The following is a 57671-nucleotide window of genomic DNA, read 5'->3' as shown; positions in this document are numbered from 1 at the left end:
CAGGAAAACCTTTTGAGAATTATAAATTGTATAGGAAATTGACAAAATCTTTGTTAAAATGGGGTAAGTATCGATTTGAGCCTGCTGATTACAATTTAATATATAAAATAGAATGGCAACGATATAGGAAACTAATGGCTAATCATTATCCTGGTGTTTTGAGAAAAATCGAGTTTTTATTTCAAGTCTTTTTGCGTAGTATCACGGATGGATTTCATTTAATATATTTAATATGTAGATTTAATAGGTAAAAGAAATATAAATAATATTTTTAATCCTTATAAATATTCATATAAAACTTGGGATTGTTATAACACTAAAAGTTATGCCATAATTAAAATTTGGTTTTGAAGAACTCTACAGAAAAAGGCTAAACATGTAAGTTTTTTAAAAGCAAAAATATATATTCGCATGAACAATTAATGTTTAATAATAGGTGTTTGTAATTCATATGCTATTCTAAATAATTCATTATTGTATGTTAAATTTTAAAATTATAATAGCTTATGTCAATTAAGGTTGTACAACTATTTAGCACTTATCCATTGTTTTTTCAGCCTTATATACCACCAGTAGTGGAATTGTTAAAAGAAAGGACAGATTTAGATTTTAAAATTCTGCATTTTGAAGGAGAAGGAGGAGAGAAAGCAATCAAAGCACCTAGCTATCGAAACAGGCAAATTAAACATAAAATTAATGCGATGCTTTCTAAGGATAAACGTACTTTTTTAGAGCGGTATTGTTTAAAATCGGAAATAGATGTTTTACACATTATGGATTCCTTTTTATTTGAAAAGGTTCTAGGTTTACTAGACTTACCTAAAGAAAAGAGACCAAAGATAGTCATGACCATGCGTGGTGACGACACCTATGTAAAGCCTTTAATTTTTGATAAATGGAAAGGATTCTACGAAGAACATGCTAAAAAAATAGAAGGGTATATTGTAATGAGTACCAACCAAAAAGAACGATTAATCGCTTTGGGGGTTGATGCTCTAAAGATACATATCATTCCTGTATCGATTCAATCTACTTTTACACCTGTGATGAAGCAAAAAGACGAAAAATGTATTCGAATCGTTTCTATGTTTCGACTAGTTTGGGAAAAAAATATAGATGGTAATTTACGAGTAATAAAATATTTAAACGATAAAGGCTATAAAGTAAGATATGATCTTTATGGTGCTGGTTATAAGATTGGCGAAGCCATGTTTTTAATTCAGAAATATAATATTCAACACTGTGTTTTTATGCACGATAAGCTTTCTAATAAAGAACTATTAAACACCATTACCTCTTCCGATATTTATTTGCAACTAAGTCATTCGGAGTCCTTAGGTATGTCGGTTATTGAAGCTCAATCCCTAGGAATTCCTGCAATAGTTGCAGATTCTGGTGGATTGCCAGAAACCATTGCTATTGGTAAAAGTGGGTATTGTGTAGATGCTTGGGATGCAGATGCTGCCGCAGAACATATTATTAGTTTATGGAAAAGCTCAACGCAATATCAGGAGTTTTCAAAAGCAAGTATTGTACATTGTGAAAATCGATTTTCAAATGCCTTAGAAGTAAAAAATGTAACGCAACTATATAAACAATTAGCTGCTTTATAATGGCGTTTGAATTAACTAGAAATAAATACCTATTGAAGTATTCAAGATGATAAAAAACTACATTCAAATATTTTTAGCAGCCTTTTCCAAAGTATTCGGAAGAGGCGTGACCTTTAGAAGACGGTTGTTTGTATCGCAGAGGATTTTAGAAAAAAATTATCCAGTAGGTAGCGCATTTTGTTTTTTACAAGTAGGTGCGAACGACGGAAAAAGCTTCGATTTTTTATACGATTTTGTAATTCAAAGAGAAGTTTCTGGTGTCGTTATAGAACCCATTAAAGCGTATTATAATGAGCTTTGTGAAAATTATAAAAATCAAGATAAAATTGTAAAAGTTAATAAAGCCGTACATAAAACAGCAAAAGTGGTTACTGTTTTTAAAGTGGAAGATTCTAAATTACATGGCTATCCAGATTGGACCAAAGGAATCGCTTCTTTTAATAAAGAACACCTTACGAAATTCGTCTTTTTAAACGAAACACATATTATAGAAGAACAAGTAGCTGCAGCGTCTTTAATGGATATTATTGGAGATAGTAAAATTTTTAGTTTTAACTATTTACAAATAGATACCGAAGGCTATGATTTTGAGGTACTGGATATGTTAGATTTTAAAAAACATAAACCAGCAATTATAAAAGCCGAATTTGTAAACTTACCCGAGGCTCAAAAACAATCCATGCGTACCAAATTGTTAAATAATGGCTATTATGTTTTTAATGAAGGTATTGATTTAGTAGGGGTGAATTTGCGTAAAATAAAACTCTAATGGTTATACCTAAAACAATTCATTACTGTTGGTTTGGCGAAAAAGAGAAGCCCAAAGTAGTAAAAGAGTGTATTGCTTCATGGCGAAAAATCTTAGTAGGTTACGTCATTAAAGAATGGAATGAAACCAATGTAGACCTTAGTAACCCATTTGTAAAATATGCCTACAGACAGAAAAAATGGGCTTTTGTTTCCGATTATATCCGATTAAAAATTTTACATACGCATGGCGGAATTTATTTAGATACCGATATGTTTTTTTTAAAACCAATAGATAGTTTTTTAAATAATGATTTATTTGTTGGTGCCGAGGAAGATCGATTTATTAGCTGTGGAATTATTGGTGCTATCCCAAATCATCCCTTTATTCAAAAAGGAATAGAGCGTTATGATACTATGGATTTAACGAATATCGAGTTTCATAAAATAACCATTCCTAAAATTTTGACTGCTAGCTTTAGAGCTTATTATAATTTTTATGAAAAATTTGATAAGTTAATAACAATAGATAAGGTGCTTGTTTGTCCTAAAAATTATTTTTATCCCTATAGTTATGAGGATTCGGAAATCACAAATCGATATATGGATTTTAGAACCTCAGATACCTATGCCATTCACTTATGGAATAAATCTTGGATGGACCATTCGGAGTTTTATTATTTAAAAAAAAGGCAGTATTTTAAAGCTTGTAAAACGGCAATTACCAATTTGAGTACAGGTACAGAGGCCCTAAACGTAAAGTATGTAAAAATGCTGGGTTATAGTATAAAACAATCGTTTAAAAAGAAATAATTTCAATTGGTTTATGAATAAGCAGCAGGAACTCCCTTTGGTAAGTGTAATTATTACTACGTACAATCGAAGTATATATCTAGAAGAGACGCTGCATTCTATTGCCAATCAAACGTATGTGCAGGTAGAAATTCTGGTGATCGATGATGGGTCTAAACCCAAAATTGCTTCCGAAAATCAAATTATTTGTAGCCAATTTAAAAACTGTACCTACGCATTTAAAGAAAATACAGGGCAACCAGATTCTAGAAATTACGGGATTCATAAAGCAAAAGGAATGTATATTGCCTTTTGTGATGACGATGATTTTTGGCTATTAGATAAATTAGAAAAGCAAGTTGCTATTTTAAATACCCATCCAGAAATTGGTTTGGTAACGGGAAATATAGAATTTGTAAATGCAGATGGTGTTCGTTCCGGACGTGTTATCGGACAAACTGGCAATCATGGTTATGTATTTAAAGAATTTTTATTAAAAAATAGAACCACATCCATTACACCTGTACTACGAAAATCGGTATTTGATAAAGTAGGTTATTTTAATCCAGATTTCACCATTTTTGAAGATTGGGAATATTGGCGACGTGTCGCTTTTTATTACCCTTTTTATGCTTTGCAAGATGTTTTAGCCTGCGTACGAAAACACGATTCCAATATAACACATACTTCTACAACAGATCCTTATGAGCAATACATGCGCTATCGCGAACTTACAAAAACACTGTTGGTTTGGGGTGAGCAACGATTCTTAAAACAGGATAAACAACTTATTACTAGTATAGAGGCAGCACGCTATAAACAAATTTTACGAAATCATTGTTTGGGTTTAAATCAGAAATTGCGCCTGCTTAATAAAATTACTAGAAATAGTGTTTCTGATGGGTTTTATTTTGTTTATTTGTTTCTGAAGTATTAATACTTCTTATTTATTTGTAAGAATAATTAAATGTTTAAAGTTTGAATTTTAAGAGGAAAATAATCCAGTATTCTTCTAAAAAAGGCTTTTCAAGAATGACTTATTTATGTGCGGATTTCTAGGCGAATTTACTTTTTATAACCATAGCGTAACCGATGCTGTTTCTTTTGAAACGCTTTTAACCTTATCTAAACATCGTGGTCCTGATGCTAGTGGTGTAAAGAGAGGTTCTGGTTTTCAGTTGGGTTTTAATCGCCTTGCCATCTTGGATGTTTCTCCTTTAGGGAATCAGCCTAAGGCGAGTCCGAGTGGTCGGTATCACGTAGTATTTAATGGCGAAATTTATAATTACAAAGAGCTGGCAGAAACCTACGCCCTTAACAACTTGGCATCTACATCAGATACTGAAGTCCTTATTCATTTGCTAGATAGTCAAGGTGTAGAAAAAACAATCCAGCTTCTTAATGGCATGTTTGCTATTGCTATTATAGACACTAAATATGATTGCCTGTATCTTACTCGTGATTTTGCCGGTATTAAACCGCTGTTTTATGGTCTTGCTAAAGAAGGTGTTGTTATGGCATCACAATTTGATCAGGTTTTTAAACATGCTTGGTTTAAACAAAATCTAAGCTTGTTACCAGAAATTGTAAAAGAGTATTTTGGTTTTGGTTATATGCAAGCACCAAATACTATTTACAAAAATATTTTTCAAGTGCATCCAGGAGAGTTGCTTGAAATAAATAGACAAGGAGCTGTGGTAAAAAAAACAATCGTTTCTTTTAGCAACAAACAAGAGACACCACCAAAAAAACAAACCGAACTTTCTACGGTTTTACAAACAGCTGTTGCCAAACAATTGGTAAGTGACGTGCCTATTGCTACTTTTTTAAGCGGAGGGATTGATAGTCCAATAATTAGTGCCTACGCAAAAAAACACATGCGTAGCATAGAAGCTTTTACCTTAGAAGTCGATAACCCGAAACTAAACGAAAGCGAGATTGCGAAAAAATATGCAGCACATTTAAAAATCAAACAGCATATTGTCGCGGTTCAAGAAAAAGATTTATTAGCGGAAATAGATGCGCATTTTGATGCGTTTTCCGAACCTTTTGGGGATTATTCTAGTATTCCTACCTATGTGATTTCTAAGGAAGCAAAAAAGAAACATACGGTAATGTTATCTGGCGATGGAGGGGATGAGCTGTTTTTTGGATATCCTAGAATGCTAGATGTGTTGCAAAAACGCTGGTGGTTTAAACTCCCATATTTCATTAGAAAACTCTTGGCGCAAGTTACCAATACACTCGGGCTTACCAAAACTTGGGCTCCCTATTTTAAAACCTTTAATGCCTTTATAACCAATAAACATACAAAAATTCCTGCAGCAACCTTAGATGCTGCTTTTCCACATACGTCCTTTTCTAAAGCAATAAAAACACTGTATTCCTTTACCAATTCGGGTACGCAGTCCTTGTTACACCAACTGCGTTATAATGAGTTTTATGCCCACATGCAACGTGTTTTAATAAAAGTAGATCGTGCTAGTATGGCAAATAGTTTGGAAGTTCGTGTGCCTTTTTTAGATAAAAATAGTGTGGAATGGGCTTGGAAGCGACGAGGAGAATTAAAAAGCAAACAAGATTTAAAAAAGGATTTAAAAAGACTATTAGCCAATGAGGTGCCAGAATCTTTAATTAACCAAAAGAAAATGGGATTTACGGTGCCATTAAATCATTGGTTGCATGAGCATTTAAAAAATGATGTGATGGAAGTGGTTTTTAACACCCCTTTTTATGGAGAACAGATTTTAAATGTAACCGTATTACGTGACTACGTACACGATTTTTTTGAGAATAAACACGATAATGCTTGGGGAGTTTGGCATATATATGCTTGGCAAAAGTGGGCGAATACACATGTGAAAAACGTAAATATGCATACCGTAAACTCTAAATAAAGGTACTTTGAAAGAAAATATACATTGGATAGCCCGATTACGAACTACTACAACCATAGCGGTGATTTTATTACATGTTGCCTCAAAGATTCTTTATAAATACGGTCAAGTTTCTACAGAAATATGGCTAACAGGAAATTTTTACGATAGTGGTGTTCGATTTTGTGTTCCTATTTTCTTTATGCTTTCGGGAGCTTTATTGTTGGATAAAGATTATGAGCTATCTGTGATTTAAAAAAAAAGATGCTTCCGAATTATCCCACCACTCGTTTTTTGGAGTCTTATTTACATCGCTTATAGTGTCTTTGTGGTTGGCGATAACAATATTTTATTTTTCGATCTGGTAAAAAAAATCATAAGAAACCTATTACATGGCAGTAAGTTTCATTTATGGTTTGTGTACACATTACTTGGACTGTATTTATTTATCCCTATTTTAAGAAAATGGGTGAAGCAAGCACATAAAAAGGAATTCCATTATTTTTTAATCCTTTGGTTTGCTACAACCCTCTATGCGATTCCTGCATTAAAATTGTATTTGCCAAACTTAGAACTGGTTAATTTTTCAGGCTATCTTGGGTACCTGGTTTTAGGATATTATTTGTCTAAATTAAAAATTAAAAATAAGATCCTTCCGTCGTTATGTATTGTGATTGGTGTAGCAATTACTTTTTTTGGGACTTATTATTCCACTAAAACAAATGGCGATTTTGAACAATATTTTTACGGGTATCTTTCTCCAAATGTGATGCTAAGTGCAATAGGTATATTTCTATTGTTTAAAAGTATTTCTTTTAAAAGTAATATAGCGGAAAAGGTCTCCTCTTTTATTTCGAATCATAGCTTCGGAATTTATTTAGTACATGTTCTTGTACTCAGTGTAATGAGTACTTACGGAATCGATTGGAAATTTATGCATCCAATTTTTAGTATTCCTATTACCAAAGCGATTTGTTTATTAATCTCTAGTTTGATAATTTATTTACTACGAAAAATAAAATATGCAGATTATATTTCAGGATAATTACCTCATAAAAATAGTGTAAATAGCTGCTGTGTAGTATTTAAAACCGATTAATCCGTTGTTATTATTATCGAAGTTTTTTCAAAAAAATTCTGGTAAGATTTATTTCTCCAATCCTCCTTGTTCGAGCTAATATCATCAAAATAAATAGTAGCTGGTTTATGGTTTAATTTTGAAACAATACAATTCTCTTCTTCCGTTTGAAGCAAATAGGTATAGCGCTCTTGTAGTTCTGTATTATAAGCGCTAGCATCACCAGAAAGAACATTAGAAAAAGCTGTGCGGATATTTGTATTAGATGCTATGGTGCAGAAAAAAACTACAAACAAACCAAACTGTAATTTTTTAGTAATGTGAGTGTTTTTTAAAAGTTGCTGGTGCATAATAGAAATAGCAAAAAATAGACAGCCTATTAAGAAATAAAAAGCGATCATGTTAATTGTTCTTCCTGGAGCCACATGAGATAAAGCCCAATACGAAGGGAAAAAACCTATAAAAGGGATAAACAGGACAGCTGTAAATAAAAAGTACGGGTTGCTTTTAAAAATTGCCGAAACATTCTTGGAAACGTGTTGGCAGATGGTATTATAAAGTAAACCTACTAAAAGAATAACAACAGGCAGCCAAATTATACTATAATTAAAAGTAGTTAAAATAGTTCGCTTAATTGAATCTATAACTTCATGTTTTACAGCTATATTGGCAGATCGTATTGCATTACCAGGAGCAAGCAAAACAACAAGCGAGCAAATAATACAACAAAACAAAAGAATAATTATAGGTTTTGGAGCTCTTTTTTTAGTGTAAAGCCAATAGATACAAATACAAAAAAGTAAGTAGTTTAATAATAGCATTGCTGTTTCATTAGTACCTATTATTAATATTGCTAGAAGCATACATGCTATTAGGTGTTTGGTTGCCTTCGTTTTTAAAAGTCGGTTTAAAAAACCTATAAAAAAAAGAGTCAAAATATTCGATATTTGGTAAGACATAGATGCTGGTAACCAATAAAATGCTTGGACTACAGAAGGCATCATAATCAAATAAATAATAAAAATATAAATAGTGATTTTATGATTATCCGTGCGCTTTAAAGAAGGTAAACAACAGCGTACCGCAAAGCTTATAGAAATTATAAGGGATACAATAACTAGCATTGGAATTATTTTGTAAACCGTAAAAGGATACCTTACAAATTCGGTTATGGTGAGTAAAGCAGTAGCTACATAGCGTCCCGACCAATTAATATAAATAGATTTCTGTGCCGTTAAATAATCAACTCCACCTTTAGTTGCCAACGTATAATCGAAATCATCTCCAGAAGGATTGTTATAAAATGAAATAAGAATTAATGGTAGCAAAATAAGAAAACCAATAAAATATATCGTTTTATAATTATTGGTTAAATCCATTAACTTATGAAAGTTAAAAGGCTGGTTATTTATTTTTTGAAACATTAAAACAAAGGGTTTTTATATTCCTATCACGAATTGATGACGAATAGCAATGCAATTTAGATAAATTCTTTGGTTGATGTAGATTATTATTATCGAAAATTTTGTAATCTATTAATCTAGTTTATATTTGTTACGCAAATGAATCAGATCAAAACCAATATACTTCCGAAAAGACATCTTTTTGCGAAGACAAAAAATGAAAAAGCTGTAGATTACAAAGCCATTTGTGTTTTTGTTGCTACAGGTTTTTTTATGGATGATGATAGCTATTGGATAAATGAAAAATGCTTACTTCCAGGACATAAGCATAGCTTAGATGCTGATGGCTTATTAGTAAAAAGTGAACCTTGGTTTCCATGGCATTATACTCCTAGAGATATTACTTTTGAGCAAGCGTTAGAAGAATATATAGCTTTATTAACAACGATTACCAAAGAACAAGTAGGAGACAACCCTGTTATATTACCGTTATCTGGAGGTATTGATAGTCGAAGTCAAGCTCTTGTTTTAAAAGGTTTAAAAAATCCAGTACATAGTTTTAGTTATTCTTTTCCAGGAGGTTATCCAGAGCATAAAATAAGTGCCAAAATAGCCAAAACCTGTGGTTTTGCATTTAAGGCATTTCAAATTCCTAAAAGTTATTTATGGAATAGCATCGACGATTTGGCAAAGCTAAATGGTTGTTATTCCGAATTTACCCATCCCAGACAAATGGGAGTTCTAGACGAATTAAAACAAATGGAAGGTGTTTTTTCTCTCGGGCATTGGGGAGATGTACTTTTTGATATTGGTGCGCCCGAAGACACGAAAGAGGAAGAGGTGATTCCTTTATTGCAAAAAAAAATGCTGAAACCTGGAGGTTTAGAATTTGCGGAAAGCCTTTGGAAAGCATGGGATTTAGAAGGAGATTTTAAACCGTACTTCATTTCTAGAATTGAACGTTCGTTGTCTAAAATTAAAATTGATAATATTAGTGCGCGAGTACGTGCTTTTAAAACATCGCAATGGGCACACCGCTGGACCACTACAAATTTATGTGTTTTTGAAGCCGCGCATCCTATTAGTATGCCATATTACGACCAAAGAATGCTAGAATTTATTTGTACCATTCCGGAAGCTTATTTAGCAGATAGACGTTTGCAAATTGCGCATTTAAAACAAGACAAAGCTTTAGCAAATATTACCTGGCACGAACAAAAACCATTTCATTTAAATAACTACCAGTATAATAAAGCACCATATAATTTGCCCTATCGTGTGTTTCATAAGATAAAACGAGAGGTAAATAGTCTCCTTGGAAATCCGTACATTCAACGTAATTTTGAATTGCAATTATTAGGAGCAGAAAACGATGCACAATTACAAAAGTATCTTTTTGATCCCTCTTTTTTAGAGTTTGTTCCAAAAGCTGTAGTTTCCGATTTTTATAATAAATTTAAAAATGTAAATACCGTGTATTATTCCCCTCCAACGTGTATGTTATTAACCTTATCCCTTTGGCATAAACATTTTTATAATACATAACCTATGAAATTATCTATAATCGTTCCCGTTTATAATGGCGAAAAATTTATTGAAAGATGTTATAATTCCCTACAAAACCAACAACTGCATACCTTAGATTATGAAATTCTATTTATCGATAATAATTCTACAGATACTTCTGCTGCCATTATTAATCGCATAGTTGCCCATAATGCTAAGGTGAAACTTGTGTCGCAGCCAGAACAGGGAGAAGCCCAAGCTAGAAATATGGGAATTCGATCTGCAAAAGGGGAATATGTGTATCAGTTAGATGTGGACGATGAAGTATTTCCGAATGTTTTAAAGCGAATGATAGAGGTTTTAGATGCCTATCCTAAAATGGATGCCGTTTTTGGAAAGATGCTTAAAACGGATAAGAATCTAGCAACGATAAACCAAAGCTTAGAAGAAACGCATGCCGTTCGTTTTGAAGAAAAGCCTTTTTGGGGCCTATTATGGTTTTCTAATTTAGGTACGGTTGTTGGCGAAGGTGCTTTTATGCATCGACGTTCTATTTTTGAAAAAGTAGGATTGTATACCCAACAGTTGCCAATTATTGGTACCGATTTAGCTTTCGATGTAAAGCTAGGAATGACTTGCAATTTGGCATATCTAGACAGCTATATTTACTTGTATTTTAAGCATGAAGTATCTTTAATACAAGGTGTTAAGAAAAAAATGCCTAGAGCCTTTATGGTTTGGCCGCGTTTGGTAAAAGAACACCTACCATTTTATTTAACGCAAGAAACACCAACTAAGTTTAAAACAATACTTTTTAGTCAGCTTTTTCAATCTATGGGTCGGCAGTTGGTTTTTACCAAAGGACTTTCTAAACGGTATCAATTAAAACAACAACTAACCAAAGAAATAGAAGTCATTTCTATTCCTTTAGCGATTCACTTATATTTAACAATATTAGTTATCTTGCCAATAGAGAACTTACGTAAAGTCTATGGTTACCACGTGGTACCTTATGTGGTGAAACAGCTTGTAAAATAAAAAAAAAATACTATTGAAACCGCTACATTTTATTAAACATGCCTTTAAAAAGTTGCTTTTGCTTGGTTTTTACAAACGTTATGTTGTAAAGGATTTGCAGATTCAAGAAGATATTATCCAAACCTTGCAGGTTCGTGGTAGTAAAGCTCAAAGTAAATCCTTAGAAAAACAGTTTCAGCATGTAATGCTCTATTATCCAGATTACGCTTATATCTTTTTTTGGCGAATCAATAAATTAAAGTATCGTTGGAGGGGTTTATTTTTGGAAAGCATTCCTTGTAAAATTTTTAGAAATACTAAAATTGCTGGTGGTATGCTTTGCTACCATCCCTTTGCCACGGTTATTAATGCAAAATCTATTGGTACAAATTTTCAATTTAGAAATAGCTTAACTATAGGGAACAAAGGGAATGATAACAGCTTGCTTCCAACCATAGGAAATAATGTAACCGTAGGAGCCAATGTGGTTATTATAGGAGATATTACTGTTGGCAGTAATGTAATTATAGGAGCAGGTGCTGTTGTAGTAAAAGATGTGCCTTCTAATTGTGTCATTGCTGGAAACCCAGCACAAATTATTAGAGGATTAGATGAAATCTAAAAAAATAAAAATACTTTTTACGATTTCTAATTTTGATACCGCCGGAAGTGGTAAAGTGGTGTACGACCTTGTACAGGGTTTGGACAAAACTAAATTTGAAGTAGAAATCGCCTGCGGCAGCAAGGATGGTGCTTTTTTTAAGGTTGTAGAATCCCTAGGTTTGCCTATTCATGTTTTTGAAACCAAAACTCCTTATAAACCATATTCTAGTTTGTTGTTTCGAATTTGGAAGATTTCTAAATTCTATAAAAAACAGCAATACGATATCGTGCATTCTTGGCAATGGAGTGGGGATTGGACCGAAGCCATGGCTGCAAAATTAGTGGGTGTAAAATGGATGTACACAAAAAAAGCAATGGGTTTTAATGGTAAACATTGGCGAATTAAAAGTTATCTAGCCGATTTTATTGTTACTATTAATGATGAAATGCGTGCATACTTTCCAAATAAAAAACAAGAAGCATTAATTCCGTTAGGGATTGATACAGATTATTATAGTCCTAATTTATTTGCAGATGCTCAAAAAGATACTACCGATAAGTTTCATGTGATAACGGTTGCTAATTTGGTGCCTGTAAAAGGGATTCAGATTTTAATTCAAGCGGTATCCGATTTAAATAACCCTGCAATTCAACTTAGTGTTTTAGGGGATTATGATAATCCTTACGGACATACTATGGTAGCATTAAGTGAGCAGTTAGGGATGCAAGAGCAAATTCGATTTTTAGGAAAACAATTGGATGTTAGACCGTATATTGCGGAAGCAGATTTGTATGTTATTCCTACCTTAGATGAAGGAAGAAAGGAAGGTATGCCAATGGCTTTAGTAGAAGCGATGAGTATGGCTGTTCCAGTTATAGGGTCCGACATAACAGGTATTAATTTTGTGTTGAAAGATTTTAAAGAATTTTTATTTCCCGCAGGAGATGTGCAAGCATTAACTTTAAAAATAGAAGAAATGCGAGCTAAAGATTTGCGAACACGCAAAGAAATCGGACAAGATTTACGTGCCTATTGCGAGGCGCATTTTACTATGCATGCCTTTATTACAGCACATGAATCGTTATATACTACTCTTTTATATGGCGAATAGATTTAAAAAACATGTTATTGTAGTTGGTAGTGCTAGAAGTGGTACGAGTTGGTTAAGTGAAACCTTGGCACAACCTCTTCGGTATAGAATGCTATTTGAACCAGAGCAGGAATCGCAAACCAAACATGGTCACCTGCTTTGCGATAAATGGCTGACCGAAAAACAAGATTCTTTTGAAGCCTTTAAATACTTAACTAACGTTTTTAAAAACAGCGTAGATTGCGATTGGATTGCTCAAAATAGCAACCGAAAATTTAAACGTCATTTATGGCCTTTTGTAGCTAAAAAATATATCATTAAATTTGTGCGATGTAATTTGGCAGCCCACTATATGCATGCCGAATTTGGTATTCCTGTAATACATATTATTAGAAATCCGTACGATGTGATACGCTCGCAACAGCAAGTGAGATTCCCTTGGCTTTACGATTTAACTCATTTTGTAGAACAAGAAAAACTAGTCCAGTTAATTCAAGAGGTTTATCAGTACGATATTACGCAATATAAAAATCTATCGGAAGTTGCTATTTTAACCTTACGTTGGTGTATCGAGAATGTAATTCCTTTAGAAGTCTTTACCCCTTATTCTGGAAAAGCTACCGTTGTACGTTATGAAGAATTGTCTAAAAATATAGATATGTTTTATGAATTGTGTACAACCTATCATCTAGAGCCCGTTCCCAATCTGCAAAAGTATTTTAAGCAACCATCCTCTAAAACACACCCAGAAGGCGCTATTTATAATAAGGATGCTAAAAAGAACGCTTTACCTGAGGAGGTTTTGCTAGAGATAAATCAAATATTAGATGTTTTTAAATTAACGCTTTATGCCAGACGTTTTTAATTTGCAACGTTATGTTATTTAACTCCCTAGACTTTGCTTTATTTATACCTATTGTGTTTGCGCTTTATTGGATGTTGCAAAAGCATAGTGTGAAATGGCAGAACTTACTAATAGTTGTTGCTAGTTACGTGTTTTATGGCTGGTGGGATTATCGCTTTTTGGTACTTATTCTTTTTAGTACACTTGTTGATTTTTGGATTGGCAATTATTTAAAAAAAACGACAGATACTTCAAAAAGAAAAATCCTGCTATATACTAGTGTTTTTGTTAATATTGGACTTTTAGGATTCTTTAAGTATTATAATTTCTTTATAGATAATTTTTCAGCTGCTTTCTCCTTTTTTGGAAGCGATATACAGCCAAACTCTTTACATATTATTTTACCTGTAGGAATTAGCTTTTACACCTTTCAAACCTTAAGTTATACGATTGATGTGTATCGAAAAAAGTTAGAACCTACTAATAACTTTATCCAGTTTGCAGCTTTTGTTTCCTTTTTTCCGCAGCTTGTAGCGGGTCCAATAGAGCGTGCAACACATTTATTACCACAGTTTAAAAAGAAGCATACTTTTCATAGTAAAAATGCCATAGATGGTTTACAACAAATACTATGGGGTTTATTTAAAAAAGTGGTGATAGCTGATAATTGCGCGCAGTTTGCAAATGATATTTTTAATAACTACCCAGCATATTCTTCGACAACTTTATTATTAGGAGCTTTTTATTTCGCTTTTCAAATTTATGGTGATTTTTCAGGCTATTCGGATATAGCGATAGGAACGGCTCGTTTGTTTGGTTTTAATTTAATGCAGAATTTTGCATTGCCCTATTTTTCTAGGGATATTGCAGAATTTTGGCGAAGATGGCATATCTCTTTATCCACCTGGTTTCGAGATTATATGTATATTCCACTAGGAGGTTCTAGAGGTACTAAAGGAAATCAAATACGTAATGTGTTTATTATATTTTTAGTCAGTGGTTTTTGGCATGGTGCTAATTGGACCTTTATTGTTTGGGGCTTTTTAAATGCATGTTATTTTTTACCAGTTATGCTTTCTAATAAGAATAGAGTACATACGAATATAGTTGCCGAAAATAGTTTTTTACCAAGTATAAAAGAGATTCTGCAAATGGGGTTCACCTTTTTTGTTACCATGATAGCATGGGTGTTTTTTAGATCGGAGAATGTGACAACCGCATTTTTATATATGAAACAAATGGGGACTTTTTCATTAAACTTTATGGAAAAAATCCAGCTAGAACGTTATGCATTTGAAATTGTGCCATTAATTGTACTACTTTTAATTATAGAATGGTTTACTAGAAAACAGGAGCATCCTTTAAAGGAAACAAAGCAACCAATACTTGCGAGTTTAATACTTATGCTACTCATTTTTGTGTTTGGAAGTTTTTCTAAACTGCAAGAGTTTATTTATTTTCAGTTTTAAATATGAAAAAATTTATATCTCATTTTATAAAGCTTTTGTTGCTATCTGTACTTCTACTTATAGCCTTAGATTTTGTGTATACAAAAATGTATAGTAGCTCTATTTATAATAGAAGTAAGGTCTCTTGGGTGAATAATATAAGTAATGAAATGCCTTTGGATTATGCCGTTTTTGGTTCTTCCAGAGCCGCTTTTCATATTAACCCTAAACAAATATTACAAACAACAAATCAATTAGGTGTAAACCTTGCTTATCCAGCAGCAACTAATTTAGAAATAAAATTAATGGTGCAGCATTTCTTGAAAACGCATCCAGTGAAAAGGATTTTTATCCAAGTAGATAAGTTGTATAATACAGAAACTATAGATCCCATTGCGATAACACCATGGATGCCTTACATTAGAACGGATTATGTATATAATGAAATAAAAAAACAGGATGCTTTAGCTTTTTTTAAAAAGTACCTACCCTTTTATAGGTATATGCTTTATGATTCTAAATTAGGCTTTAGAGAGCTTTCTATGGGGTTTGTGAAAAATAATAAAATGGAAGAAAACCTTGGGTTTTTAGGGATTAATGGAACGATGAAGAAAGAGGATACGTTTCGTATAAAAGCGTTGGTAAATAAAAAAAATATACATCTATTAGAAATCTTAGAAATTTGTAAAAAAAATGAAATTAGCTGCTATTTTTTTACAGCACCTTATTACCAAACCGATTTTAATACGGAAGTTTTAAAAGAAAATCTTCCAAATTATATTGATTTTTCTAAATCTATTAATAATATTAGCATGTTTAATGATTATCAACATTTAAATTTACAAGGCGCAAAGGCTTTTACCGATTTATTTCAAGGAGCGTATTTTGAGAACAAAAATTAATTTAGATATTAACTAACTATGCTATTTAATTCCGTAGACTTTGCGATTTTTTTACCAATAGTTTTTATAGGCTATTGGTTTGTAACCAAGCGTTCACTTTCCTTACAAAATATACTTATTGTTTGTGCTAGTTATCTGTTTTATGGGTGGTGGGATTATCGTTTTTTAGCTTTAATTGCTTTAAGCACTCTAGTCGATTTTATAGTTGCTAGACAATTACAAAAGGAAACCGTGCGTAATAGAAGAAAAGCACTCCTTTTTGTTAGTTTATTTTTTAATTTAGGCATGTTAGCCTTTTTTAAATACTTTAATTTTTTTATAGAAAGTTGGGTAGACGCCTGGCAACTGTTTGGTATAGAAATGCAAACGTCGACCTTAAAAATTATACTTCCAGTAGGTATTAGTTTTTACACCTTTCAAACCTTAAGCTATACCATTGATGTATATAGAAAGAAAATAGCACCAACCCATAGTTTACTTCAATTTGCAGCATTTGTGTCCTTCTTTCCGCAATTGGTAGCAGGACCTATAGAAAGAGCTTCACATTTACTACCTCAGTTTCAAACCAAACGTGTTTTTAATAGTGAATTTGCTATCAGCGGATTTTATCTTATCATTTGGGGACTGTTTAAAAAAGTAGTAGTAGCAGATAATTGCGCTTATTTTGTAAACCAGATTTTTGATGGTGCAGGAAACTATTCTTCTATGGAATTATTTATAGGAGCGGTGCTTTTTGCTTTTCAAATATATGGTGATTTTTCAGGGTATTCCGATATTGCTATTGGTGTATCTAGATTATTTGGCTTTGATTTAAAGACTAATTTTTCATTCCCTTATTTTTCAAGAGATATTGCCGAGTTTTGGAGACGCTGGCATATTTCTTTATCTACATGGTTTCGCGATTATTTGTATATTCCTTTAGGAGGTTCTAGAGGTACTACTTGGCAAAATGTTAGAAATGTATTTATCGTATTTTTAGTGAGTGGCTTTTGGCATGGCGCTAATTGGACCTTTATAGTATGGGGAGGTATTCACGCTATCTTGTTCTTGCCTTTATTACTTTTAAAATCTAATAGAAAGCATATAACGTCTACAAAAATAAACCTACAGCAACTACCGATGTTAGTACTAACTTTTGTGTTTGTAACTTTTGCATGGATCTTTTTTAGAGCTGATAGTGTAGAAATAGCCTATACTTTTATAAAGGAGATACTTCGTTTTAATGGTAGTTCGGTAGTCCTATTTTATAAGAGTTCTAAAATGGTATTGTTTAGCGCTATTATTGTATTAAGTATTGTTATCTTGCTCCTGTTTGAGTTTTTAGCAATTCAAAAAAACAAAAAGGAAGTAACTTTAAACGTATATACTGCTATAGGTATTGCCATTCTTATTTGTTTTATGGGAGTTTTTAAAAATCCATCGGAGTTTATCTATTTTCAATTTTAATGATGCTATTATTTTTAAAAAGAATCGGTTTTATCCTGCTAGTTTTTATTAGTGTTTCCACTATTGTTTCTTTTGGAAGCTTATGGGCGTTACGTCAATCTTCTTTTTATAAACCTTCTTTTTTAGTGAATGATATAACGGAAAAAGACTTTGATTATATCGTGTTAGGAGCAAGTACAGGATTGACTACATTAAATACGACCGTTATTGATTCGGTTATTCAAACTAAAGGAATCAATCTGTCTATGGATGACACCGCTTTATCTAGTCAGTACTTAATGTTAGAACATTTTTTAGCGCAAGGAAAAACTGCGAAGTTTTGTGTTTTGGCACCAAGTGCTACTAGTTTTGATGCTAAAGATCTAGATATTAGTGATAATGATTATCGGTTTTTACCGTATATTAATGAAACGTATGTTTTTCAGTATTTTAAGCAGTACGCTAGTACTAGAGCAAAGTTGATAAGCAATTCGAAATGGTTACCTATGTTGGGCGTTTCTTATTTTAATGTGGAAGTGTTTTATCCTTCCTTGTTTACTAGTATACAGTCCAAAAAGAGAAATAGATTCGATGCCAATGGGAATTATACCTATCCAATAAAAGATAATAAGCATGCTGTTATTTCTGAATTTAAAGCATTTCCTGTTTCTTTTTCAAATCCTTATGTAGCGAAAATAAAAGCCTTATGTATGGCTAATAATATAGAACTGATTTGTTATTTTTCGCCTATAAAAGGGCGAAAAGTGATTACGGAAATCAGTGATTTTTCAATCATTAACCATAGCGATTTATTAAAAAACGAAGCTTATTTTTATGATGTCTTACATGTAAATACAAAAGGAAGGCAAATTGCGAGTACACATTTTGCCAATGTATTTCAAACTTTATTAAAGTAATTATACCTGATTAATGAAAGACCAATTAAAAATAGCTATTTATTCTGGAGATATACCAAGTACTACTTTTATAGAAAGGTTAATACAGGGATTATCAAATACCGGGAATAGTATCTATTTGTTTGGTTTTGTTAAAAAGAAAACAAAGTATCCGGATTCGGTTTCTGTTTTTGGGTATCAAAACACGAGATTACGGAAGGCTTTACATTATCTAAAATATAGTTTTTTATTATTCTGCTTTAAGCATAAAGAAAAACGAAAACTAGATCGTATTTTAAAAGGACAATCTGAAAACGTACTACTTGCCAAGGTAAAAAGCTATCCTGTGTTATGGCATAAACCAGATGTTTTTCATGTGCAATGGGCAAAAGGTTTAGCAGATTGGATTTGGGTGCAAGAATTTGGAATGAAACTAGTGCTTAGTCTGCGAGGCGCACACATCAATTATTCTCCTATTGCGGATGAAAAATTAGCGGCAATGTATAGGGCATATTTTTCAAAAGTAGATGGTTTTCATGCGGTATCTAAAGCAATAGGTTTAGAAGCGGAGAAATATGGTGCAGCAAAAGAAAAGATTCATGTGGTGTATAGTGGTTTACCATTTGAAGAGGAAAAAAAGACAGTAGCAAAACACAATGAAATTTTTCAAATAATTTCTGTAGGAAGAGCGCATTGGAAAAAAGGCTATACCTACGCATTAGATGCTTGTAATATATTAAAAGCACAAGGACATAAATTTCACTATACGATTGTTGGTGGTACGAACGATATTGAATTTGCTTACCAAGTACATGATCTTCACCTAGAAAATGAAGTACGCTTGATAGATAATTTACCTTATGCCAAAGTGCAAGCACTCATGCAGCATGCCGATTTACTGTTGTTACCAAGTGTAGAAGAAGGTATTGCAAATGTAGTTTTAGAGGCCATGCAAAACAAAACCTTAGTGTTAACTACTAATTGTGGAGGTATGGATGAGGTTATTAGCGATGGCGTTAATGGATTTATTGTGCCTATACGCGACTCGGAAGCCATAGCAACAAAAATATCAGAAATAGTAGCCATAACAGAAGTAGCAAAAGAAGCAATACGTAAAAAAGCATTACACACTATTAAAAAACAGCATAGTGAAAACCAAATGGTAGATCAAATGTTAACATTATACCAAAGCATATACCATGACCAAGCATAAAACAGTAAGACCAACTATTGGTATTGTTTTATCTACAGTGCCCAGATATTCGGAGACCTTTTTTAGAAATAAAATTAAGGGCTTACAGGATAATGGTTTTCGTGTTATATTATTTGTGGATTATTTAGAGGTGTCCGATGGCACTTTTGGCTGTAAAGTTGTTGCTTCTAATGCTTTTAATAAAAATATATTTAAAAGGATTTGGTATAGTTTTTTAGCTTTACTAAAATCTTTTTTTATGCATCCCAAAAGGAGTTATACTTTATATACACTAAACAAGAGGGATGGTGTTTCTTTTCAAGAAAACACGAAACAAGTGATCCTTAATCAGTTTTTTCTTAAAGAGGATGTAGATTGGTTGCATTTTGGGTTTGGTATGTTAGCAGTGAAAAGAGAAAATGTTGCAGCAGCCATGTGTGCAAAAATGGCTGTTAGTTTTAGAGGGTATGATTTGTATTTGTCGCCATTAAAACATCCTGGTTGTTATGATGTGCTGTTTACCAAAACGGTTAAATATCATGTGTTATCGCAAGAAATGAAACAGGAGTTATTTCGTTATAAAATCCCTTCCAATACAATAGAAGTGATTACTCCAGCAATAGATCTATCCTTTTTTACCGCAAATACCATTGTTGAAACGAAAAACAGAGTAGAACTTGTAACTGTTGCACGATTGCATTGGAAAAAAGGATTGGTGTATACTTTAGAAGCTTTAGCGCTTTTAAAACAATTGGGAATTGCATTTCATTATACAATTATAGGCGATGGAAGTGAAAAAGAACGCCTTGTTTTTGCTGCGCATCAATTGGGGCTTAAAGATAATATTACGTTTACAGGTAAATTACCGCAAACAGAAGTAAAGAAACACGTAGAAGCCGCTAGTATATATGTGCAATACAGTATTCAAGAAGGATTTTGTAATGCCGTTTTAGAAGCGCAATCCTTAGGTTTGTTATGCGTGGTTTCTAATGCGGAAGGCCTAGCAGAAAATGTCTTAAATGGCAAAACAGGTTGGGTGGTACCAAAACGAAATCCAGTACTTTTAGCAAATAGAATAGAAGCAATATTAAAATTATCGGAAGCAGAAAAACAAAAAATAAGAGAAAATGCTATTGCTAGAGTACATAAAGAGTTTGGTTTACTAAAACAGCAAGAAGCATTTGTTCATTTTTATAGTGAAAATTAAGAAGTTAAAGCCTCCTTTTTTGTTTTGTTGTATAGCTTTTACGTAAACAATACCGTTTTTTAATTCATAATATCTATTATTGTACTACTATAAAATTAAAAGATACTATCTATACGTAACTATGACACAATATGAATTCCTGCGTTGGTTCACTTTTCCTATAATGACCACACATTTAGTAACCGTTCGCAATGACATAAAAAGATTGATAAAAGGACATAAAATTAGTAGCGATAGGCTAAATATTTTAGATGTTGGCGGACGTAAATCACCGTATACCATTAATTTGCCTGCAGCAGTTACTTTACTAGATGTACCTCAAGAAGAAGGAACGCGAGAAGCGCTTAATTTGGGCTTTACTAATGAAATTCTTAACAATATTCAAAAAAAGCGTAGTAATATAAAAGATGTTGTTATTCAAGATATGACAAAATCTACACTGCCAGATGCTTCTTATGATGCCGTTGTTTGTATTGAAGTTATAGAACATGTGGAAGCAGATGATATCTTCATAAAAAACATAGCTAAAGTAATAGCTTCGGGAGGTTGGGCATATTTTACAACCCCTAATGGCGATTATATAAAAAACGAAGGGCCTAATAAAAATCCAGATCACGTTAGGCATTATACACGACTAGAATTGCAAACGCTATTGGAGAAATATTTTGATAAAGTAGATGTGCATTATGGTGTAAAAACAGGGAAGTACAGAGTGCAAGGTTTAAAGAGTTATAGTTTAAAAAAACCAATACAAACGCTGCAGTCTGTTTTTTCTAATATTATCAATAGATTACAATCTAAGGGAGTAGCAGATACCGCTGAGGAAACAGCGCATTTAATTGCTATTGGGTATAAGTGAAATAAGGAATAAAAAGGTTTTGAAATCCAATATCAAAATAATAATTATTTTAAAAATAAAATATGTTTAAAAAATCATTTTTAGGAGTTAGAAAAGCTGTAAAAAAAATTGTGAAATCTAAACAAGAAGTGAGGCATGCTCTTGTTGGTGCGCCGAATGTGTGGAAATATACTCGAGAATTTCAGTTTAATTTTCTTTTAGATCAAGGACTGCAAAAAACAGATAAGTTGATGGATATAGGTTGCGGAACGCTTAGAGGTGGTATTCCATTGATTCAATATCTAGATAGCAGTAATTATTATGGTATAGATGTAAGAGCAGAAGTTTTAAATGAAGGAAGAAAAGAGGTTAAAGATGCTAAGCTTGAGAATAAACAACCTAATTTAATTTCATTTACTCACTTTTCAGACTTAGAAATTGAAGCAGAATTTAATGTTATGTTCGCTTTTTCAGTTTTAATTCATTTAGAAGATAAAATTGCGGAAAGCTGTTTTCAATTTGTCTCTAAATCCTTAGTGGCAGGAGGGGTTTTTTATGCAAATGCTAATATAGCAGATTTTGAAGATGGACAATGGGTGGAATTTCCAGTTGTTTTTCGTAGTCAAGAGTTTTATAATAATTTAGCAGTTAAAAATGGTTTAGAATTGGAGGTTATGGGAGATTTACTCTCATTAGGGCATAGCACTAAAAAGAATTCTGATAAGCAACAAATAATGTTGAAATTCACAAAAATTTAATTGGTTTAAAATTGATTAAAAAATTTGTTAATGCCAATTAGGTTTTTAAATCTAAAAAAGAATATAAGATTATAACTTTTTAAATTAAAAAGGTTTTAGCGATAATTATAAAGAGTCTTGTCTTCTGTGAAACGAAATTATAAAAGCAAATAAAAAAACAAATCTCTTGAAAATCCTCCTATTTCATACCTATAACAAAGGGTATCTTTCTAGTTTTTTTCATGAATTATTAGTGAAGTTAGTTCAAGAAGGACATGAAGTGGTTAGTTTTTCATGGAAAGCATCCGTTAGCGAGCAATTTATAGACGGCGTAAAAGTTATTGTTAAAAAAAAGAAAGGCTATAAAACCAATTATCTTAACGTATATAACATAATCAAAAAGGAAAAGCCAGACGTTATTCTGTCCAATTTTAGCTATGTAAATCCTGCACTTTTATTTGGTAAGCTATTTGGTGTTAAAAAAAACATGGTTTGGTTTCATTCCTTAAACGAGCAAATAAAATCTAGTAAGAGGAAAGTTTTTATAAAAAAACAGTTTCTAAAATTAGCAGATGTCGTTATTGCGAACTCTTATTTAACCAAAAAAGAGCTTCATGCGTTGTATGCCGTATCTGAAAATAAAATACAAGCCATTCCTTTTTGGAGTACTATTTCGGAACAAGAAATGCAACGCTCTGAAATTAAATTTACAACAAACAAAAATGTAGTCAAGATTGGTTGCCCAGGAAGAATAACAATAGACAAAAATCAAAAAGTAATTGTTGAAGCGCTTTCTAAATTAAAAGCGACTTCTAATTATGCGTTTCACTTGTACTTTGCTGGCGTAGGAGAAACTCTTCCTGATTTAAAAAAACAAGTAGAAGCATTAGGACTAACCAACGAGGTTACTTTTTTGCAGCATTTATCTGCTAACAATATGCTGCATTTTTACAAATCTCAAGATGTTATTATTTTACCTAGTTTACACGAAGCATTTGGTCTAGTATTAATAGAAGCGATCTCTTTAGGTACTCCTGTTATTGTATCTTCGCAATTTGGAGCGTTGTCTTTTATAAAAGATGAAAATAAACTGCTTTCTGAAATTACTTTTGATCCTAAGTCTGCAAAAGAACTTCAAGAAAAATTAGGTCCCTACTTAGAGAAAAAAGGATTACCAAAAACCTATTTTAAACAACTATACCAGGATAATTTTAATAAAGATATAATTTTTAAAAGCTTTCTGGAAAGTATTCAAATAAAAGAAAAAAAATAAAGCTATAGGTGTGTTTACTTGCACCATTAATACTATTTCAAAAATTAAAGAAACGTAAATTGAAAATTTTAATACTTTATACCTATAACCAAGGCTTGCTTTCTAATTTTTTTCAGGAACTTTCTGAAAAAATGCATCAAGACGGTTTTGAAGTGGTTAATTTTTATTTAAAGCATCAAAAAGATTATTTTGTTCAAAATGGTGTTTCTATTTATGGGGATAAAAAGGAAGGGTATTTTAATACATATTTTAAAATATATAAATTCATAAAAAAGGAAAAGCCAGATGTTATTATTTCCAACTTCAGCTATATTAATCCTGCTGTTTTAGCAGGGCGATTATTAGGTGTGAAATATAATATAGCATGGTTTCATACCGCTTATGGGCATACCAAACCTAGTTTTATTAAAGTCCGGAATAAGACCATGTATTTAAATATGGCAAGCTTAGTATTAGCAAATTCTAAAGGATTACAAGAAGAAATGCATACCGTTTACAAAGTGCCAAGAAATCGTACTAGACGTGTTCCGTTTTGGACTAATATAGGTGATTATAAAGCTTGTGCTAAAACGTTACATACTTTAAACAAAACAAAGGCTTTTAAAATTGGCTGTCCGGGACGATTGGTGTCCGATAAAAATCATCAAACAGTTATAAAAGCAATACGTGCGTTAAAGAGTGATAGAAAAGTGGAATTATATATTGCGGGTAATGGCGCTTATAAGCAAGAATTAGAAGCTTTAGTAGAGCAACTAGAACTAAATAAACAAGTAGTGTTTTTAGGAAACTTATCTACTATAGAAATGGTTGCCTTTTATAAAAGTATGGATGTTGTGGTATTACCTAGTTATCACGAAGCATTTGGCTTAGTGTTTATCGAGGCTATAGCTTTAGGTACTCCTGTTATTGTGTCTTCCAAATTTGGAGCTTTAGATTTTATTGATAAAGAACAGTTTTTATTAAATTCCATAACCTTTAATCCTAATGCTGTTGCAGATTTAATACCCCGCTTACAAGTGTATGTGGATCATAAAGGTTTAACAACTAATTATTTTAGAGATTTATATGCGAAAACTTTTAAGAAAGAAGTAATTTACCAATCGATAAAAAATATTATTATACATCCAAAGACTATAGATTAAACTGCTTTTATTCCTTTATATGCTATTTTACTTTTTAAAATATTTACAACCAACCCATTATTTCCAACTATTTACAAAAGCGAATACCTCTGTTTTTCCCATTGTAAAAAGTTTACCGGAATCCGTTTTATCTCAGTTAACCCTAGACCAAACGTATCCATCTGCTATAGCGCAAGATTATGACTTGTCTTGGCAAGCAGTACAAAAAGGATATATAGGGTCAGCCCCAACGTATACCACTTTTGAAAAACTGTCTGTACATGATAACTATCATTTTATACGTAAGTATTTTAATAAAGCATGGGTTTTTTATGTTTTAGTATTACGTTTGTTTTCTTTCAAAAATCCTTTTAAAGAAATTACAGCTTGGTTAAAAACGCGACAGGTACAACGTGTTTCTATAGGAAGTAATCCTATTGTTTATAGCGATTGGGAAACTTTTGAATCGGCATTAATAAAAGAAAATCAAAAGGTAAGTGTGGTCATCCCTACGCTAAATCGTTATGCTTATTTAAAAGAGGTGCTAAAAGATCTGGAGCAGCAAGACTACTCTAATTTTGAAGTTATTGTTGTGGATCAATCGGAACCTTTTCATCCGGATTTCTATACCGATTATGCACTGGATATTAACCTAGTTAGACAAGAAGAGAAAGCGCTTTGGTTAGCAAGAAATAACGCCATTAAGAATGCAAAAGGAACTTTTATTGCATTATCTGAAGATGATGTGCGTATAGCTCCTAATTGGATTTCTAGTCACTTAAAGTGTTTGGATTTTTTTAAGGCTGAGGTATCTGCAGGTGTTTTTTATCCGGAAGGAAAACAAATCCCAAAAGATAGATCCTTTTTTGCCATAGCTTCGCAATTTGCTACAGGAAATGCCATGCTTTATAAAAGTGTTTTTGAAACGGTAGGATTGTTTGATAGACAATTTGAAAAACAACGCATGGGAGATGGTGAATTTGGTATGCGTCTTTATTTAGAAGATATAAAAAGTGTATCGAACCCAATAGCATCTTGTATAGATGTAAAAGCTGGAACTGGAGGTTTACGTGAAATGGGAAGTTGGGACGCTTTTAGACCATCTAACTTTTTTGCACCAAGACCAATACCAAGTGTATTATACTTTTTTAGAAGTTATTTTGGGAATAAAGCTTCCCGTTTAGCAATGCTACGTATGGTGCCTTTGTCTATATTTCCATACCAATTCAAAAAAAACAAACCCTTATTAGTATTAGGTGTTTTACTGACTATATTTATTTTACCTATCGTGTTTTATCAGGTTTTTAAATCTTGGCGTTTAGCAAGTAAAAAACTAAAAGAAGGGAATTTGATTGCAAAGTTGTAAGTTGAAAAGTGGAAAGTGAAAAGTGAAAAAGTAGAAGAGAGAAGAGGGAAAAGGCATAAGGGATAAAGGTAAAAAGTAAACCTATGTCAGTTCGAGTGAAATTGTTTTTTCTACAATTTTTTATCGAGAACAAGTTTAGCAAGGAGTTGTAAAAAACTCTTCCGTCTTTGATTTCTTTATGGAAATCAAATCCACCTTCCCTTAAAAGAAGGGAAGGAGCTTTGTGATTAAGGAAAAGACATAAAGTAAACCTCTGTCAGTTCGAGTGAAATTGTTTTTTCTACAATTTTTTATCGAGAACAAGTTTAACACGGAGTTGTAAAAACCCTTCCGTCTTTGATTTCTTTATGGAAATCAAATCCACCTTCCCTAAAAAGAAGGGAAGGAGTTTTGTGATTAGGGAAAAGGCATAAAGTAAACCTCTGTCAGTTCGAGTGAAATTGTTTTTTTTACAATTTTTTATCGAGAACAAGTTTAGTAGGGAGTTGTAAAAAAACCTTCCGTCTTTGATTTCTTTATGGAAATCAAATCCACCTTCCCTAAAAAGAAGGGAAGGAGTTTTGTGATTAGGGAAAAGGAATAAAGTAAACCTCTGTCAGTTCGAGTGAAATTGTTTTTTTTACAATTTTTTATCGAGAACAAGTTTAGCAGGGAGTTGTAAAAACCCTTCCGTATTTGATTTCCTCTGGAGGTTTCATGAAAAATAAAATACATTTTGCTTTGAAATTAGCGCGTGTCGCTCTAAGGGATGTTTTTTATTATAAGTTTTATATTAGCAGATTGCCAAGTGCCAATGCCAACAACAACAACAACAACACATTAATAATGAAGAATACCATATACCATTGAAAAATAAACACATACTAATAGTTACTTCTGAGTTTCCACCACAACCTGGTGGCATAGGAAATCATGCGTATCATTTAGCTTTGTCTTTGTGTGCAGCAAACTATAGTGTGCAGGTTATTGCAGACCAACGCTCCTTAACAGGAGAAGAGGAAGCTGTATTTGATGAAGCCTTACCTTTTACCGTAGTTAGAATACAACGATACAAACAACGGTTTAAAATGTATTTAAAACGCATCGTGGCGACCAATAAAATTTTTTCTAATGCTTCACATGTTATAGCAACTGGTAAATTTTCACTTTGGAATGTGGCATTTATTAATCTATTTAAACCAAGAAAAACGTTGGCCGTAGTGCATGGTAGTGAGGTTAATTTTAAATCTGTTCTATTACGAAAGTCTATAGATATGGCTTTAAAAAAAATGGATACTATTGTTGCTGTCTCTAAGTACACAAAAAGCTTCATGTCTCATTTAAATAAAGAGGTTGTGGTTATCCCAAACGGTATTCAGCTTGAAAATTGGGGAACAGAAAATCTACCTGAAATTATAGTTAAAGGTAATCCTGTATTAACAACAGTTGGTAGAGTTAGTAGTAGAAAAGGACAACTACAAGTGATTCAACAAATCCCAGAACTATTAAAACAATTTCCAGAACTGCATTATCATTGTGTTGGTATTCCTACAGAAGCAGCTGTTTTTCTTGAAAAAGCTAAAAGTTTAGGGGTAGCGAAACATATTACCTTTCATGGCAGCGTTACCGATGCTATGTTAAAACAAACTCTTTTGCAAACCGATGTGTTTGTAATGCTGAGTGCCGAAAGTGAAACAGGAGATGTAGAAGGTTTTGGCATTGCTATTTTAGAAGCAAATGCTTTAGGTATTCCAGCTATAGGATCTTTAAATTGTGGTATTGAAGACGCTATTAAACCTAATGTTTCCGGTGTTTTAATAGATGCCGAAAATACGGAAGCATTTAAGAAAGGAATAGGAAGTATATTACAATCTAAAGAAACGTTTACTATAGAAGCAAAAAAATGGGCCAAAGAACATGATTGGGCCACAATTATTAAACGTTATATTGCTTTACTATCATGAGAACATTAACGATTATTTCGCATACAGAACATTATAAAAAGCCAGATGGAACTATTGTTGGCTTGGGTTCTACGGTTACAGAAATAAACCATTTAATAGCTGTTTTTGACCGCGTAATTCATGTTGCCATGCTGCATGAAATTCCGGCACCATCAAGTGCATTGCCATATACTTCCAATAAAATAACATTTGTTGCATTACCAGCTGTTGGAGGAACAAAAATGAAAGACAAATTAGCGATCCTTTTTCAAGCTCCTAAAATAGTTGCTACTATTAAAAAAGCAATCCACCAAACCGATTATTTTCAATTTCGAGCACCAACAGGAATTGGTGTTTTTGTTATTCCGTATTTACTGCTTTTTAGTGCGAATAAAGGATGGTTTAAATATGCAGGAAACTGGAAACAAGAAGATGCGCCATTAGCATATCGTATGCAACGTTGGTTATTAAAAAAGCAAAATAGAAAAGTAACCATAAATGGTATATGGCCAGACCAACCAAAACAATGTCTTACTTTTGAAAATCCATGCTTAACAGATGCTGAGGTAGCGCTAGGACAAAGCATAATTACGAATAAAGTGTTTGATACTTCGTCTCTTCATTTTTGTTTTGTTGGAAGATTAGAAGAAGAAAAAGGAGTAGGCGTATTCATTGAAGCTTTTAAAATGCTATCGGAAATAGAAAAGCGTCGTATTAGTACGATTCATATTGTTGGTGACGGAAAAGCAAAGCAAAAATATATAGATAGTACTAAAAATAGTGGTTTACCCTTTCAATTTCATGGTTTTTTGTCACGTGATGATGTTCATAACATATATAAAACATCCCATGCCATTGTGCTGCCATCTGCATCCGAAGGTTTTCCAAAAGTAATAGCAGAAGCTATGAATTATGGCTGCTTGCCTATAGTTTCTAATGTTTCATCTATTGGACAATATGTGCAATCTGATGTGAATGGGTTTTTATTAGATGCTATTTCTGTAGATAGTCTTGTGGTTGCTTATAGAAAACTGTTATATTTAAATACGATGTTTTTTAATACAATGGGTCAAGCCCAAGGGGCATCACAAAACAAATTTACCTATTCGTACTATAATAGTAGAATCACTAAAGAACTATTATAATAATTGATTGCCTCATTTTTAGTTTATTAATGCTTGTTAATTTGCAAAACATTAGGTCTAACAAAAAAAAAATTTTACATTTATCGCAAAGCTATCCAATTAATTTATCTGAATGATTTTAAAAAAAGTGTCATGGTTCTTTAAACGACACCATTTTCTATATATAACGCGCTTTAGGTTGCTTTCCAGAAACTCTAGTATTCCAGATATTGCTAGTTGCTCTTATAATCAAAGTAATTCAGAAAAAGACATACCTAACAACTTTAAAGAAGTTAATACTACTATTTTTAAAGAAGGTAAGTCCACTTCAGATCTTGACATGGTTAAACAGTTGAGTATTTGGTTGCAAAATAATATTAAAGGCGGCCCAGGATTGAGTGAACCTTCTGATGCAGCTTTAAAAATTATGCTTGCCGGAAAAGGTGGAGTTTGTAGTGATATGGCACAGATTTTTAATAACTTTTGTGTGATTAATAATCTTAAAGTTAGGGAATGGGGGAACACAAGAGCGCCTTTTAATAAAGAGTATGGCGGACATTCCTTTAATGAGGTTTTTATTAAAGAATTGAATAAATGGGTGCTTGTTGATGTATATGGAAGTCTCATTTTTTATGATGAAGCATCTGTACCATTATCGGTATTAGAACTTTACCAGAGGGTGCGAACCAAAAAGGAAGTAACATTTAAAAGCTTTGCAATAGATAAAGAAGTGGATCATGCTAATGTTTTAAAAAATTATTTAGATCCCGATACTACACCATTTTTAATTTGTAATTATTCCAATAAAACCTACGATGCCTTTTTAGGTCTATTCAGACCACATATTCCTGTTTTTATAATACACTTTATGGTGTTTCTTTTAGGGAAAAGCTATCACTATCGATTTCCTATAGATGATTATAAAAAAATATATTCCTAAGTACCTATGCTTAATATTTCATTACCGATTGTTTCATTGTGGTTTTGTTATCTTATTTTTACTTTTTATATAATTTAGTAATTAATTAAACTTTTTTGAAGACTAATATTACCTATATAACAGTTGTTGGATTCCATATTCTTCTTGGAATACTTATCTATTTGAATGAAAGTTTAGCGAAGGTGTATTTTTTATGTGCATTGTTCTATTTTCTTTACCGTGTTATTCTTTCGCCAGATCATTTAAAGACTTTTGAAGTATTAAAAGCATGTGCTTATTTTGTTGGAGCAGAGGTGTTTTTTAGAACTACCAAAGGGGCTTTTTCTTATGAAGCGGCAAAGTATTTGGTGATTGTATTTATGGTTATAGGTATGTTTTATAAAGGGCTTTCTGGTAAAGGCTACCCTTATTTTATTTATCTCATGTTTTTAGTGCCGTCTATTTTTGTAGCCTCTACCACGCTTAGTTTTGATGCTAATTTTAGAACGAATATCGCTTTTGTACTTAGTGGTCCGGTTTGTTTGGGGGTTGCTGCCCTTTTTTGCTATGATAAAAAAGTAAGTATAGGCCAAGTACATAAAATACTTTTGTATATGGTTTTGCCTATTATAACCAATACGATATATATCTTTTTTTATAACCCTAGCGTACGGGATGTGATTTCTAATACTGGTTCTAATCGAGATAGCTCTGGAGGGTGGGGAGCAAATCAGGTGGCTACTATTTTAGGTTTGGGAATGTTTGTTATGGCAGTACGAATTTTCACAAAATCTCCGACTATCTTTTTAAAAGCTTTAAATATTGTGTTGTTTTCGGCGATTTCCTTTCGTGCTATTGTGACCTTTAGTCGTGGAGGTGTTATTACAGGTATTATTGCTATTCTTGCTTTTTTGGTGATGTATTATTTAAAAGTATCTGTTAAGCGAAAAAGTGAAATTGTAATGATGACTTTAGTATTTTTATTTACTATGATAGGAACTTGGGTTATTAGTTCTAGCCAAACCGATGGGTATATTGATATGCGATATGCGAATGAAGATCACTTAGGACGAGAAAAAAACGATATAACCACAGGGAGAGGAGAATTATTTGCAGAAGAGTTAGATGGTTTTATGTCTAATCCTTTTTTCGGAATTGGTTCTAGTAGGGCTAAAGATGCTCGAATAGAAAAAGATGGACAAGGAGTTACTTCGCATAGTGAAACTAGTAGACTGTTAGCAGAACATGGTATGTTTGGTGTTGTTATATTATTGATATTGATTTTTAAACCCTTAGAGTTTCGATCTAGAAATAAAAACAATTATTTTTTCTATGCTTTTTTAGGCTTTTGGTTTGCTACGGTAAATCATTCTTCTATGCGACTAGCAACACCTTCCTTTATTTATGCTTTGGCTCTATTAAACGTAACTTATGAAAAAAATCCTATACATAGGAAACAACTTAAAAAACAAGAAGTCTAACACATCTACGATTCAAGTTTTAGGAAATTTGTTAGAAAAGGAAGGGTACACAATGTATTACGCATCTTCAAAAACGAATAAGGTTTTGAGATTGCTAGATATGGTAAAGTCCTGTGTAAGCTTATCTAAAAAAGTCGATTTTGTACTTATAGATACCTATAGCACTACTAATTTTTATTATGCACTAATAGTTGGTCAAATTTGTAGGGCCTTAAAATTGAAATACATTCCAATATTGCATGGAGGGAATTTACCTTCTCGATTAGAAAGTAGTCCGTTTTTATCTGATTTAATATTTAAAAATGCATATAAAAATATTTCACCTTCCCTGTATTTATTAGAAGCTTTTAAGAAGAAAGGCTATGAGAATATAGCATTTATTCCGAATACCATCGAAATTGAAAAATACCCGTTTAAAGCACGAAACTTGGTAAGCATAGACCTACTTTGGGTGCGATCTTTTTCTAAAATATACAAGCCAAGCTTAGCCATTGATATAGTAAAAAGATTAAAAGAGGAAGGGATACCTGCAACGCTTTGTATGGTTGGTCCAGATAGTGATGGTACTTTGCAAGAAGTGAAACAATTAGCCAAAACCTTAAACGTAGCCGTTACGTTTACAGGAAAGTTACCCAAAGAAGAATGGATATCTATGTCTGAAAACTATACTGTTTTTATAAATACAACGAACTTTGATAATATGCCCGTAAGTGTTATAGAAGCTATGGCATTAGGTTTACCTGTGGTTTCCACAAATGTTGGAGGAATGCCTTTTCTAATTGAAAATGGTAAAGAAGGTATACTAGTTGAAAAAGGTAATATAGCGGATTTTGTTTCTGCTATAAAAGGATTGGTAGATGCACCAAAGAAAGCTGAAATAATAGCTAATAATGCAAGAAAAAAAGTAGAAACTTTTGATTGGGAAATGGTGAAAATGAAATGGTTCAAACTACTTGTGTAAATGCTTGGATTTTTATCTTAACTTATTATCTTTACCTTAAGGTTTCCCTAACTATATGACTAAGAAAAAAGACATTCATTTCAATATTTCAGAAAGAAAAATACTCCTTCGTGTTTTCGATTTAGTGTTTATTTTTGCTGCACTATATGGTATTGGTCATTTTTTTGAATTTGATTATTTTTATATTACTAGTAAAAATTGGTCTTGGAATTTAATCTTGGCGTTGTATATTTCTGTTTTTGGAACCGTATTTGAATTATACGATTTACAAAAAGCAAGTAAGTCAGAATCGGTACTTGCTAATATTGTTTTAACCTCTTCTGTTACCGTACTGTTTTATTTATTTACTCCATATTTCACGCCTTTTCTTCCAGAGAACAGAATTCAGGTTTTTTATTTCTATTTGGCAATAAACGTAGCTTTAATTATTTGGAGGCTGGCTTATATTAATTTTATAACCTCACCAAGATTTTATAAAAAGGCACTAATAGTAGGAGAAATTTCTAATATCCGACCAATAATGGATGCCTTTAGAGGGGCTGATCCAAATTATAAAGTTTTAGGGTTTATTAATTGTGAAGAAAAAAGCACAGAAACCATTAATATTAAAGGCATTAAAGAGTATCAGCCAAACCAGTTATATGAAATTATTGCTAAAGAAAACATCTCTGAGATAGTTGTAGCTAGTTATAATTCGGAAACCATTACTCCAGAAATTTATCATGATTTAATAACCCTTTTAGAAAGAGGTTTTCCAATTAAAGAATATACACAAGTGTATGAAGACATGACCTATCGTGTTCCTGTGCAATTTGTTGGGAAGGATTTTTATAAGTATTTTCCTTTTAGTAGAAGTAATCAAAATAAGTTGTATCAATTTTTTCATCGTTTTTTTGATATGTTTTTCTCTATTATTGGGATTGTATTAGGTGTTGTTATTTTGCCATTAATATTATTGGGTAATTTAATAGCTAATAGAGGTTCTTTGTTTTATTTACAAGAACGTGTTGGTAAAAATGGCAATACTTTTGAGATCATTAAGTTTCGAACCATGATAAAAGATGCCGAAAAAAATGGCGCAGTTTGGGCAACTAAAAACGATGCTAGAGTAACGCTGTTTGGTAAATTTTTACGCAGATCTAGATTAGATGAAATACCTCAATTTATTAATATACTTAGAGGAGATATGAGTTTAATTGGTCCTAGACCAGAACGCCCTTACTTTGTACAAGAGTTGTCTCAAGTAATACCCTTTTACGAAACAAGACATATTGTGAAACCCGGACTTACAGGTTGGGCGCAAGTAAAAGTTAGATATGGTTCTAGTGTAGATGATAGTTTATTAAAATTGCAGTATGACTTGTATTATATTAAGCATAGAAGTTTCTTTTTAGATGCTAATATTATTGTTAAAACCTTAAGTACTATGATCTTCTTTAGAGGGCAGTAGTGGAGGGGATTCAAAAAATAAATTCCAAATTCCAAAAAAAGGAAATTCCAAAAAGGCTAGTTTTAAAATAGCTGTGCTTTATAATCAGACGCTCCAATTCTGTAAAAAAGGAATACACCTCTCTTTAGTTTAAATGATGAGCGGTTAATTACCTGCTTTTAGTAAAATAATACACGACATAGACGTATCTAATTGCTAAAGCTAGTAGCAATGGAATAAGTCCGAAAGCAAATCTTTGCACGCCTGTTATCCAATGAAATCCTAATAAACACAAGAGTATAATTAGCAGTTTCATGTATTTAATAAACCAGGCTTTTGGTTGTGCTTTTAATATTTGAGCTATTACAAATACGTTTAGAGCGAAAGCCCATAATAAGTTGTAGTTGTTAGCAGTTGTAGTATGATCTGTTGCAAACCATAATAATAAAATTAATACACCAATACTTCCAGTAATTAGAAAGATGCTAAAGTCTAGCCATGTACTTCGTTTGCCTTTTTTATTGTCGGTATAAGTAATAAAAAGTATGAAAACCCCTAATACCCCAAAAACAAATATCGGACTACTAAAAAAGTGTTTTTCTTGCTTTTCTTCTGTTTTACTATAAATTGTATTCGATTTCTTTACTAAACTTGTGTTCGTGCTTTTTAAGGTAGCCGTTTCAAAAAACGAATGTATATATTTGGGTAAAAACATGTACTCATATTGCGTTGCTGGTCTATCAATTATAGAACCTAGTGCAATATCAATTCCAAGGCTTCCCCAAGAATTCCAATATAAATTTTGTTGTATTAAATCTCTAAAAGTACTTTCCTCTAAAGTTTCAATTTCATTAAAATGAATATTGTTATGGGTTATTTCTTCTGCAACATCTCTTATTTTTGTTGCACAATTATCATAAAAGAAGTCGTATAAATACTCTCTGTTTTGTGGTAGCGCGTTGGTTTCTAAAAAAGCATGCATGTCTTGCTTTTCTTTGGTAGTTAAATCTAAAACTTGTTCTCTAATAGATCTGTTTTGGCTTTTGTAAAAACCGATAACCGCATACGTATTGCTAAAGCCTTGTGAGTAAAGCAGTTTTCCTCTTGCAAAATTTAAGTAAAAATTTGGGTCGTTAAACGGAAACCTTCCGTAATCATAAACCACATCGCTATACGGCGTTTTAACACGAATACCATTATGTCCAAAAGCATCGTTTAGGGATGTTCCTGGTCCAATAGTTAAAATACTTATTTCGGTATTATCGTATCCATTTTGTGCTTGAGTAAGTACAAAGGAGAAAAGGAATAAAACTATATATAGTTTTTTCATATACAAAACTATCTAAAACAACTAAAATCAACTTTTAAAGAAAACACGTTAGAGTATAAGGCAACACTTTGGTCTCCAATATCTGTAAAAGCGTAATCTACCTGAATGCAATTGTATTTAAAACCAATTCCAATGCTTGGTTGAAAGCTCGTTTTTTCAGAATTATCTAATTGCAATTCATTTTGAAAATTACCAACACCACCTCTTAAGTATACCATGTCTAAGTAGCCAACTTCAAAACCAGCAGAAGGCGTAATACTTGCAAATGACGTGGAGATTAAGTCATTATTTTCTTCAAATCTAATATTTAAATCTACCTCTGCAAGGATAGAAAAATCATAACGATATATGAATTTTTTAGCAACACCAAATTGTAATTTAGGTATGGTAAGCTCTGTTGTTTCTGGTAACTCTTGATTTTGTCCTTCTACGGCATCTTGTACTTTGGCAAACTCATCTTCATCAATAGCCCAAGAATTAAAAGTGGTTGTTATGTCTCTAGCCATAAGTCCGAATTTCCATTCATTCTTCGATTCAAACTGCACCGCTGCATCTAAACCAAATCCCCATGAATTGGCGAATTTACCAATAACACGACGGATTACTTTTGCATTTATACCATAATTAAAACCCGGAATAGGAAGCTTTCTAGAATAGGAGAAAGTTACCCCATAATCTGCAGTAGAGAAGGAGCTAATTCTATCATAATTAATATCTCCTTGAGCATCAATTAATTGTGTTGTATTTAAAATGTCATCTACAGCAAAACGAATTAACGAAACACCAATGGCGCTATTATTGTCTAATGGCATAGCAAATGCGGCATAATCATAACTCGCAATGTTTGCAAAGTAACTAGAGTGCATTAAAGCTAATTGTTTGTCTTCAATATTTACTAATCCAGCAGGATTCCAGTAGCCCGAATTTACATCCTGAGAGTATGCAGTTACTGCGTTGCTCATTCCTAAGGCAGCAGCATCGACACCAATATTCATAAATTCATTTGAATATTTTCTTACTGTTTGTGCCGAAATAGTCACACAAAAAGTTAAAAGTAATATAGTTAGTAGTCTTTTCAAGGATAATTTTTTTTACAAATATGCCATTATTTTTCAACATATTAAACTTGAAAAAGCAATAGATATTGTTTAATACCTTTTATACTTTGATTATTATGTTAAATAAAAAGGTGGTTTTTTCTATACGAATTATTATATATCTAAGTATAGCCGTAGGTTCGATTGGTTTTTATTAGGAATTAGAACAGATAAAACAACATTTAATTGTAATAAAAACAGCGTATAAATTGTGTAACTTTTGTTTTAGACGAAAATAGTTTGCTATTTTTACAACTTATATCAAATTATGCAACTAAAAAGCTTCATTCCGAATTTTATAACCTTATTAAATTTATTCTGCGGAAGCATTGCCGTTCTATTAGCAGTAAATAATTTATTTGTTGCTTCGGCAGTATTCGTGTTTCTTGGAATATTCTTTGATTTCTTTGACGGGTTCTTCGCTAGAAAACTAAATGTACAAAGCGAATTAGGTGTACAATTAGATTCACTTGCAGATATGGTAACTAGTGGTTTGGTTCCAGGTGTAATCATGTACAAACTACTTTCTTTGGCTTGTGAAGGTCCGGGAATACAATTTTCTTCTTGGAGTTCTTTTATGCAATGGGAAAGCTTTAAGATCGTTCCATTGGCATTAGTAGGTTTGTTTATTACCATGGCTTCTGCCTATAGATTGGCGAAATTTAATATAGATGTTGAACAACAATCTTATTTTAAAGGTTTACCAACGCCAGCAAATACATTGCTTATTATTTCTTTACCGCTTATATTAGAGTTTCAAAATAGCGACGCTATGAATGCTATTATATTAAACAAGTGGTTTTTATTAATAGTAACGATTTTAAGCTGTTACTTACTAAATAGTAACATAAAACTCTTTGCTTTAAAATTTAAAAATTACGGTTTTAAAGACAATGCAATGCGTTACATCTTTTTACTTTTAAGCTTGGTGTTTTTGGTGGTGTTGCATTTTGCAGCAATTCCTTTAATTATTTTGCTTTACATTATTTTATCTTTATTAAACTCTAAAAACATTTAACTAATGGCTGGAATTATTTTTACTTTATTCATGCTAATCATGCTTCAAGCAGTATTAGGCTTTGATAACCTTTTATATATATCCTTAGAATCTAAAAAAGCACCAGAAGCAGAACAAAAAAGAGTTAGAAAAGTTGGAATACTTATCGCTATAGTTTTACGTATTGTCTTATTATTTATATTAGTATCTATCATCGATTTTTTTCAAGACCCTTTTTCTTTTTTAACAGGAGGTATTGAAAATATTGTGCATTTTGCATTTAACGGACATAGTATCATAGTGCTAGCTGGAGGTGCGTTTATTATTTATACGGCAATTAAAGAAATTTGGCACATGATTTCTACATCTGGACTTACGGTTGCCGAAATGGCATCTGGTAAAAGTACCAAATCAGCAAATGCGGTTATTACCAGTATTGTAATTATGAACTTGGTTTTTTCTTTCGATTCTATCTTAGCGGCAATTGGTCTTACTAGCGAAATAGAAAATAGCACAACGGCATTTATTGTTATGGCAATAGCCATTGTTATTAGTGGATTGCTAATGTTAATAATGGCAGATAAAATTTCGACATTCTTATCTAAGAATAGGATGTATGAAGTATTAGGGCTTTTTATCTTATTTATAGTAGGAATTATGCTAGTTACCGAAGGTGGCCACCTAGCACATTTAAAACTCTTTGGAAACGAGATTGTACCTATGAGTAAAACAACGTTCTATTTTGTGTTATTTATTTTAATCGTTGTAGATGTGGTGCAGGGGAGATATCAAAAACGACTTACAGCAGAGAAAGCCCTAAAAGACGCAAAAGAAGTAAAAGATATTTAATCGTTTTCCTCCGTGTTTCTTTTTTTCGGACTACGCTTTGCCTTTTTTAGACTTTCATTAAGCATCCATTCGATTTGACCATTAGTGCTGCGGAATTCATCCGCAGCCCATTTTTCAATAGCTTTGATCATATCTTCATTTATTCGTAATGCAAAAGCCTTCTTTTTAGCCATTTAAAGTATTCGTTTTCTTAATAAATTTATCTGTAAATATATATATTATTGATTTAAAGTACCTGTATTTAAAACAGGAGACGCCTCTTTATCGCCACAAAGTATCACCATTAGATTGCTTACCATTGCAGCTTTTCTTTCATCATCTAAATCTACAATATTCTTTTTGCTCAATTCATTTAATGCCATTTCTACCATGCTAACAGCGCCTTCTACAATTTTATGTCTTGCAGCAACTATAGCTGTAGCTTGTTGTCTTTTAAGCATCGCGCTTGCAATTTCTTGTGCATAAGCTAAATAACCTATTCTTGCTTCTAACACTTCAATTCCTGCAATAGATAAACGTTCGTCAATTTCTTTTTCAAGTGCTTCACTAACTTCATTTACACTAGAACGTAACGTAATATCTTCTACATGACCTTCGTCTGCAAAATTATCATAGGGATACATACTCGCTAGTTTTCTTACCGCTGCATCTGTTTGTACTCTAACAAAGTTTTCATAATTATCCACATCAAAGGATGCCTTGTAGGTATTAGTAACGCGCCAAACTAAAATAGTACTAATCATTATTGGGTTTCCTAATTTGTCATTTACTTTTAAACGTTCACTGTCAAAATTACTAGCTCTTAAAGAAACAGTTCTTCTGCTGTACAATGGGTTTACCCAAAAAAGGCCGTTTGATTTTATACTACCAATATATTTTCCGAATAAAAGTAAAACTCTAGAATTGTTAGGGTTAACAAGAACAAATCCTTTAAATAATATAATAGCAACGATTAGTAGTAATGCATGTTCCGGATTTTCTGTTGTAAAAGTGAAATAGATACTACTAATAATTAAGGCAATAGTTATTGCTAAAATGAAATAGCCATTAATTGGTCTGATTATTTTTTCTTGGTTCATATAGTTTTATTTAAAATGATATTATTTTGATATCATAAAGATATGAAATGTTTTAATGTAAAAGCTATTTTTTTCTGAAAATAAAAAGAAACTTATATTTTAAAAGGAAAGAAATAGGAGGTGTTTCTGAAATATTTCCTGGCTAATTAGCCTTATTCATAGAATAGAAACGATTTATTTTACGAAATTTTTTAGATGCACCTTTTGCGAAAAAAAAAGTTTAAATTACAAGGAATTACTTCGGAATAGAACAAAATCACATCATTTTGGTTTCCGAAGCATTTCATTAATCTTATAAAAAATGAAAAGAATATCACTATATGAAGAACGTTTTACACACTAAAAGAGTAAGAAATGCTCAAGCTTTAATATTTCTGTTTTTCTTAACTACAATTAATTCTTCTAGTCAAGAAAAGGCCATTACTGCAAACGTAGAAGTAGACCGTTATGGAAATTTATATGTTAATAATACCATTTCAAATTTAGATAAGCAGATAGATACCATAGTTGCAAATGGTGGAATATTGCTTCATAAAGATCAAGCATTATTAAAAGGAAACGTTAAGATGGGTAAAGTCTATTATAAAAAATACCTACCAAAAACGAATGATTTTAGTTTTACAATAAACTTATTAAAAGAGAAAACAGACAGTTATAGAATGACTAAAGATTTCTTTTTAGCTTCCATTAGTTATCTAGTAACTTTAAAAAAAGATTTTGGTGAAAGAAGGGCATTTAATATAGAAACTAAACTACCAGAAAAATATACACTAATATATCCTAGTAAAGAAGATTTAAAAAAAGCTCATTTATACCCTCCGCCAATTATAGCTGGTGATTTTTACAATAGTAAAATTGAAGGGTTTGACGTTTACAACTTAAATAGGTTTAAAGAAAGTCAAGGAAAAGTAAAAGATATATTAGGTGTAATCAATGATGCTTACAATTTTTATCTACAGTCCTATCCAGAGCATAATAGAAAACCAAAAATAATATTTGTTCCATTTATTAGTAAAACCCTTTTAGGGAAAACCTTTGATAATGTTATTCTTTTAAATTCTAAAATGTTAAAAGATACAGCAAGACTAGAAAAACGTTTGCTTGCACATGAGGTTGCTCACTTATTTTGGGGAGTTACTGGTTTGCGTTTTAAAGAGTCTGTTTTAACAGAAGGAATTGCAGAATATATGTCTTTAAAATACCTAGACTTTAAAAATGAAGATAAAGAATTAAAAAGTTTATTAAACAAAAAAGGATATAGAAGTGAGGGTTTTAGAGAAGCTAGCTTAGTTTCAAAAAAAATAAAAAAAGAAGATAAAAAGGTTATTAGTTATAGTTTTTCAACACTTTTGTTTTTATATAATGAAAAAGAAAATAAGAGCTTCTATACTGATTTATCTAAATTTTATAAGGAAAAAGCTACAGGTAATACAACTGTTTCTTTAGATGAACTTCAAGAGTTTTTAATGCAGAAAGAGTTACGTTTGATAGATAGTAATACACTTCCAGATTTTTTTATAACGGAAACCGATAATAGTTTGATTATTAACGGATTTACTATAAATGACACTAAAGTTGAAGTTGTAAAAGAACTTATAGATGGCTCTAAAGAAAAACACTCTTTAGCTTTTTCTTATAAAAATGACACATATACTTTTTCGAAAACGAATCTAAAAAAAATAATCATAGATCCAGATTACAAAGTTTTACAGTTTTCAAGATTAAATGACATTTGGCATAAAGACGAAACTTCTTATTCTAGTAAGAATAGATATTTTAACTTAATAGACGTTAACCCTAAAGTATTAGCAATTTCAGATCAGTTATTACGTTACTTAGTAACAAAAGATAATTCGATTCTAAAGAATTTAATCTGTGAAGAAAATGTATGGCTAACTAATAGTTATAAAGCGTTAAAAGACGAAATTTATAAAGACATAGAAGGGGATATTACTATAACAGGAGCTTCAACATATTATAGAGAAGGAGCAAAAAGTATGAGTATTAAAATGGTATACTTTACTGAAGGTTCCAACACGTCTAAATTAGTTTATTTAAGACTGTATTTAGATGAAGGTTTGAATTATGTACAAAAGTTAAAAAAGTATTAGAAACACTTTTTGTTTTTACTTAACAGTAATTGTTGCGAGCTCGTCTATCTAGTTATAGAGATATTTGTTTTATGAAATAATAAGTGGAGAGTTTGACTTAAAATGCGAAGCTATTTTATAAATATCAAACTCCTCTTTCTTCGAGTTTTCAAAAAAGAAAACTAGAATTCATTTTCCTCTTAAGCTTAAGAGGAGAACCTTTTACGAGTATAATTATTACTATTAAAAAAAAACACTAATTAATTGCTCCTCTCTTTAACTAAAGAGAGGTGTGTTTTATGAAATAAAATTCGGAGAGTTTGACTTAAAATGCGAAGCTATTTTATAAATATCAAACACCTCTTTCTTTCAGTTTTCAAAAAAGAAAACTAGAATTCATTCTCCTCTTAAGCTTAAGAGGAGAACCTTTTACGAGTATAATTATTCTTATTAAAACAAAAACACTAATTAATTGCTCCTCTCTTTAGTTAAAGAGAGGTGTGTTTTATGAAATAAAATTCAGAGAGTTTGACTTAAAATGCGAAGCTATTTTGTAAATATCAAACTCCTCTTTCTTCCAGTTTTCAAAAAAGAAAACTAAAATTCATTCTCCTCTTAAGCTTAAGAGGAGAACTGTGTAATTTATAGGAATTATGGTTAGTATGAGAATTTGAGATTTATTTTGAGTAAATAATCAATTCCACAAGAGTAATAATAATCAAATCAGCCTTAGGCTGTTAGAAATCTAGCTTCGTTCTACGTAATTCAAAATTCTGACCTAGATATACTTTACGTACCATTTCGTCTGCTGCAAGTTCTTCTGGTTTTCCTGCTTTAAGAATACCACCTTCAAACATTAAATAGGTTCTGTCTGTGATAGCAAGTGTTTCTTGTACGTTGTGATCTGTAATAAGAATACCAATATTCTTTTTAGTCAGCTTGGCTATAATACGTTGAATATCTTCTACAGCAACTGGGTCTACACCTGCAAATGGTTCATCTAATAAAATGAAATTTGGATCTGTAGCAAGCGCGCGAGCAATTTCTGTACGTCTACGTTCCCCACCAGAAAGTAAATCGCCTCTACTTTTACGGATATGCCCTAAACCAAACTCTTCAATAAGCGATTCCATTTTGTCATGCTGTTCTTTCTTGCTTAATTTGGTAAGTTGCAATACACTTAAAATATTATCTTCAATGCTTAATTTTCTAAAAACGGAAGCTTCTTGCGCTAGATACCCAATTCCGTTTTGAGCACGCTTGTACATTGGGTATTTGGTAATATTGGTATCGTCCAAATATATATTTCCACCATTAGGTTTAATCAGTCCAACAATCATATAAAACGAAGTCGTTTTTCCTGCACCATTAGGTCCTAAAAGTCCAACAATTTCTCCTTGATTTACTTCTAAAGAAACGTCTTTCACCACTTTTCTTCCGTTATAGGACTTCATTAAATGTTCTGCTCTAAGTTTCATGGGGTATATTTATTGTTGTTAAAAATAGTAAAAACCAAAATACTATGGTATGTACACTAGTACTTTAAGTAAAGTTTAACCTTGTACTTCTTCTAAAAGATCCCAATATTCGTATGCTTTTCGTAAATGCGGAATGACAATAGTACCACCAACTAAATTAGCAATACTTAAAGACTCTACTACTTGTTCTTTGGTTAATCCTTCTTTATGGCATGCTTCTAAATGGTATTTTACACAATCATCACAACGTAAAACCATAGAGGCTACAAGGCCTAGTAACTCTTTTGTTTTTTTATCTAGAGTGCCTTCCGCGAAAGCGTTAGTGTCTAAATTAAAAATACGTTTGATTACCTTATTATTATCTGCTAGAATTTTATCATTCATTTTAGAACGATATTCATTAAATTCGGTTACTATATTAGACATGCTTTTTAATTTTATTATCTGAAGATTTTTTTGCTTCGTTTTTTACTACAATTTTTGAAATATAAATACTTACTTGATACAGTATTAATATGGGTATGGCAACAATGATCTGACTTGCAATGTCTGGCGGTGTTATAATTGCCGAAAGAATTAGTACGATTACTAATGCGTATTTTCTATATTTTTTTAGGAATTGAGGCGTCACTAAACCTACTTTAGTTAAAAAGTAGATAATAATAGGAAGCTCAAAAATTAATCCGGAAGCGATAACAGTTGCTCTAACTAAACCAATATAACTAGCTAAATCGAAATCGTTATGTACTTCTTGACTTACCGAATAGGTACCTAAAAAGTTGATGGATAATGGCGTTACTATATAATAACCGAAAAGGACTCCTAGAAAAAATAAGAAAGAGGAAACAATAATAAAACCTTTTGAGTGTTTCTGTTCGTTTTCATGCATTCCCGGACTTATAAAAGACCACAATTGATAGAGTATATATGGAAAAGAAACAATAAAACCAGCATAAACCGAAGTCCATAAATGCGCAGAAAATTGTCCGGCAAGGGTTCTACTTTGAATTTCAAACGGAAAGCTTTCTCCGCAAAAAGAGGAGTTTTCTATTCCTATTAATTGACTTGCGCTGCATAACCATCTGTAGGTTGGGAAAGACATTTCTTTTGGTCCAAGAATAATAACGTCAAAAATAAAACCTTTAAACAAAAAAGCCACAATACCACAAAGTACTACTGCAATACTGATGCGAACTAAATGCCACCTTAAATCCTCAAGATGATCTAGAAAAGACATCTCGTTTACATTTTTTTTAGCCATTATAAAATTCCTTCTCTTATTAAATCATGTACATGTACCACTCCTGCAAATTTACCATTGTCTTCTACTAGTATTTGCGAAATGCCGTAGGTTTCCATAACATCCTTAGCTTCCACAGCCATGGCATTAGCATCTATTCGTTTTGGATTTTCACTCATAATGTCTTTTGCAGTAAGTTTAGAAAAATCGTCCACTTTGCTTAACATTCTACGTAAATCACCATCGGTAATAATTCCTATAATTTTTTCATCTTCGACAACCGCAGTTACACCAAGCATTTTTTCGGTAATCTCTACAATTACTTGTTTAATACTTGTGTCTGGCGAAACTTTAGGTTTTTGGTTTACCGAAGATATATCGTGTACACGTAAATATAATTTTTTACCTAATGCACCTCCAGGATGATATTTGGCAAAGTCTTTACTAGAAAAACCACGTAATTCTAATAAGCAAACCGCTAAAGCATCCCCAAGAACTAGTTGTGCCGTTGTACTTGTAGTAGGAGCAAGGTTGTTTGGACAAGCTTCTTTTTCTACATAAGCGTTTAAAATATAATCTGCTTGTTGCCCCAAAAAGGAATCTTTATTTCCTGTAATAGCAATCATTTTATTACCAGCATTCTTTATTAAAGGCACAAGTACTTTTATTTCTGGTGTGTTTCCACTTTTAGAAATACATATAACTACATCATCTTTAAGAATTAATCCTAAATCTCCATGAATGGCATCTGCCGCATGCATAAAAATGGAAGGCGTACCTGTGGAGTTTAGTGTAGCAACAATTTTTGTAGCAATAATGGCGCTTTTACCAATTCCTGTAATAATAACCCTACCTTTTGCGTGGTACATAAGGTTTACGGCAGCTGCAAAATCATCATTAACTAAACTAGATAAATTTAAAATTGCTTTGCTCTCTAACTCAATAGTTTGCTTGGCTGTAGATATAATAGAATGTGTATTGCTCAAAATTTATGAGTTTTTTAAGTTGTTGCTAGTAAAGATTTTTTTATCTTTAATGTTGGTCAATATTATTACAATTTTCTTACAGTAAAAATGTGATGCAAAGTTAACTAAAAATTAATGAGCTTGATTATATACACTACTAATTAATAGCAAAAATAAATTAGTGTATTTTTATTATAATTTTAATATTAAAAACAATACATGTCAATTATTGAAAAAGACTTACACGTCTCCCTAAAAAAGTATTTTGGATTTAGTAAGTTTAAAGGATTACAAGAAGATGTAATACAAAGTCTTTTGTCTGGCAAAAACACATTTGTTATCATGCCAACAGGAGGAGGTAAATCTTTATGTTACCAATTACCAGCATTAATGCATGAAGGCACAGCAATAGTTGTTTCTCCTTTAATTGCTTTGATGAAAAATCAAGTAGATGCCATACGAAGTGTTTCTGAACACGATGGTGTTGCTCATGTTTTAAACTCTTCCTTAAATAAAACGGAAGTAAAACAGGTAAAACAAGATATTACAGACGGCGTTACTAAGCTATTATATGTAGCTCCCGAATCTTTAACAAAAGAAGATAATGTAGAGTTTCTTCGTTCTGTTAAAATTTCATTTATGGCTGTAGATGAAGCCCATTGTATTAGTGAATGGGGACACGACTTTAGACCAGAATACAGAAATCTGAAAAGTATTATTGAGCGTATTGGTGATAATATTCCAATTATTGGTCTTACCGCAACTGCAACACCAAAAGTGCAAGAAGATATATTGAAAAATCTTGGTATGCCGGATGCTACCACTTTTAAAGCATCCTTTAATAGACCCAATTTATATTACGAAATACGTCCAAAAACCAAAACTGTTGATGCAGATATTATCCGTTTTATTAAACAAAACGATGGTAAATCTGGTATTGTTTACTGTTTAAGTAGAAAACGCGTGGAAGAACTTGCGCAAGCTTTACAAGTAAATGGTATTAAAGCAGTACCCTATCATGCAGGTTTAGATGCCAAAACAAGATCGAGACATCAAGATATGTTTTTAATGGAAGACATTGATGTTGTTGTTGCTACCATTGCTTTTGGAATGGGAATTGACAAACCAGATGTTCGTTTTGTAATACATCATGATATACCAAAAAGTATAGAGAGTTATTACCAAGAAACAGGAAGAGCTGGACGTGATGGAGGAGAAGGACACTGTTTAGCTTACTATGCTTATAAAGATATAGAGAAGTTAGAGAAATTTATGTCTGGAAAACCAGTAGCAGAACAAGAAATAGGTCATGCTTTATTACAAGAAGTTGTGGCATTTGCCGAAACTTCTATCTCTAGAAGAAAATTTATTCTTCATTATTTTGGTGAAGAGTTTGATAATGAAACGGGTGAAGGAGGCGATTTAGATGATAATGTTCGTCATCCTAAAAAACAGCAAGAAGCAAAAGAACAAGTAAAACTAGCATTAGAAGTTGTAGCTAGTACGAACGAAAAATACAAATCTAAAGATTTAGTAAATGTTATTACAGGTAATGAAAATGCCTTAATAAATTCGCATAAAACAAACGAACAACCCTTTTTTGGTAAAGGTAAAAGTCACGATAAAATTTATTGGATGGCTTTAATAAGACAAGCACTTGTTGCAGGATTATTAAAGAAAGACATAGAAACCTATGGTGTTATTAAGTTAAAAGATGCTGGTAGAGATTTTATTAAGAATCCGACGTCTTTTATGATGACCGAAGATCACGTTTTTAACCAAACAACAGACGATTCTATAATTACTGCAGCCAAAGGAAGCGGCGCAGTTGCAGATGCCACATTAATGGCTATGCTAAAGGATTTAAGAAAGAAAAACGCAAAGAAACTTGGTGTACCGCCATTTGTTATTTTTCAAGATCCATCTTTAGAAGATATGTCTTTAAAATATCCTATTACTTTAGAAGAACTTTCTAATGTGCATGGTGTTGGTGATGGTAAATCTAAAAAATATGGTAAAGATTTTATTGCCCTTATTTCTAGTTATGTAGAAGAAAACGATATCATTCGTCCAGACGATATGATTGTTAAATCTACAGGAATGAACTCTGCATTAAAACTTTATATCATTCAAAACGTAGACAGAAAATTACCATTAGATGATATTGCTTCGGCAAAAGGCATGGAAATGGCTGCATTTATAAAAGAAATGGAAGCTATTGTGTTTTCAGGAACCAAGCTAAATATTGATTATTGGATTAATGATCTTTTAGACGAAGATCAGCAAGAAGAGATTCATGATTATTTTATGGAATCGGAAACGGACAAAATAGATGCTGCCATTGATGAATTTGATGGCGATTATGATGACGAAGAACTACGTCTTTACCGAATTAAGTTTATTAGCGAAGTCGCGAACTAGTGTAAGGTTACTTTATATAATGTGTTAAAAAATATGGAAGAGTAAGTTCTTCACGCTGTCTTTTCTTAAGAAAGGAGTCTGAAAAAGGAATTACTCTTCATTTTTTACCGTAAAAACAACTTCCTTTTTCTTAATAATAAGGGTTAGTTGTTTCATTGTAGATCTCTTTAGGTTCTCGACAGCCGATTTTTCAATCTCAAAATCAATCTTGGTAATATAAGCATCTAATGGTGTAGCTGGTTCCGATTCAAATTCTAACATATCTGAATTTAGCTCTAAGGTATAATCATTTCCTTCAATGATAATTTTAGCACCTTCCTTTGTTTTGCTTTTTAAGCGTCCAATAATGAATGTTTGTAAGTAATAGTAACCGCCAAGTTCGTTATATCCAACGTAAATTAAATTGTTGTTAGAAATCCCTAAAGGCACATCTTCACTAGATTTGATTATAGTTTCAATATATTTATCATCTTCTAATTTGTTTTCTTTCTGTTTACTTCCAAATAGCTTCGAAAAAACGCTCATATTATTTATTAATTTGATTTCAAAGCTAAGAAAATTTTAAGTGAATTTATAAACGAATAATGTCTTTTGTGTGGAATCTTCAGAGTTTTGCTTTATAATTTTCAGTAATTACAGCCTTTATTAATTGTAAAAAACTGTATCAAAAATAAGGATACCTATCCTATATCATATTACTTCAAGTATTAGATAATAATAGAAATACGTTTGCAATAACCTATGGACTAGATGTTATTAGAATCACATTATGCCTGTAGTTCTTCAAAAATTCTTATTCGTTATTCGTAAATCTCAAATCATTGCCTATCTTTGCACTTTATTAAAAAACAATAAGATGCAAGACGGATTATACGCAAAATTTAATACAACTAAAGGCGAAATATTAGTAGCTTTAGAATATCAAAAAACACCAGGAACGGTAGGTAACTTTGTTGCTTTAGCAGAAGGGGACTTAGAAAACAATGCAAAACCACAAGGAACTCCTTATTATGATGGTTTACAATTTCATAGAGTAATTCCAGATTTCATGATTCAAGGAGGTTGTCCTCAAGGAACAGGAACAGGAAATCCAGGATATAAATTTGCGGATGAATTTCATCCTGATTTAAAACATGATACTCCAGGAGTCTTATCTATGGCAAATGCAGGACCAGGAACCAATGGGAGTCAGTTTTTTATTACACACATTGCAACACCTTGGTTAGATAATAATCATACTGTTTTTGGTAAAGTAGTAAAAGGACAAGATGTAGTAGATGCTATTGCACAAGGAGATGCTATTGAATCATTAGAAATTGTAAGAGTAGGAGCAGAAGCGGAAGCATTTAATGCAGTGGAAGCTTTTAGAACTTTTGAAGGTTCACGTGAAAAAATGTTAGCAGAAGCTAAAGCAAGTCAAGATGAAGCTTTAGATAAAATTGCAGCAGGATTTAAAAAAACCGAAAGTGGTTTACGTTACCAAATTTTACAAGAAGGTTCTGGAGCAAAAGCAGAAAAAGGAAAAACAGTTTCTGTACATTATAAAGGACAATTAGCAGACGGAACGGAATTTGATTCGTCTTATAAAAGAAAAGAACCAATTGAGTTTCCATTAGGAGTAGGTCAAGTTATTTCTGGTTGGGATGAAGGAATTCAATTGTTAAAAGTTGGTGACAAAGCACGTTTTGTAATACCTAGCCACTTAGGTTATGGTAGCGCAGGAGCTGGAGGAGTAATTCCACCAGATGCAACTCTAATTTTTGATGTCGAGTTAATGGATGTGAAATAGAAAGCACTCAAAATAAATTTAAAAAACGTCTCATTGTTAAATGAGGCGTTTTTTTTGTTAGATACCACTCGATGAAACATGTTATTTTTCCTTCAATAAGAGGATATTTCGGTTGAAGTGCACAGTGCTATTTTTTTTTAGATTAAGGGCTTAAATTATTTTTTGTACGGTCTTTAAATTCCTAACTTTGAATCCTAATTGTATTAATCCCAAATCTATACAGTATGAAAAGTGTTAAAAAAATAGGCCTATATTCCGAAGTTTTACGAGAGCTTAATTATGCATTCGGAAATATTTTTCTTTTCGATGGTTATGTGGTTTCCGAAATAGCGGAAGGAATTGTTTTCTCGTGGGAAATGCATGGTGAATGCATTACTATGGATTTGGCTTCTTTTTATGGAACCGATGGCTCCGATTTAATTTTCATTTCTAATCGCGTGAATTCCTATTCTGTTATGGCTGCAGATTGGAGTAAGTTTTTTAAAAATTCATATAATTTACAAAGTTATTATGTGGTTGGTCAAGCGAAAGGCAGCTTAATAAATATCATGTTTGAAAAACTTTTTTTTAAATCTGAAATCAGAAAATTCACAAATATTGAAACTGCTGTTACAGTTGCAAAAGGATACAACTCTAAAGGTATAGAAGCTTAGCTTTTTTTAATTAGAATAAAATAGTAACAATATTTAAAAATTATCGTCTCATTAATATAATGAGACTTTTTTTTGCTCTATATGTTATTCTAAATCCATCAAAAATGAAAACTAAAATTGTAATATTCTCCTTCTTGCTAGCAATAGTTGCTGTAAGTTGTTCCAAAAATGTAAACTATACTCCAGAATTTATTAAAGAAACATCGGGTAAATACCTGTTTAACCAAGATGATGTTATTGAAGTATTTTATGAAAATAATAAACTGTTTTTAAAATGGCGTGGAGCAGATAAAATAGAACCAGTAATTATAGATAGAAATACTTTTTTTATAGTAGATCTGTATAAAAAACTACGTTTTGTAAAACATCCAGAAACAAACAAACAGTATCTGTCTATTGTTGCAGAAGATAATGAAAACAATATTACTTACGATTATTTAAAAGTTACAGATACTTTTAAAACACCAAGTATGTATTTAAAAAATGGCGATTATAAAAATGCGCTTGCTGGTTTTTTAGAGATTAAAAAGCAAGATTCTACAAGTGTTCTCATTAATGAAAAAGAATTTAATGCACTTGGCTATGGATTGTTAAGAGAGGAAGAATACCAAAATGCTATAGATGTGTTTCAGATGAATGTGGCATTATACCCAGAAAGCGACAATGCTTACGACAGTTTAGCAGATGCCTATTTGCGCAGTGGAGATAGCTTGGAAGCTTTTAATAATTATAAAAAAGCATTAACGTTTAACAATCGAAATAATAGCGCCAAAAAATTTATTAAAGCTTATTCTGAAAAGAAAAATTAAACTTGAGCATATTAATTATAATGATAAAGCATCTCTTTTGAGGTGCTTTTTTTATATTTAAGGATGATACATTCAGACTTAGAAAAACTTAGATTTCCTATTGGGCCATTTCATTGTCCAGAGCATATAACAGCACAACATATTGAAGAATGGATTGCTGTATTAGAACATTTTCCTAATCGCTTAGAAAATCTAGTAACCTCCTTAAATGATGTGCAATTAGATACGCCATATCGACCTGAAGGTTGGACTATTAGACAAGTAATACATCATCTTGCAGATAGTCATCATCATAGTTATATCCGTTTTAAATGGGCTTTAACAGAAGACAATCCTGTTATTAAATATTATTACGAACAGCTTTGGGCAGAATTAGACGATGCTAAAAATGCACCAATAGAAATGTCTATACACCATTTAAAAGCCATTCACTTTAAACTGGTGTATCTATTGAAAAGTTTGAGCAATGCAGATTTAAACAAGTGTTTTATACATCCAGAACATAATGAAGAAGTGCCTTTAAAAAAGAATATAGGTATTTATGCTTGGCATAGTAAGCATCATTTTGCACATATTGAGAATTTGATGAAGGTAAAGGGATGGTTGTGATAATTGTACAGCCAGATGTTTTTAAAAATTATATTTTCATTGCTCTTCTATTCTTAAATAAAAAATAGAAGTTTAATTTGCTAACCTCATTAACTTAAGGTGTCTATTTATTGAAGGCTCTCTTTAATTTGGATACAATAAATAGGTTACCTATAAAGCTATTTTAGAACTTTATTTTTGGGAAATCTTGTGCTACTCCGGTTCCGTCAACATAATAAGTTATCATAGTGTTCTTTTTAACTTTTATTTGCATTCTAGCTCGAAGTAATGAATATTTACCAACTTTAAGTTTTTTATAAGTTCTTCCGTCTAATTTTTTCTTTTGCCTATCTTTTCCCAACCATCCAACTCCATATCTAACTTTAATAGAAGCATCTTCGGGAGCTTTAAAAAAAGCAACACCATTCGCGTTAAAAAACTATTCTACTGTTTTCCATTTTCCTTTTTTTACAAATACTTCTCTAATTGGTGACATAATTCAGTGTATTTTTTTGTTATATAGCTACATTTTTACTGGATTTTATTTTAAAACTAATTAATTATAAATTAGTGGTTAAAGGTGCATTTGTACTTGAAGGTTTTATTGTGCTTTTAAAGGTCACTGGGTGCACATCCTTAGAAATTGTATAATTTGATTTTGACAATTCCCTTCTGGAGATATGAAGTATTTTGTCGATTTTATTCTTCCTAATAATGAGTAATTTACAGCCTTCATTGGAAGGTTGGCTAGGTGCTGGAAGTTTACGTGTTCGGTTGGTGTGTTCTGTTGGTCCCAAAGGTGTTCCCTGTATTAATAAGGGTTTATGATGTTGCCACCAATCCCTTTTATTAGAGGCCTCGTTCAGTGGTTTTGAATAAGGAGGGATTTCCAAAAGTTTTACGTCATTGCCTTCTTCTTGAATTATTCTAATTGGTTGGTTCACACGAGCCCCAGCCTTAATTGCTATTTTTACTAGATTATATGCCCCAAATTCTCCTTTATATTTTTTGGATGTATGATATCTCAAAGGGTTTTCGGAATAAAAATCGGTGTAATATTCCATTCTATTATTTTTCCATTTTAAACGGATTTCAGAGCTGATATGATCATGGCCACAAAGCAATAAATCAATTGGTTTTTTACTTCCTTCGAGTCCACATAGCAATTTTAGAAAATTCTTAATATCTCCACGAGAAACACCATTATCTAGTAACTCTTTATTTGATCCAAATTTAAAAGCACTAGAATTTGTTAACCAATTTGGAAATCTAGCCTTTACGTTAGCCTTGGCCATTTTATTACTAAGTGGATGATGCCCTAAGGGGTCCATAAATAAATGTTTTTTATGTCTTCTAATATAGTTTACGGTTTCAAGTTCATCTGCTTGTGCATGTTCCGTTTCTCTAAAATAATGTGGATACTCATTTCCAAAGGTGTTTATTGGTGGTGCATGCATTCCTACTATAATAATGCCGTCCGTTGTTTTAATCTGCTTTAAGCGATTGTATGCTAGGGAATCAGGACCTTTTGAGTTTGGGGAGTGTCTGTTCTGAAAAGCTTCTTCATTACTATCTCCAAAACCGAAATTTGTAGTAAATGCGGACCAACTGTCCCAACTACCGTCAGGACTCCCAAGATCAGGACCTGTATCTAATAATATTAATTTATGCTTATCCAGTAGCACCTGGTAATTCATACTTTTATTTATGTATGATTTGTAATAGCTTAAATAATCTTTCTTCCAAAACTTTGTTTTGGTAGCTGGAATTGCTTGTTTAAAAGCTGTGTCTCTGGAAATTTTTATTCTTCCTTCATCACCGTTGTTAAACTTTTCGGGATTACCACCTTGAAGTATTCTAGCCTCTTTTTTACTTAAATTATATGGGCCATATTGTTTTACATCTTTATCTGATACAATTGGAATATCTATTCTTTGATATACTTGGTAAGGATTTACCCTATAATCATGGTTGCCAAGACTTGTAAAAATAGGAACAAGTAATTCTTCCTGATTATGTTCTCCTTCAGGATATGGAGATCTTCCAAGCAAAAGATCTTTAAAAAATTTAAAATTACCACCCGCCGATTTATTATCCGTTCCTTCAAATAGATAATCTACCAAATCACCAGTTGCAATTATACCGTCAACAATTCCTTCTTTGTACATAGCATTCGCATATCTAATGAAATCTCTAAAACCATTGTTCCAATTGTTGAGGGCAGTAATTCCCGCGTCTATCGTTTGTGAATGTGCAGGGTGTTTCCTTTTAGCTTCATTAAATTTATTTTTAAAATTGTCAATTCGTTTCGATACATGAATATCTGTAGCATGGAGGATGCCAAAATCTTCCCAACTCTTTCGAGAATAAATACAATGAGGACTTAGATTGTAGAATGTGTTTGATTCGTTTTTGCAAACTAAGTCATAGAGTTTTGGTGCATGATCAAATCTGGGGCCACCTAATAAAACCGTAGAGGATAGATGTAAAGTGATTTTTTTTCTTTTACTTAATCCAAGAGGATTCAAGCTTCGACTTGTTTTTCCTATTTTTAAGGAAATAATCTTGTCTTTTGCGTTTACTTGTCGCAGTGCAATTCTTCCTTTTATTATTTTGTTAATTCCATCCATGCCACCCAGCTTATTGAACGATTTTAAATCTAAAGATAACTTTATGGGCAGATTTGATAAATCTGTTTTTGTGATTCCAGGACTTCCAATTAAAGGACATGAAAGTCGCAACCAAATCGGTTTTTCATTAATTGATTTATTATAAATGGAGATTCCTCGTTCAAAAAAAACTAATTCCATTTGAGCACTTAGCATATTACTAGTTACGGGGTATCCATAGGTCTTTAATTTTGAGGAGGTTTTCCAATCCTTATATATGGAACCGCTAATAGAAACTCCTCCATTTGTGTGCGGAACATATATGATTTCACCGCTTTCAAAAATACTTTTTGGAAACCCTTCAACAGTCCTTTTTTCATTTGATTTTGGAAAACCTAATTCTCTTCTTCTTGTAAACGTACTCCTTCCAAATTCCCCTCTTGATTTGTATTTTTTTAATATACCACCATGAACTTCGAAAGTGCCTACGGTATGATGGGTATAAATTCTACCTCTTTGAAAATCTTGAAAGTAACCTCCAAAATCTACTTTGTTTACTGGTGAAGTTTTAGTGCCGAGATTTAAGCCTCCTGTTATAAGTTTTAAATATCTTGTTTTGATTTTTTTCGAGGCAATTTGAATTGTATCTGCCATGATTGGAATGGTTTTAATAATGTTTTTAGAGTTTTAAAAACACACGTACTACAACTGTTAACAACCCTTTACTTTGTGTTAACCTTTTCTAACTTGCACACAACTCTTTTTATGTCAAGCATTAGTGTTTTTCTAAAATACAAAATTTCAAGATCATTTAATACTTTATGTTTAAAAAATAGACATATAAAAGCTTAACCTTCAGTTAATTAAGTTTTATTAGAGTTAAAAGCACACTGTTTTATTAACTTTAAGAATTTACCATTTATAAAATTTAGAAGCAATAATTAGAACCCAACATACAGTTTCTTTTAATTAATCACTTTCATTTTATAATAATCCATCCAAACTCGTATTCTACCAACAAACATTTTAAGATAGTTTTCGCTTAAAAATATATTAGACCAATCAAATCGTTGTGCTTGTACGCCTAAATAGAAAATAAATATAGAAGCTCCAGCATCTGGTATTAATGCCATTTCTTTATCCGATAATTCTCGTTGGTTTCTATATCCCTTTAAAAAACTGGCTACTTTTTGCTCGGATATATCTTTGTTGCCTTCCATAAAAAATAACAGTTTACAAAAATAACCTACATCCAGAATGAATAAACCATTACAGAAGTAGTTAGAGGAAAAGTGTGCATTATAAAACCTTCCGTTTCTAGATTTATTTTTTAGGTAAAGGACTAATAATTTCTACATTTTGAAATGCAATTGCTCCTCTTATAATTCCTGCAATAACATCTTGTAAAGCTTCAATGATTTGCATTTTAAGTTCGCTTTTATGGTAAATCATACTTACTTCTCTTGCTGGTGAAGGATCATTAAAATAGTGTATGTTTTCTTTCGCTTTATCTTGCATGTCTAAAGTGTGTAAATAAGGTAATAAAGTCATGCCTAAACCTTCGTTAGATAGCTTTACAAGTGTTTCAATGCTTCCGCTTTCTAATTGAAATTGGTCTTCTTTATGATCCTTAAACGTTTTACATAAATTAATAACACCATCTCTAAAACAATGTCCGTCTTCTAGTAAAAGCATGTCATCAATCTCTAAATCTGAAGTGCTAATTTTCTTTTTGGTGTGTAATCGATGACTTTGTGGAATGTATCCTACAAAAGGTTCAAAATAAAGGACACGTTCTTTTATGTTTTCGTTTAGTAAAGGTGTTGCAGCAATGGCGGCATCTAAATGCCCTTCGTTAATTCTATAAATAATTTCTTCGGTAGTAAGCTCTTCAATAATAAGCTTCACTTTTGGATATTTTTTTATAAATGTTTTTAAAAACATAGGAAGCAGTGTTGGCATGACAGTAGGTATAATTCCTAATCTAAATTCGCCACCTATAAATCCTTTTTGTTGGTCTACAATATCTTTAATTCTATACGATTCGTTAACTATGTTTTTTGCTTGGTTTACAATCTTTCTACCAACGTTTGTAAGTTCTATAGGTTTCTTGCTTCTGTCAAAAATAAGAATATCTAATTCGCTTTCTAGCTTTTGTATTTGCATACTTAATGTTGGTTGTGTAACGAAACATTTTTCGGCAGCTTTAGTGAAATTCTGATTTTCGGCAACAGCCAATACGTAGTATAATTGTGTAATTGTCATCTGTATCAATTTAGACTATAAAAATATAAAAACTATCAATAAAACTTATACTGAAAATCATTAATTATTGAATAAATTTGTAGTACAAAATAAAAACAAGAATTATGACACTAAATAGTATAGGATTAGACTCAGAAATAACAAAAGAATTAGCGACAGATTTAAACGGATTGTTAGCTAATTTTCAAACGTATTACCAAAATTTAAGAGGTATACATTGGAATATTAAAGGGAAAGCATTTTTTAATCTTCATATTAAATTTGAAGAATTATATACAGATGCAAACATGAAAGTAGATGAAATTGCAGAACGTATTTTAACTTTAGGGGAAACTCCTCTACATACTTTTGCAGATTATAGTAAACATGCTAAAGTTCCTGTAGGAAAAAATATCTCTGTAGATACGAAAGCAGTAGAATTAATAGTGGATTCTTTAACAGAATTATTAAAATTAGAACGCGCTATTTTAGTGAAGTCTGGAGATGCTAATGATGAAGGAACAAACGCTATGATGAGCGGTTTTATCTCGGAACAAGAAAAAACTATGTGGATGATGAAAGCTTGGTTGAATGAAACCGTCTAAGTAAATAGTTATTCCCTGAATAACTAATTGATAATAAGTGATAAAGCCACGGAAATTTTATTTTTCGTGGCTTTTTATTTTTTTATAAGTATTAAATACGAATCGTAATATTTAAATCTTCTTTTACAATAAGTTTTGCAACATCAAAAGTTGGTGGCCCATAAAGAATTGGGTTGTTAGACATGCCGTAGTTTTCTTTAGGCATTCCGTTTAGTTCAAAATCCATTTTTTTATTATCATTCTCATCGTGGACACACATAATAGCATAGGTACCAGGAAGCACATTTTTGTACGTAATGGTTACCGTATTTCCCTCAATGGAAGTTTCTGCGGTTTGAATTCCTTCCTTTCCTTTCATAAAAGTGTTTACATCATGTAAGGAGGATAATATTTTTCCATTCGTGTTTCTAATGTTTTCCACAGTAACAGTAATGGTATTTCCTGTAGTTTTATTTTGTGCTTGACTACTAAAAGCGGATGCCATAAATAGTGCTATTAATACTATGGATTTACTTATAGATTTCCATTTGTTGTTTTTCATTAAAAAGTTCATGGTGTATGTTTTTATTGGTTACCATGTAAAGGTGCTATAAATAAGAAGGATTTCTAAAAAAGGATTACCCAATTGTTTGTTTCCTAGGATGAATTGTAAAATGTGGAATACTAATCTTATATATTGAATGCTATAACAGCCCTTTTGCTTTAATTTCTAGATACTTATTTATGGTGTTGATGGTCAGTTTTTCTGGGGCTGAAAGTATGGTTTGAATACCATACTTTTGTAATTCCTTTACCATTAAACGTTTTTCAAAGCTAAATTTTTCAGCAATTGTTTTATGATAGATGCTTTGCAGGTCTTCTGCATCTTCAGCAATAAGTGCATCTAATTCGGTATTTTCAAACATAATAACAACCAACATATGCTTTTTAGAAATAGCTTGTAAATAAGGTAGTTGTCTTTTTAAGGCACTTATATGTTCAAAGTTAGTATATAGAAGTAGTAAGCTTCTATGTGTT

At 31.9% G+C, this 57671-nt stretch carries 52 protein-coding genes and 1 pseudogene (2 of these 53 running past the window's edge); 38 read left to right on the top strand and 15 right to left on the bottom strand.

Translation table 11 applies throughout. The features are described from left to right. The 7 genes and pseudogenes from FG167_RS00695 to FG167_RS00660 all read left to right on the top strand — a co-directional run. Positions 1 to 251, top strand: partial view of a glycosyltransferase family 2 protein gene (locus FG167_RS00695; protein ID WP_239004424.1) — the 3' portion only. The gene continues 658 nt to the left of window position 1, outside the view; the window shows 251 of its 909 coding nt (coding positions 659-909); the start codon falls outside the window, past its left edge; the stop codon is at positions 249 to 251. Positions 252 to 506: 255 nt separating this feature from the next. Then, complete coding sequence (locus FG167_RS00690) at positions 507 to 1613, top strand: glycosyltransferase family 4 protein (RefSeq protein WP_203459581.1); 1107 nt, start codon at positions 507 to 509, stop codon at positions 1611 to 1613. A gap of 46 nt (positions 1614 to 1659) precedes the next feature. Then, entirely contained in the window at positions 1660 to 2382 is a 723-nt protein-coding gene (locus FG167_RS00685) for an FkbM family methyltransferase (RefSeq protein WP_203459580.1), read from the top strand. Continuing rightward, a complete protein-coding gene (locus FG167_RS00680; RefSeq protein ID WP_203459579.1) occupies positions 2382 to 3173 on the top strand; it encodes a glycosyltransferase in 792 nt (263 codons plus the stop codon). The genes FG167_RS00685 and FG167_RS00680 overlap by 1 nt, the downstream gene beginning before the upstream one ends. A gap of 13 nt (positions 3174 to 3186) precedes the next feature. Beyond that, positions 3187 to 4089 carry a glycosyltransferase gene (locus FG167_RS00675; protein WP_203459578.1) on the top strand — a complete coding sequence of 301 codons (903 nt, stop codon included), beginning with the start codon at positions 3187 to 3189 and terminating at the stop codon, positions 4087 to 4089. A 106-nt stretch (positions 4090 to 4195) separates the two neighbouring features. Then, positions 4196 to 6049: an asparagine synthase (glutamine-hydrolyzing) gene (gene asnB, locus FG167_RS00670; RefSeq protein WP_203459577.1), complete on the top strand. Its 1854-nt coding sequence runs from the start codon at positions 4196 to 4198 to the stop codon at positions 6047 to 6049. Between the two features lie 7 nt (positions 6050 to 6056). After that, a pseudogene (locus FG167_RS00660) lies at positions 6057 to 7073 on the top strand (acyltransferase). 50 nt (positions 7074 to 7123) lie between these two features. Here the strand turns inward: FG167_RS00660 and FG167_RS00655 are convergent. Continuing rightward, on the bottom strand, positions 7124 to 8530 hold the full coding sequence (locus FG167_RS00655) for a DUF6056 family protein (RefSeq protein ID WP_203459575.1): 1407 nt from the start codon (positions 8528 to 8530) through the stop codon (positions 7124 to 7126). A 138-nt stretch (positions 8531 to 8668) separates the two neighbouring features. Here FG167_RS00655 and FG167_RS00650 point away from each other — a divergent pair, with 138 nt between their 5' ends. From FG167_RS00650 to FG167_RS00545, 22 genes are all read left to right on the top strand, one after another. Continuing rightward, complete coding sequence (locus tag FG167_RS00650; protein WP_203459574.1) at positions 8669 to 10054, top strand: asparagine synthase C-terminal domain-containing protein; 1386 nt, start codon at positions 8669 to 8671, stop codon at positions 10052 to 10054. Positions 10055 to 10057: 3 nt separating this feature from the next. After that, a complete protein-coding gene (locus FG167_RS00645; protein ID WP_203459573.1) occupies positions 10058 to 11053 on the top strand; it encodes a glycosyltransferase family 2 protein in 996 nt (331 codons plus the stop codon). 13 nt (positions 11054 to 11066) lie between these two features. Then, the gene (locus tag FG167_RS00640; RefSeq protein ID WP_203459572.1) at positions 11067 to 11654 is read left to right on the top strand and encodes a serine acetyltransferase; all 588 of its coding nucleotides are present in this window, start codon (positions 11067 to 11069) and stop codon (positions 11652 to 11654) included. Then, positions 11644 to 12747, top strand: a complete 1104-nt coding sequence (locus FG167_RS00635) for a glycosyltransferase (protein ID WP_203459571.1) — start codon at positions 11644 to 11646, stop codon at positions 12745 to 12747. Before FG167_RS00640 ends, FG167_RS00635 begins: the two co-directional genes overlap by 11 nt. Beyond that, on the top strand, positions 12737 to 13591 hold the full coding sequence (locus tag FG167_RS00630) for a sulfotransferase family protein (protein WP_203459570.1): 855 nt from the start codon (positions 12737 to 12739) through the stop codon (positions 13589 to 13591). The genes FG167_RS00635 and FG167_RS00630 overlap by 11 nt, the downstream gene beginning before the upstream one ends. Positions 13592 to 13602: 11 nt before the next feature. Then, positions 13603 to 15039: an MBOAT family protein gene (locus FG167_RS00625; RefSeq protein ID WP_203459569.1), complete on the top strand. Its 1437-nt coding sequence runs from the start codon at positions 13603 to 13605 to the stop codon at positions 15037 to 15039. A gap of 2 nt (positions 15040 to 15041) precedes the next feature. Further along, positions 15042 to 15920 carry a hypothetical protein gene (locus tag FG167_RS00620; protein ID WP_203459568.1) on the top strand — a complete coding sequence of 293 codons (879 nt, stop codon included), beginning with the start codon at positions 15042 to 15044 and terminating at the stop codon, positions 15918 to 15920. An 18-nt stretch (positions 15921 to 15938) separates the two neighbouring features. Next, entirely contained in the window at positions 15939 to 17366 is a 1428-nt protein-coding gene (locus FG167_RS00615; RefSeq protein ID WP_203459567.1) for an MBOAT family protein, read from the top strand. Continuing rightward, on the top strand, positions 17366 to 18262 hold the full coding sequence (locus tag FG167_RS00610) for a hypothetical protein (protein WP_203459566.1): 897 nt from the start codon (positions 17366 to 17368) through the stop codon (positions 18260 to 18262). The genes FG167_RS00615 and FG167_RS00610 overlap by 1 nt, the downstream gene beginning before the upstream one ends. A 13-nt stretch (positions 18263 to 18275) precedes the next feature. After that, complete coding sequence (locus FG167_RS00605) at positions 18276 to 19454, top strand: glycosyltransferase family 4 protein (protein ID WP_203459565.1); 1179 nt, start codon at positions 18276 to 18278, stop codon at positions 19452 to 19454. Further along, entirely contained in the window at positions 19441 to 20640 is a 1200-nt protein-coding gene (locus tag FG167_RS00600; protein ID WP_203459564.1) for a glycosyltransferase family 4 protein, read from the top strand. The genes FG167_RS00605 and FG167_RS00600 overlap by 14 nt, the downstream gene beginning before the upstream one ends. Before the next feature lie 121 nt (positions 20641 to 20761). Continuing rightward, positions 20762 to 21499: a class I SAM-dependent methyltransferase gene (locus FG167_RS00595; protein ID WP_203459563.1), complete on the top strand. Its 738-nt coding sequence runs from the start codon at positions 20762 to 20764 to the stop codon at positions 21497 to 21499. Between the two features lie 62 nt (positions 21500 to 21561). Further along, positions 21562 to 22236: a class I SAM-dependent methyltransferase gene (locus tag FG167_RS00590; protein WP_203459562.1), complete on the top strand. Its 675-nt coding sequence runs from the start codon at positions 21562 to 21564 to the stop codon at positions 22234 to 22236. Between the two features lie 166 nt (positions 22237 to 22402). Beyond that, positions 22403 to 23488, top strand: a complete 1086-nt coding sequence (locus FG167_RS00585; protein ID WP_203459561.1) for a glycosyltransferase family 4 protein — start codon at positions 22403 to 22405, stop codon at positions 23486 to 23488. A 59-nt stretch (positions 23489 to 23547) separates the two neighbouring features. Further along, positions 23548 to 24630 (top strand): glycosyltransferase family 4 protein, encoded by a 1083-nt coding sequence (locus tag FG167_RS00580; protein ID WP_203459560.1) that lies wholly within the window; start codon positions 23548 to 23550, stop codon positions 24628 to 24630. 19 nt (positions 24631 to 24649) lie between these two features. Then, entirely contained in the window at positions 24650 to 25975 is a 1326-nt protein-coding gene (locus FG167_RS00575) for a glycosyltransferase family 2 protein (protein ID WP_203459559.1), read from the top strand. Between the two features lie 845 nt (positions 25976 to 26820). Further along, positions 26821 to 27918: a glycosyltransferase family 4 protein gene (locus FG167_RS00570; protein WP_203459558.1), complete on the top strand. Its 1098-nt coding sequence runs from the start codon at positions 26821 to 26823 to the stop codon at positions 27916 to 27918. Continuing rightward, entirely contained in the window at positions 27915 to 29042 is a 1128-nt protein-coding gene (locus FG167_RS00565; protein ID WP_203459557.1) for a glycosyltransferase, read from the top strand. Before FG167_RS00570 ends, FG167_RS00565 begins: the two co-directional genes overlap by 4 nt. 178 nt (positions 29043 to 29220) lie before the next feature. After that, positions 29221 to 29961: a transglutaminase domain-containing protein gene (locus tag FG167_RS00560; RefSeq protein WP_203459556.1), complete on the top strand. Its 741-nt coding sequence runs from the start codon at positions 29221 to 29223 to the stop codon at positions 29959 to 29961. A 95-nt stretch (positions 29962 to 30056) separates the two neighbouring features. Then, positions 30057 to 31421, top strand: coding sequence for an O-antigen ligase (locus FG167_RS00555; protein ID WP_203459555.1), 1365 nt, complete (start codon positions 30057 to 30059; stop codon positions 31419 to 31421). Further along, positions 31372 to 32382, top strand: a complete 1011-nt coding sequence (locus tag FG167_RS00550) for a glycosyltransferase family 4 protein (protein ID WP_203459554.1) — start codon at positions 31372 to 31374, stop codon at positions 32380 to 32382. Before FG167_RS00555 ends, FG167_RS00550 begins: the two co-directional genes overlap by 50 nt. A 55-nt stretch (positions 32383 to 32437) precedes the next feature. Then, a complete protein-coding gene (locus tag FG167_RS00545; RefSeq protein WP_203459553.1) occupies positions 32438 to 33832 on the top strand; it encodes an exopolysaccharide biosynthesis polyprenyl glycosylphosphotransferase in 1395 nt (464 codons plus the stop codon). Positions 33833 to 33980: 148 nt separating this feature from the next. On the opposite strand, the gene FG167_RS00540 is transcribed toward FG167_RS00545, so the two are convergent. Together FG167_RS00540 and FG167_RS00535 are read right to left on the bottom strand one after the other, a co-directional pair. Continuing rightward, the gene (locus FG167_RS00540) at positions 33981 to 35141 is read right to left on the bottom strand and encodes a DUF4105 domain-containing protein (protein WP_203459552.1); all 1161 of its coding nucleotides are present in this window, start codon (positions 35139 to 35141) and stop codon (positions 33981 to 33983) included. Positions 35142 to 35149: 8 nt separating this feature from the next. Then, positions 35150 to 36220 (bottom strand): PorV/PorQ family protein, encoded by a 1071-nt coding sequence (locus FG167_RS00535; protein WP_239004423.1) that lies wholly within the window; start codon positions 36218 to 36220, stop codon positions 35150 to 35152. Between the two features lie 286 nt (positions 36221 to 36506). Between FG167_RS00535 and FG167_RS00530 the strand changes: the two genes are divergently transcribed. Beyond that, complete coding sequence (locus tag FG167_RS00530) at positions 36507 to 37256, top strand: phosphatidylcholine/phosphatidylserine synthase (protein WP_203459551.1); 750 nt, start codon at positions 36507 to 36509, stop codon at positions 37254 to 37256. Between the two features lie 3 nt (positions 37257 to 37259). Beyond that, complete coding sequence (locus FG167_RS00525) at positions 37260 to 38084, top strand: TerC family protein (protein ID WP_203459550.1); 825 nt, start codon at positions 37260 to 37262, stop codon at positions 38082 to 38084. Here FG167_RS00525 and FG167_RS00520 read toward each other — a convergent pair. Then, positions 38081 to 38257, bottom strand: coding sequence for an Arc family DNA binding domain-containing protein (locus FG167_RS00520; protein ID WP_203459549.1), 177 nt, complete (start codon positions 38255 to 38257; stop codon positions 38081 to 38083). The genes FG167_RS00525 and FG167_RS00520 overlap by 4 nt on opposite strands. A gap of 45 nt (positions 38258 to 38302) precedes the next feature. Next, the gene (locus tag FG167_RS00515; protein ID WP_203459548.1) at positions 38303 to 39163 is read right to left on the bottom strand and encodes an SPFH domain-containing protein; all 861 of its coding nucleotides are present in this window, start codon (positions 39161 to 39163) and stop codon (positions 38303 to 38305) included. Positions 39164 to 39483: 320 nt separating this feature from the next. Here FG167_RS00515 and FG167_RS00510 point away from each other — a divergent pair, with 320 nt between their 5' ends. Then, a complete protein-coding gene (locus FG167_RS00510) occupies positions 39484 to 41274 on the top strand; it encodes a hypothetical protein (protein WP_203459547.1) in 1791 nt (596 codons plus the stop codon). A 716-nt stretch (positions 41275 to 41990) separates the two neighbouring features. Here the strand turns inward: FG167_RS00510 and lptB are convergent. The 4 genes from lptB to FG167_RS00490 form a co-directional block, all read right to left on the bottom strand. Further along, positions 41991 to 42731 carry an LPS export ABC transporter ATP-binding protein gene (gene lptB, locus FG167_RS00505; RefSeq protein WP_203459546.1) on the bottom strand — a complete coding sequence of 247 codons (741 nt, stop codon included), beginning with the start codon at positions 42729 to 42731 and terminating at the stop codon, positions 41991 to 41993. A gap of 75 nt (positions 42732 to 42806) precedes the next feature. Further along, the gene (locus FG167_RS00500; protein ID WP_055445318.1) at positions 42807 to 43157 is read right to left on the bottom strand and encodes a carboxymuconolactone decarboxylase family protein; all 351 of its coding nucleotides are present in this window, start codon (positions 43155 to 43157) and stop codon (positions 42807 to 42809) included. Continuing rightward, complete coding sequence (gene tatC / locus FG167_RS00495; protein ID WP_055445319.1) at positions 43150 to 43992, bottom strand: twin-arginine translocase subunit TatC; 843 nt, start codon at positions 43990 to 43992, stop codon at positions 43150 to 43152. Before tatC ends, FG167_RS00500 begins: the two co-directional genes overlap by 8 nt. Further along, a complete protein-coding gene (locus FG167_RS00490) occupies positions 43992 to 44957 on the bottom strand; it encodes an SIS domain-containing protein (protein ID WP_203459545.1) in 966 nt (321 codons plus the stop codon). Before FG167_RS00490 ends, tatC begins: the two co-directional genes overlap by 1 nt. 198 nt (positions 44958 to 45155) lie before the next feature. Between FG167_RS00490 and FG167_RS00485 the strand changes: the two genes are divergently transcribed. After that, positions 45156 to 47357: an ATP-dependent DNA helicase RecQ gene (locus FG167_RS00485; protein ID WP_203459544.1), complete on the top strand. Its 2202-nt coding sequence runs from the start codon at positions 45156 to 45158 to the stop codon at positions 47355 to 47357. Positions 47358 to 47447: 90 nt separating this feature from the next. Here the strand turns inward: FG167_RS00485 and FG167_RS00480 are convergent, their stop codons facing one another. Then, the gene (locus FG167_RS00480; RefSeq protein ID WP_203459543.1) at positions 47448 to 47882 is read right to left on the bottom strand and encodes a hypothetical protein; all 435 of its coding nucleotides are present in this window, start codon (positions 47880 to 47882) and stop codon (positions 47448 to 47450) included. A 331-nt stretch (positions 47883 to 48213) separates the two neighbouring features. On the opposite strand from FG167_RS00480, the gene FG167_RS00475 reads away from it, so the two are divergent. From FG167_RS00475 to FG167_RS00460, 4 genes are all read left to right on the top strand, one after another. Continuing rightward, the gene (locus tag FG167_RS00475; RefSeq protein ID WP_203459542.1) at positions 48214 to 49146 is read left to right on the top strand and encodes a peptidylprolyl isomerase; all 933 of its coding nucleotides are present in this window, start codon (positions 48214 to 48216) and stop codon (positions 49144 to 49146) included. 224 nt (positions 49147 to 49370) lie between these two features. Continuing rightward, a complete protein-coding gene (locus tag FG167_RS00470; protein WP_203459541.1) occupies positions 49371 to 49799 on the top strand; it encodes a hypothetical protein in 429 nt (142 codons plus the stop codon). A gap of 104 nt (positions 49800 to 49903) precedes the next feature. Next, entirely contained in the window at positions 49904 to 50608 is a 705-nt protein-coding gene (locus tag FG167_RS00465) for a M48 family metallopeptidase (RefSeq protein ID WP_203459540.1), read from the top strand. Positions 50609 to 50671: 63 nt separating this feature from the next. Continuing rightward, a complete protein-coding gene (locus tag FG167_RS00460) occupies positions 50672 to 51217 on the top strand; it encodes a YfiT family bacillithiol transferase (protein WP_203459539.1) in 546 nt (181 codons plus the stop codon). A 539-nt stretch (positions 51218 to 51756) separates the two neighbouring features. Here FG167_RS00460 and FG167_RS00455 read toward each other — a convergent pair. From FG167_RS00455 to FG167_RS00445, 3 genes are all read right to left on the bottom strand, one after another. Beyond that, positions 51757 to 54459: a metallophosphoesterase gene (locus FG167_RS00455; RefSeq protein ID WP_203459538.1), complete on the bottom strand. Its 2703-nt coding sequence runs from the start codon at positions 54457 to 54459 to the stop codon at positions 51757 to 51759. A 311-nt stretch (positions 54460 to 54770) separates the two neighbouring features. Further along, positions 54771 to 55025 carry a hypothetical protein gene (locus tag FG167_RS00450; RefSeq protein ID WP_239004422.1) on the bottom strand — a complete coding sequence of 85 codons (255 nt, stop codon included), beginning with the start codon at positions 55023 to 55025 and terminating at the stop codon, positions 54771 to 54773. A gap of 103 nt (positions 55026 to 55128) precedes the next feature. After that, entirely contained in the window at positions 55129 to 56070 is a 942-nt protein-coding gene (locus FG167_RS00445; RefSeq protein WP_203459537.1) for a hydrogen peroxide-inducible genes activator, read from the bottom strand. Positions 56071 to 56174: 104 nt separating this feature from the next. Between FG167_RS00445 and FG167_RS00440 the strand changes: the two genes are divergently transcribed. Next, entirely contained in the window at positions 56175 to 56654 is a 480-nt protein-coding gene (locus tag FG167_RS00440; protein ID WP_203459536.1) for a Dps family protein, read from the top strand. A gap of 91 nt (positions 56655 to 56745) precedes the next feature. On the opposite strand, the gene FG167_RS00435 is transcribed toward FG167_RS00440, so the two are convergent. After that, on the bottom strand, positions 56746 to 57207 hold the full coding sequence (locus FG167_RS00435; protein WP_239004421.1) for a DUF2141 domain-containing protein: 462 nt from the start codon (positions 57205 to 57207) through the stop codon (positions 56746 to 56748). A 130-nt stretch (positions 57208 to 57337) separates the two neighbouring features. Further along, positions 57338 to 57671 carry the 3' end of a DUF58 domain-containing protein gene (locus tag FG167_RS00430; protein ID WP_203459535.1) on the bottom strand. 998 nt of this gene lie beyond the right edge of the window, so only the last 334 of its 1332 coding nucleotides appear in the window; the start codon falls outside the window, past its right edge; it ends in the stop codon at positions 57338 to 57340.

The organism is Lacinutrix sp. WUR7 (genome assembly GCF_016864015.1).
In the GTDB taxonomy this organism is placed as follows: domain Bacteria; phylum Bacteroidota; class Bacteroidia; order Flavobacteriales; family Flavobacteriaceae; genus Oceanihabitans.
The sequence above is the reverse complement of the archived record's forward strand: the minus strand, read 5'-3'. Positions and strand labels throughout refer to the sequence as shown.

Coding starts and splice junctions, on each gene's coding strand:
- FG167_RS00690 (WP_203459581.1), top strand. CDS start 507: ATGTCAATTAAGGTTGTACAACTATTTAGCACTTATCCATTGTTTTTT.
- FG167_RS00685 (WP_203459580.1), top strand. CDS start 1,660: ATGATAAAAAACTACATTCAAATATTTTTAGCAGCCTTTTCCAAAGTA.
- FG167_RS00680 (WP_203459579.1), top strand. CDS start 2,382: ATGGTTATACCTAAAACAATTCATTACTGTTGGTTTGGCGAAAAAGAG.
- FG167_RS00675 (WP_203459578.1), top strand. CDS start 3,187: ATGAATAAGCAGCAGGAACTCCCTTTGGTAAGTGTAATTATTACTACG.
- asnB (WP_203459577.1), top strand. CDS start 4,196: ATGTGCGGATTTCTAGGCGAATTTACTTTTTATAACCATAGCGTAACC.
- FG167_RS00655 (WP_203459575.1), bottom strand. CDS start 8,530: ATGTTTCAAAAAATAAATAACCAGCCTTTTAACTTTCATAAGTTAATG.
- FG167_RS00650 (WP_203459574.1), top strand. CDS start 8,669: ATGAATCAGATCAAAACCAATATACTTCCGAAAAGACATCTTTTTGCG.
- FG167_RS00645 (WP_203459573.1), top strand. CDS start 10,058: ATGAAATTATCTATAATCGTTCCCGTTTATAATGGCGAAAAATTTATT.
- FG167_RS00635 (WP_203459571.1), top strand. CDS start 11,644: ATGAAATCTAAAAAAATAAAAATACTTTTTACGATTTCTAATTTTGAT.
- FG167_RS00630 (WP_203459570.1), top strand. CDS start 12,737: ATGGCGAATAGATTTAAAAAACATGTTATTGTAGTTGGTAGTGCTAGA.
- FG167_RS00625 (WP_203459569.1), top strand. CDS start 13,603: ATGTTATTTAACTCCCTAGACTTTGCTTTATTTATACCTATTGTGTTT.
- FG167_RS00620 (WP_203459568.1), top strand. CDS start 15,042: ATGAAAAAATTTATATCTCATTTTATAAAGCTTTTGTTGCTATCTGTA.
- FG167_RS00615 (WP_203459567.1), top strand. CDS start 15,939: ATGCTATTTAATTCCGTAGACTTTGCGATTTTTTTACCAATAGTTTTT.
- FG167_RS00610 (WP_203459566.1), top strand. CDS start 17,366: ATGATGCTATTATTTTTAAAAAGAATCGGTTTTATCCTGCTAGTTTTT.
- FG167_RS00605 (WP_203459565.1), top strand. CDS start 18,276: ATGAAAGACCAATTAAAAATAGCTATTTATTCTGGAGATATACCAAGT.
- FG167_RS00600 (WP_203459564.1), top strand. CDS start 19,441: ATGACCAAGCATAAAACAGTAAGACCAACTATTGGTATTGTTTTATCT.
- FG167_RS00595 (WP_203459563.1), top strand. CDS start 20,762: ATGACACAATATGAATTCCTGCGTTGGTTCACTTTTCCTATAATGACC.
- FG167_RS00590 (WP_203459562.1), top strand. CDS start 21,562: ATGTTTAAAAAATCATTTTTAGGAGTTAGAAAAGCTGTAAAAAAAATT.
- FG167_RS00575 (WP_203459559.1), top strand. CDS start 24,650: ATGCTATTTTACTTTTTAAAATATTTACAACCAACCCATTATTTCCAA.
- FG167_RS00565 (WP_203459557.1), top strand. CDS start 27,915: ATGAGAACATTAACGATTATTTCGCATACAGAACATTATAAAAAGCCA.
- FG167_RS00550 (WP_203459554.1), top strand. CDS start 31,372: ATGAAAAAAATCCTATACATAGGAAACAACTTAAAAAACAAGAAGTCT.
- FG167_RS00545 (WP_203459553.1), top strand. CDS start 32,438: ATGACTAAGAAAAAAGACATTCATTTCAATATTTCAGAAAGAAAAATA.
- FG167_RS00540 (WP_203459552.1), bottom strand. CDS start 35,141: ATGAAAAAACTATATATAGTTTTATTCCTTTTCTCCTTTGTACTTACT.
- FG167_RS00530 (WP_203459551.1), top strand. CDS start 36,507: ATGCAACTAAAAAGCTTCATTCCGAATTTTATAACCTTATTAAATTTA.
- FG167_RS00525 (WP_203459550.1), top strand. CDS start 37,260: ATGGCTGGAATTATTTTTACTTTATTCATGCTAATCATGCTTCAAGCA.
- FG167_RS00520 (WP_203459549.1), bottom strand. CDS start 38,257: ATGGCTAAAAAGAAGGCTTTTGCATTACGAATAAATGAAGATATGATC.
- FG167_RS00515 (WP_203459548.1), bottom strand. CDS start 39,163: ATGAACCAAGAAAAAATAATCAGACCAATTAATGGCTATTTCATTTTA.
- FG167_RS00510 (WP_203459547.1), top strand. CDS start 39,484: ATGAAGAACGTTTTACACACTAAAAGAGTAAGAAATGCTCAAGCTTTA.
- lptB (WP_203459546.1), bottom strand. CDS start 42,731: ATGAAACTTAGAGCAGAACATTTAATGAAGTCCTATAACGGAAGAAAA.
- FG167_RS00500 (WP_055445318.1), bottom strand. CDS start 43,157: ATGTCTAATATAGTAACCGAATTTAATGAATATCGTTCTAAAATGAAT.
- tatC (WP_055445319.1), bottom strand. CDS start 43,992: ATGGCTAAAAAAAATGTAAACGAGATGTCTTTTCTAGATCATCTTGAG.
- FG167_RS00485 (WP_203459544.1), top strand. CDS start 45,156: ATGTCAATTATTGAAAAAGACTTACACGTCTCCCTAAAAAAGTATTTT.
- FG167_RS00480 (WP_203459543.1), bottom strand. CDS start 47,882: ATGAGCGTTTTTTCGAAGCTATTTGGAAGTAAACAGAAAGAAAACAAA.
- FG167_RS00475 (WP_203459542.1), top strand. CDS start 48,214: ATGCAAGACGGATTATACGCAAAATTTAATACAACTAAAGGCGAAATA.
- FG167_RS00470 (WP_203459541.1), top strand. CDS start 49,371: ATGAAAAGTGTTAAAAAAATAGGCCTATATTCCGAAGTTTTACGAGAG.
- FG167_RS00465 (WP_203459540.1), top strand. CDS start 49,904: ATGAAAACTAAAATTGTAATATTCTCCTTCTTGCTAGCAATAGTTGCT.
- FG167_RS00460 (WP_203459539.1), top strand. CDS start 50,672: ATGATACATTCAGACTTAGAAAAACTTAGATTTCCTATTGGGCCATTT.
- FG167_RS00455 (WP_203459538.1), bottom strand. CDS start 54,459: ATGGCAGATACAATTCAAATTGCCTCGAAAAAAATCAAAACAAGATAT.
- FG167_RS00450 (WP_239004422.1), bottom strand. CDS start 55,025: ATGGAAGGCAACAAAGATATATCCGAGCAAAAAGTAGCCAGTTTTTTA.
- FG167_RS00445 (WP_203459537.1), bottom strand. CDS start 56,070: ATGACAATTACACAATTATACTACGTATTGGCTGTTGCCGAAAATCAG.
- FG167_RS00440 (WP_203459536.1), top strand. CDS start 56,175: ATGACACTAAATAGTATAGGATTAGACTCAGAAATAACAAAAGAATTA.
- FG167_RS00435 (WP_239004421.1), bottom strand. CDS start 57,207: ATGAACTTTTTAATGAAAAACAACAAATGGAAATCTATAAGTAAATCC.